At 68.6% G+C, this 57,671-nt stretch carries 34 protein-coding genes (2 of these 34 cut by a window edge); 26 read left to right on the forward strand and 8 right to left on the reverse strand.

Annotated features, from left to right (window positions below; genetic code table 11):
- Nucleotides 1-2,080: the 3' end of a DUF4011 domain-containing protein gene (locus N555_RS0119255; RefSeq protein WP_231503016.1), read on the forward strand. It extends 3,827 nt beyond the left edge of the window; the window shows 2,080 of its 5,907 coding nt (coding positions 3,828-5,907); its start codon lies off the left edge, out of view; it ends in the stop codon at nucleotides 2,078-2,080.
- 26 nt (nucleotides 2,081-2,106) lie between these two features.
- On the opposite strand, the gene N555_RS0119260 is transcribed toward N555_RS0119255, so the two are convergent.
- Nucleotides 2,107-2,775, reverse strand: coding sequence for an NUDIX hydrolase (locus N555_RS0119260; RefSeq protein WP_197029087.1), 669 nt, complete (start codon nucleotides 2,773-2,775; stop codon nucleotides 2,107-2,109).
- A gap of 84 nt (nucleotides 2,776-2,859) precedes the next feature.
- Between N555_RS0119260 and N555_RS0119265 the strand changes: the two genes are divergently transcribed.
- From N555_RS0119265 to N555_RS0119305, 9 genes are all read left to right on the forward strand, one after another.
- A complete protein-coding gene (locus tag N555_RS0119265) occupies nucleotides 2,860-3,702 on the forward strand; it encodes an ARPP-1 family domain-containing protein (RefSeq protein ID WP_156036441.1) in 843 nt (280 codons plus the stop codon).
- A complete protein-coding gene (locus N555_RS0119270) occupies nucleotides 3,703-5,106 on the forward strand; it encodes an ADP-ribosylglycohydrolase family protein (RefSeq protein WP_029433127.1) in 1,404 nt (467 codons plus the stop codon).
- 8 nt (nucleotides 5,107-5,114) lie between these two features.
- Complete coding sequence (locus N555_RS0119275; protein ID WP_029433128.1) at nucleotides 5,115-5,951, forward strand: hypothetical protein; 837 nt, start codon at nucleotides 5,115-5,117, stop codon at nucleotides 5,949-5,951.
- 5 nt (nucleotides 5,952-5,956) lie between these two features.
- Nucleotides 5,957-7,207, forward strand: coding sequence for a hypothetical protein (locus N555_RS0119280; protein ID WP_156036442.1), 1,251 nt, complete (start codon nucleotides 5,957-5,959; stop codon nucleotides 7,205-7,207).
- A complete protein-coding gene (locus N555_RS0119285; protein WP_197029088.1) occupies nucleotides 7,204-7,851 on the forward strand; it encodes an HD domain-containing protein in 648 nt (215 codons plus the stop codon). Before N555_RS0119280 ends, N555_RS0119285 begins: the two co-directional genes overlap by 4 nt.
- Nucleotides 7,852-8,020: 169 nt before the next feature.
- Nucleotides 8,021-8,674: a Rab family GTPase gene (locus tag N555_RS0119290; protein ID WP_197029089.1), complete on the forward strand. Its 654-nt coding sequence runs from the start codon at nucleotides 8,021-8,023 to the stop codon at nucleotides 8,672-8,674.
- Complete coding sequence (locus N555_RS0119295) at nucleotides 8,671-9,138, forward strand: hypothetical protein (RefSeq protein WP_029433132.1); 468 nt, start codon at nucleotides 8,671-8,673, stop codon at nucleotides 9,136-9,138. Before N555_RS0119290 ends, N555_RS0119295 begins: the two co-directional genes overlap by 4 nt.
- Nucleotides 9,135-9,890, forward strand: a complete 756-nt coding sequence (locus N555_RS0119300; RefSeq protein ID WP_156036444.1) for a hypothetical protein — start codon at nucleotides 9,135-9,137, stop codon at nucleotides 9,888-9,890. The genes N555_RS0119295 and N555_RS0119300 overlap by 4 nt, the downstream gene beginning before the upstream one ends.
- A 153-nt stretch (nucleotides 9,891-10,043) precedes the next feature.
- On the forward strand, nucleotides 10,044-11,087 hold the full coding sequence (locus N555_RS0119305) for a restriction endonuclease (RefSeq protein ID WP_029433134.1): 1,044 nt from the start codon (nucleotides 10,044-10,046) through the stop codon (nucleotides 11,085-11,087).
- A gap of 8 nt (nucleotides 11,088-11,095) precedes the next feature.
- On the opposite strand, the gene N555_RS26240 is transcribed toward N555_RS0119305, so the two are convergent.
- Entirely contained in the window at nucleotides 11,096-11,878 is a 783-nt protein-coding gene (locus tag N555_RS26240) for an LEM-3-like GIY-YIG domain-containing protein (protein ID WP_029433135.1), read from the reverse strand.
- 172 nt (nucleotides 11,879-12,050) lie between these two features.
- Between N555_RS26240 and N555_RS0119315 the strand changes: the two genes are divergently transcribed.
- Genes N555_RS0119315 through N555_RS0119325 form a run of 3 tightly spaced genes read left to right on the forward strand, consistent with a single transcriptional unit; the run spans nucleotide 12,051 to nucleotide 19,083 of the window.
- Nucleotides 12,051-15,113, forward strand: coding sequence for a PD-(D/E)XK nuclease family protein (locus N555_RS0119315; protein WP_034511507.1), 3,063 nt, complete (start codon nucleotides 12,051-12,053; stop codon nucleotides 15,111-15,113).
- Nucleotides 15,110-18,364, forward strand: coding sequence for a UvrD-helicase domain-containing protein (locus N555_RS0119320; protein ID WP_197029090.1), 3,255 nt, complete (start codon nucleotides 15,110-15,112; stop codon nucleotides 18,362-18,364). The genes N555_RS0119315 and N555_RS0119320 overlap by 4 nt, the downstream gene beginning before the upstream one ends.
- On the forward strand, nucleotides 18,364-19,083 hold the full coding sequence (locus N555_RS0119325) for a DUF6308 family protein (protein WP_255347370.1): 720 nt from the start codon (nucleotides 18,364-18,366) through the stop codon (nucleotides 19,081-19,083). Before N555_RS0119320 ends, N555_RS0119325 begins: the two co-directional genes overlap by 1 nt.
- Nucleotides 19,084-19,181: 98 nt before the next feature.
- Here N555_RS0119325 and N555_RS0119330 read toward each other — a convergent pair whose 3' ends face one another.
- Together N555_RS0119330 and N555_RS0119335 are read right to left on the reverse strand one after the other, a co-directional pair.
- On the reverse strand, nucleotides 19,182-21,059 hold the full coding sequence (locus N555_RS0119330; protein WP_156036448.1) for a UvrD-helicase domain-containing protein: 1,878 nt from the start codon (nucleotides 21,057-21,059) through the stop codon (nucleotides 19,182-19,184).
- Between the two features lie 137 nt (nucleotides 21,060-21,196).
- The gene (locus N555_RS0119335) at nucleotides 21,197-24,328 is read right to left on the reverse strand and encodes a DEAD/DEAH box helicase (protein ID WP_156036450.1); all 3,132 of its coding nucleotides are present in this window, start codon (nucleotides 24,326-24,328) and stop codon (nucleotides 21,197-21,199) included.
- Between the two features lie 629 nt (nucleotides 24,329-24,957).
- Between N555_RS0119335 and N555_RS0119340 the strand changes: the two genes are divergently transcribed.
- The 9 genes from N555_RS0119340 to N555_RS0119380 all read left to right on the forward strand — a co-directional run bounded on the left by N555_RS0119340 (nucleotide 24,958) and on the right by N555_RS0119380 (nucleotide 50,462).
- Complete coding sequence (locus N555_RS0119340) at nucleotides 24,958-28,062, forward strand: DEAD/DEAH box helicase (protein WP_029433141.1); 3,105 nt, start codon at nucleotides 24,958-24,960, stop codon at nucleotides 28,060-28,062.
- A gap of 506 nt (nucleotides 28,063-28,568) precedes the next feature.
- Nucleotides 28,569-33,791 carry a DEAD/DEAH box helicase gene (locus N555_RS0119345; protein ID WP_029433142.1) on the forward strand — a complete coding sequence of 1,741 codons (5,223 nt, stop codon included), beginning with the start codon at nucleotides 28,569-28,571 and terminating at the stop codon, nucleotides 33,789-33,791.
- Complete coding sequence (locus N555_RS0119350) at nucleotides 33,788-36,658, forward strand: helicase-related protein (RefSeq protein ID WP_197029091.1); 2,871 nt, start codon at nucleotides 33,788-33,790, stop codon at nucleotides 36,656-36,658. Before N555_RS0119345 ends, N555_RS0119350 begins: the two co-directional genes overlap by 4 nt.
- Nucleotides 36,655-40,632: an Eco57I restriction-modification methylase domain-containing protein gene (locus N555_RS0119355; protein WP_029433144.1), complete on the forward strand. Its 3,978-nt coding sequence runs from the start codon at nucleotides 36,655-36,657 to the stop codon at nucleotides 40,630-40,632. The genes N555_RS0119350 and N555_RS0119355 overlap by 4 nt, the downstream gene beginning before the upstream one ends.
- Nucleotides 40,629-44,591 (forward strand): Eco57I restriction-modification methylase domain-containing protein, encoded by a 3,963-nt coding sequence (locus N555_RS0119360; RefSeq protein WP_029433145.1) that lies wholly within the window; start codon nucleotides 40,629-40,631, stop codon nucleotides 44,589-44,591. The genes N555_RS0119355 and N555_RS0119360 overlap by 4 nt, the downstream gene beginning before the upstream one ends.
- Nucleotides 44,588-47,266 carry an AAA family ATPase gene (locus tag N555_RS0119365; protein WP_197029092.1) on the forward strand — a complete coding sequence of 893 codons (2,679 nt, stop codon included), beginning with the start codon at nucleotides 44,588-44,590 and terminating at the stop codon, nucleotides 47,264-47,266. The genes N555_RS0119360 and N555_RS0119365 overlap by 4 nt, the downstream gene beginning before the upstream one ends.
- 35 nt (nucleotides 47,267-47,301) lie before the next feature.
- Nucleotides 47,302-48,477: an McrC family protein gene (locus N555_RS0119370; RefSeq protein WP_051684260.1), complete on the forward strand. Its 1,176-nt coding sequence runs from the start codon at nucleotides 47,302-47,304 to the stop codon at nucleotides 48,475-48,477.
- A gap of 138 nt (nucleotides 48,478-48,615) precedes the next feature.
- A complete protein-coding gene (locus tag N555_RS0119375) occupies nucleotides 48,616-49,701 on the forward strand; it encodes a hypothetical protein (RefSeq protein WP_156036452.1) in 1,086 nt (361 codons plus the stop codon).
- Nucleotides 49,702-49,703: 2 nt separating this feature from the next.
- Nucleotides 49,704-50,462, forward strand: coding sequence for a hypothetical protein (locus tag N555_RS0119380; RefSeq protein ID WP_029433149.1), 759 nt, complete (start codon nucleotides 49,704-49,706; stop codon nucleotides 50,460-50,462).
- Between the two features lie 36 nt (nucleotides 50,463-50,498).
- Here the strand turns inward: N555_RS0119380 and N555_RS28010 are convergent, their stop codons facing one another.
- Nucleotides 50,499-51,341 carry a GP88 family protein gene (locus N555_RS28010; protein WP_156036454.1) on the reverse strand — a complete coding sequence of 281 codons (843 nt, stop codon included), beginning with the start codon at nucleotides 51,339-51,341 and terminating at the stop codon, nucleotides 50,499-50,501.
- 310 nt (nucleotides 51,342-51,651) lie between these two features.
- Entirely contained in the window at nucleotides 51,652-52,035 is a 384-nt protein-coding gene (locus N555_RS0119390) for a FliH/SctL family protein (protein ID WP_156036456.1), read from the reverse strand.
- Nucleotides 52,036-52,376: 341 nt separating this feature from the next.
- On the opposite strand from N555_RS0119390, the gene N555_RS0119395 reads away from it, so the two are divergent.
- Nucleotides 52,377-52,766 (forward strand): antibiotic biosynthesis monooxygenase, encoded by a 390-nt coding sequence (locus N555_RS0119395; RefSeq protein ID WP_051684262.1) that lies wholly within the window; start codon nucleotides 52,377-52,379, stop codon nucleotides 52,764-52,766.
- A 162-nt stretch (nucleotides 52,767-52,928) separates the two neighbouring features.
- Here the strand turns inward: N555_RS0119395 and N555_RS0119400 are convergent, their stop codons facing one another.
- Entirely contained in the window at nucleotides 52,929-53,912 is a 984-nt protein-coding gene (locus N555_RS0119400; RefSeq protein WP_231503017.1) for a DUF3048 domain-containing protein, read from the reverse strand.
- Between the two features lie 188 nt (nucleotides 53,913-54,100).
- On the reverse strand, nucleotides 54,101-54,979 hold the full coding sequence (locus tag N555_RS0119405) for a DUF3048 domain-containing protein (protein WP_231503018.1): 879 nt from the start codon (nucleotides 54,977-54,979) through the stop codon (nucleotides 54,101-54,103).
- 533 nt (nucleotides 54,980-55,512) lie between these two features.
- Between N555_RS0119405 and N555_RS0119410 the strand changes: the two genes are divergently transcribed.
- From N555_RS0119410 to N555_RS0119420, 3 genes are all read left to right on the forward strand, one after another.
- Nucleotides 55,513-56,184 (forward strand): DUF732 domain-containing protein, encoded by a 672-nt coding sequence (locus N555_RS0119410; RefSeq protein ID WP_029433155.1) that lies wholly within the window; start codon nucleotides 55,513-55,515, stop codon nucleotides 56,182-56,184.
- A gap of 29 nt (nucleotides 56,185-56,213) precedes the next feature.
- On the forward strand, nucleotides 56,214-56,861 hold the full coding sequence (locus N555_RS27040) for a DUF732 domain-containing protein (protein ID WP_051684263.1): 648 nt from the start codon (nucleotides 56,214-56,216) through the stop codon (nucleotides 56,859-56,861).
- Nucleotides 56,862-56,950: 89 nt separating this feature from the next.
- Nucleotides 56,951-57,671: the 5' portion of a hypothetical protein gene (locus N555_RS0119420; RefSeq protein ID WP_029433157.1), read on the forward strand. Its footprint extends 383 nt past the window's final position; the window shows 721 of its 1,104 coding nt (coding positions 1-721); its start codon is at nucleotides 56,951-56,953; the stop codon falls past the right edge of the window.

Raw genomic sequence — 57,671 nt, forward strand, 5'->3', positions numbered from 1 at the left:
CCTGGGAGTGCGCGCGCTGCTAGCTACCTATGGCGAACTGATCACGGCCGTCATGCCGTGCGTGCTGGTCAGCCCGGACTCCGTTGCCCGGTTCTTCCCGGCCACGGCCGGCCTGTTCGACGTGGTGGTCTTCGACGAGGCATCGCAGATCCGGGTCGCGGACGCGATCGGGGCCCTAGGCCGGGCCAGGGCAGCCGTCGTCGTGGGTGACAGCAAGCAGATGCCGCCGACGACGTTCGCCGAGGCGGCGGCCGGCAGCGACGAAGAAGCAGCCGATGAAGGCGTGGAGGCCGTCGTCGAGGACGAGGAGAGCATCCTCAGCGAGTGCGTGCAGGCGCGCGTCCCCCGGCAATGGCTGTCGTGGCACTACCGGAGCCAGGACGAGTCGCTCATCGCGTTCAGCAACCGGCAGTACTACGAGAATCGGCTCTCGTCCTTCCCCGCCCCGGTTCACGGACAGGCCTCCGCGGGCGTGGACGGACGGGGAGTCGCCCTGGTCCGGGTCGACGGGACTTTCCACCGCTCCGGACGCGGCAAGCTGCTGCGCACCAACCCGATCGAGGCCGAGGCCGTCGTCGCCGAGGTGCGGCGACGGTTCGCAGCCTCGCCTGACGAGCTCCCGTCTCTGGGCGTCGTCACGTTCAACATGCAGCAGCGGGCCCACATCGACGGGCTGCTGCGCGACGCCGGGGACGACCGGCTGATCGAGGCGCTGGAGCGCACCGACGGCGAAGGCTTGTTCGTCAAGAACCTGGAGAACGTCCAGGGCGACGAGCGGGACGTCATCCTCTTCTCGACCGGCTTCAGCGTGAACGAGCGTGGCGTCCTGCCGCTCAACTTCGGACCGCTCAACCGTGCCGGGGGCGAGCGCCGGCTGAACGTCGCCGTGACCCGCGCTCGCCGGCAGGTCGTCGTCTTCTCCAGCTTCGACCCGGCCCAGCTCCGCGCCGAGGAGACGTCGTCCGTGGGAGTCAAGCACCTGCGGGCCTACCTCGACCTCGCGGCGCTCGGGACCAACGCGCTTCCGCAGAATGGACGCTCCTCCTCCGCCCCTGATCGGCACCGGGACGAGGTCGCGGCGGCCCTCCGCGACCGCGGCATGGCCGTGCGCACGGACGTCGGACTCTCCGACTTCAAGGTGGACCTGGCTCTCGCCCGCGCCGACGCTCCCGATCAACCCATCGTGGCCGTGCTCCTCGACGGACCGGGATGGGCTCGACGCGGCACGGTCGGCGACCGCGACGGTCTGCCCATCGACGTGCTCAAGGGCATGCTCGGCTGGCCGGCGGTGGAGCGGGTGTGGCTGCCGTCGTGGCTCGCTGACCGCGATGCCGTGCTGGACCGGCTGGTGGCTGCGGTGGAGTCGCCGCCCCCGGTCGAGCAGCCTGCGCAGACCCCGACGCCGCCCCTCCCCACCGGTACGGGCGCCGAGGACGACCGGGATGGAGCCCCGGCGGCCGAGCCCCCGGCCGCGTTCAGGGCGGCGCCGGTGACATCGCCGGCCGTGCGTGGCGTGCCGCTCGACGGAGAGGCGCCGTTCACCCCCTGGGCACCAGGAGTCCGAGGCGACCGCAGCGTCCTCGACCAGCTGTCGAATCCGCGAGCAGCCGAGGTCGTCCGCGGCGCTCTCATGGACGGCATCCGCGCCGAGGGCCCCGTCCACGTGGACCGCCTCGCCCGGCTGACGGCGGCCGCCTTCGGGCTCGGCCGTGTTGCCCAGGCTCGGAAGGACGCCATCTCCGCCCTCATCCCCTCCGGCTTCTTCGTCGGCGACTTCGTCTGGCCCTCGGGTGCAGACCCGGACAGCTACGCGGGCTTCCGGCGGCAGGCGACCGGGACCGAGCGACCCCTGGAGCACATCGCGCCGCAGGAGATCGGCAACGCCATGACGGCGCTCTGTCGCGCCGCCGCAGGCATGACGCAGGACGAGCTCTTCGCCCAGACACTGGAGGTCTTCGGCTACCGCCGGAGAACCCCGGCACAGCTCGCCGTCCTGGAGGCCGCACTCAGGTCGGCCCTCGCCACCGGTCGTCTGACCATCGGGCCGTCCGGACTCGTCATCGCGGGGCAGTCCGGGTAATCACTGGGGATGCGTAAGTGCCGTTCTCAGCGGCGACGGAAGAGCTGCGCGGGCTTGCCGACCGTCCCCCGCAGGAGCTCGCCCTTGACCGCGACGAGGTGGTCCACCATTCGTCGGCGAAAGGCGTCCGACGACGACGGCGGCTCCCCCGCCACCGCCGTGTGGAGCTCTCGCAACTGACGCATGGTGAAGGGCTCGTCGAGCAGGCCGGCCGGGTCGGGCCGCTCGGCGTAGCGCTCCCGCAGCCAGGCCACCGCGCGCCGGACGATGTCGTCGTGGTCGAAGGGCAGGCCTCGGGCTCGGTCGATTGGGCGGTCGACCACCACTTCCGGTCGCGCAGAGAGGATCGGCTCGACAACGCGCCAGGGCAACGCCACCACATGGGCGACCGACATCACCCACCCTCGCGAGTCCCGCTCCGGGTCGTCGAAGACGTGCAGTTGCTCGGGGACCACGTCGGCCGGCAAGCCGACCTTCTGATCCAGCGAACGGGCCACTGCCTCGGCGAGGCGCTGACGGTCGTGCACGAACGTGCCGGGCAGAGCCTCCGACTGGTCGAGGTGCCGGCTCTCCCGCCGGATCAGCAGGACCGTCAGCTGGCCATCCGTCGGGCGGACAGCGAGCACCGCGGTGTCCACGGCCACTGACGGACGCGGGTAGGCGGTCAGCGGCCTGCCCTGAGCGTCGTCGTCCACGGGAGTTGACATTAGCGCACAAGCCGCCTAACTTCACTTACGCAGTTAGCGCAACAACGCGCTAATCGAAGGAGGGTGGTCGCCGTGACCGGTCCGGATGTTCGGCTGCACGTCGGCTCGGGGACGACAAGGGGTCCGCTGACCGTGTTCCCCGTCTGGACGGACGCGGTGTCGTGCCGCCGGGGATACCTGACCGGCGCCGAGGCGACCGTGGACGTCGCCGAGCGGTCGGGCTCTCCCGTCGTCGAGGAGCTGGTCGTGACCAATCGGGGCAACTCCCCCGCCCTGCTCCTTTCGGGCGAATTGCTCGAGGGTGGCTGGCAGACCCGGGCGCTCGCCGGGACCACCCTCCTCGCGCCGGGCCGGCCGACGGTTCAGTCGGTCGTCTGCGTCGAGCAGGGCCGCTGGCACGGAGCCACTGCCCACCAGCGCCGGGCGCGCCGAGCTCCGGTCGGGGTGATGCGGGCGGTCGAGTCCCAGCACGAGGTCTGGGACCGGGTCCGCGGGTACGCGGCGGTGGCCGGCCACTCCCCCACCGAGTCGCTCGCCGACCGGCTCGACATCACCGCCCCAGTGACGCGCGACCTCACACGAGGGCTGCGGCCGCTCACCGGCCAGCGCGGCGTGCTCGTCGGCATCGCCGGGCGCCCCGTGTCCCTGGAGCTGTTCGACTCGGGCAGGTCCCTGGCGGCGCACTGGTCGGCGCTGCTGCACGCAGCGACCATGGACGCCCTCGGCCGGCCCGACGTCCGCACGCCCGCGGCGCTGGCACGCTCGTTCGCCGAGCGGGTCGAGGGCACCGCGCTCACGTTGGCCGGACCCGCCGGGCTCGGTGCGCGCGTTCGCGGCGGCCACCGTGTGAGCGTGGACGCCGTCCGCTGGAACGACCGCACGATCCACCTGTCCGCCGTCGCCCCGGAGGCCTGAGTGACCCCGAAGATCCACCGCTCGTCCCGCGCCGCCGGCGCACTGGTCGGCTCCGCCGTCGGCGACGCCCTCGGTGCACCGTTCGAGTTCGGTTCGCCCGGGCAGTTCACCGCCCACTTCCCGGTGCCCGCCCGCGGGTCGAAGACGGAGATGTGCGGCGGCGGATCGCTTGGGTGGGAGCCGGGCGAGTTCACCGACGACACCCAGATGGCACTCATGCTCGCGGGGTCGCTGGTGGACCGCGGCGGCCTGGAGGAGGCCGACGTCTTCGACCGGTTCCGCGACTGGGCGTCGGCGAACCCGCCGGACATCGGCAACCAGACCCGCGCCGTCCTTGGCTCGGGCCGCCCGTGGGACGTCGCCGCGACCGAGCACTTCGCCCGCTCTGGCCATGCGGCCGGGAACGGTTCGCTGATGCGGACGACGCCCGCGGCGATCAAGTTCGCGCCCGCCGGCACCGCGGCCACGATGGACGCCGCCCGGCGGATCTCGGCACTGACCCACGGCGACCCGTCGGCCGGAGAGGGCTGCGCGATCTTCCATGAGCTGCTGCGCGTGGCACTCGACGGCGGCGACCCGCTAGGGGCGATTCCGTCAGCGCTGTCGCTGGTGGCCGATGAGCACCGCGAGCGGTGGGCGACCGTGCTGGCACCGAACTGGACGCCCGAGCAGGCGACCGAGAGCAATGGCGCGGTCTGGCCGACGCTGGGGCAGGCGGTCTGGGCGCTGCGCACCGGCCGGGACTTCGCTGAGGTGCTCCGGCTGGTGATCGACCTGGGCGGGGACACGGACACGGTCGCCTGCGTGGCCGGCGGCCTGGCCGGGGCGGTGTACGGGATGGGCGGCATCCCGTCGCGGTGGGCGTCGGCGGTGCACGGCCGGGTGCCCGGGCGCGGGGGGCGGGTGTGGCGGCTGGCCGACCTGCAGCAGCTGGCCGCGGCGCTCGACTCCGGCGTGCAGCAGAGCTACGACCCGGGCGTGATCCCGCGGATCGGGCCAGCCGAGGTCCTGCCAGGCATCTGGGCGGGCAACCTCGACGGCGCCCGGTACAGCGACGAGGACTTCGCCGTCATCTCCCTGTGCCGGCTGGGCGAGCCCTTCCCGCACCCGGTGCACCGCATGGCCTACATCGCCGACAACGAGTACAACGCCGACCTCGACGTGATGCTGGCCGACGTCCTCGACGACATGAAGGCGTTGCGCGACGAGGGACACCGGATCCTCGTGCACTGCCACGGCGGCGCCTCGCGCACCGGGCTGGTGCTGCGCGGATACCTGGTACGCGAAGAAGGGATGTCGGTCGAGGCGGCGACGGCGCACGTCGCAGCCCGATGGCCGCACTTGGGTCTGTGGAACGACAGCTTCACCGCCGCGCTAGCGGGGCTTGCCGACAAGAACGATTGAGGAGACCCATGCCCGCCATCACCTGTCCTGTCTGCGACAGCTCAGACCTCGACGGCGTCGACGAGCTCGCAGACGGACGACTGGTCGTGCGCTGCATCGACTGCGACCACGAGTGGACCCGTGGAGAGAGCCGCCCGGTGCCGAAGGCGCCCGTCTCGGCGACCTACGAGAGCCTCAAGGTCGCCTTCCCCAAGGCGGGCGACGTCCGACCCGAGGCCCGTGAGCGTGCGACCCGTCTGATCGAGGGCTTCCTCGAGGCGACGCCCGACCTCGACCCGCGAGTTCCGCCCTACCGGGCGAAGTACCAGGCGATCTTCAGCGCCGACGGCTTGCCGCATGCCGATCCGGAGGACCTCAAGGCGTTCGCCAACAATTCCATCGTCGCCAACCCGGGCAACATGTCCGTCTTCAACGAGGCGTGGAACGCAATGGGCGCCGACAAAGCGGCAGCACGCCTGCGGACCACCATCGAGTACCTGCTCCGCGGCCCCGAGGGAATGCGGCTCGAGGACCGCTTCACCGATCTCGTCGAGGAGCGCAAGGGACTCGGGATGACGGGGTTCAAGGAGTCGCTGCTCACGCGGGTCCTCTGCATCGTCGAGCCGGACCGGTTCCTGCCGATCCTCAAGTACACGACTCCCTCGGGCGGCAAGAAGGAGATCGCCTCACTCGTCTACGGGCTCGAGCTTCCGCCCCGCGAGAAGGTGTCCTGGACGATCGGTCGGCTCGTCACGTGGAGCAACGATCTCCTCGTCGAGTTGCTGGGCGACACTTTCGCCGACCTCGGCCACGGCTCCGAGTTCCTCTGGTGGGCCAAGCAGCAGCCAGCGGCGGTGACGGGGTGAGCGCCATGGAGGTCGCGGAAGTCCGGCGGCGGGTAGACGAGGCGGTCGGTGGCGAGGACGACGAGGACGTCTTCGTGCAGGTCGAGCAGACCGCCGTCAGTCCGCTCCACGTGACGATCAGCAGCAAGCACCCGGCGACGTACTACACACAGTGGGTCGACCTGCGTGCCGACGGCACGGTGCACCTGCCGGCGCCTGACGACGGCTTCACTTCGCCGGGCGCGAAGGGCACGGACGCCGGGACGGCGACCTCGACCGAGGAGGCCGTGGCGCTCGTCGTCCGCGAGGCAGCGAAGGCCGTCGCCTACCTCCGCGAGATGCAGGCCCGGCACGCGGCGTCGGCCCGCCCCGCCGTCCAGCCGCCCGTGGCGGACGACGCGCTGGCCGAGGCATGCAGGCTGTGGCAGGGCGGCCGCGACGTCGGGTCGTCGCCGGTGCGGGGTGCCGGACGGGTGCTCACCGGGGTCAACCACTACTTCTTCGCGCCGTTCATCGCCGCTTACAACCAGCAGGCCCGGACGACGCCAGAGGTGCTGGACGCCGGGATCGCGCTACTGCGGTCGGTGAATGCGGCACCGTTTCGGGACGCCGACGGCTGGTCCTCCACGGTTGGGCTGGCCGCCGGCGGGTTTGCCGGCCGCGGCATCAAGTCCAAGACGGACGAGGACCCGCAGATCGAGCGGCAGCTTCGCCGCGGGCAGATCGAGATGCCGCTGTGGGGTGTCTCCCTCTCCCCCGCCGTCGCGGCGGGGTTCGGCACGCGGTTCCTGTTCGAGCTGGTCGGCGAGTTCCCCGCCGTCCCGGCCTGGGTCCACTCGGGCATCAAGGCTGAAGAGCAGGAGCTGGTCACCGGCGGCCGGTACCGCCTGCTGTCTCAGGACGAGCGAGATGGGACGACGCACGTCCGGCTGCGGTGGATGGGCGCGAGCGGCGACGAGGTTGGCTCGGACGAGCTCCTAATGACTGTGCTGGGCGCTGTGCCTGGCGTGGTGCGCAGCTCTCTGAAGCGGTCGGTCGGGCGGGAGGTGCTGGAGCTACGGCTGGGCGGTGAGGACTGGGCGACGGTCACCCGCGCCGCCGGCGGAGGCACCGTGCAGGTCACCCGCTACTGGCCGCCGGACCCGGACTGGGCACGGAGGGGCGACGATCCGTACGCCCAGGCGGCCGCGATCGATGCTGCGTCCCGGACGACGACTGTTCCGGCGGACGTGGCGGCCATCGTGGCCGCCGTGATGAGAGGGAAGGAAACGGCATGACGACAACGCTGGAGGACCGTGCCGAGATGGGCGCCGGGTCGCTGAGCGAGCGGTTCGACGAGGCGCTGCTGTTCGCTGCCAGCCACCACCGCGAGCAGTTGCGGAAGGGCTCGAAGGTGCCGTACATGTCACACCTGATGAGCGTCAGCGCGCTGGTGCTCGAGCATGGCGGCACCGAGGACCAGGCGATCGCCGCACTGCTGCACGACGCGGTCGAGGACGCCCCGGCCGGTCAGGGCGGCGCTGTACTCGCTGAAATCCGAACGCGCTTCGGCGACGCCGTCGCCGACATCGTTCGGGCGTGCTCGGACGGGCTCGACGCTGACGGCAACCGCAGCGGGACCTGGCGGGAGCGCAAGGATGCGTACGTCGCGGGGCTGGCGACGAAGTCCCCCGAGGCGCTGCTGGTCACCGCGGCGGACAAGACGCACAACGCGCTGTGCATCGCGGCCGACGTCCGCCGCTACGGGCCGGAGTTCTGGTCGGTCTTCAACGCGAGCCGGGACGACCTGCTCTGGTACTACGCAAGCGTGCGGGACGCGGTGTCCCAGCGGCTGCCCGAAAGCTCGGTGCGCGTTGCCCTCCGCCGGTCGGTGGACGAACTCATCGAGGCGGTGGGGCCGGCCGGTGAGGGAGACAGCTAGACGGGCCGGCAAGTGACGATGCCGATGGTTCCGACGGGCAGGATGAGGCACCTGGCTGCCCGATCGAGGCAACTCCGCCTCGATACCACCGGAGCCGGGGCGGCGGCGGGCTATGGTCCGCCGCGTGCCTTTGCCCCTGATACCAGTGGTCGTTGGCGTTGTCGCCCTAGTGAGCGCAGCCGCTGCAGCCGCTGCGGCCGCCGCAGCCGCCCGGGCGATGTGGCCGCAGTCCAAGGGCACCTCTTTCCTACTGATCGGCCCCATCGGCAGCGGAAAGTCCACCCTCGCGCGTTTCCTACAGGACGGGACAGTGCCAGAGGATTACGTCAGCACGGCGGGAACTCGAACACTGGCTCGTAGCGAGGACATCGCCCTCGACGGCCTCCGCCTGAAGATTAGCGTGATCGCGGACACGGCCGGTCACCCCGAGGCCATCCGCGCGTGGCACGAGAAGGCCAAGGAATCCGACATCCTCCTGTACCTCGTCAGTTATGCGGAGGCCAGCGACAGCAGCTACGTCAAGCGGGTCCGCCGCGACACCGGTCAGTTAAGGGACTGGCGCAGTAAGGGCGAATTGCGGGACCACAGCCGAACGGTGCTGATCGTGACGCACATGGACCGGCACGAGGACTTTGGCGACGGCGTCAGCCAAGGAAGAGCGAACCACGCCGAACGGGTTGCGCGATCAGCACCGGCCGTCGCGGCCGCGGTGAAGGAACTGGGGCCCGCCTGTCCCGTGATCGCGGGATCGTTGGCCACTACTGCAGCCTGCACTGACGTCACGTTCAGACTGTTGACGGCTATCGAGTCGAGTTTGGGATGACGGTCAGCAGCGGGGCATGGATCCAATCTCCGGACGAAGAGCCCTCCCTGATTCTCCGCGACGGAACCGTCGTCCAGACGCAGTCGGAGGAAGAGAGGCAGCACCTCGTACAAGCGATATCTCGCGTAACCAGCGGGGGCAGCCATCACGGCTGGCCTGACGCGACCACCGCTTACGTCCTGGACTCCGTCGACGGCGGGCTTGATGTCGTGGTGGAGAGTCCCCTTCCTGACGCTACGGACCATCGCGGTCGCCGAGTCATGACCGCGCTCATCCTGCAGGGCGCTGCCCTCGACGACGTCTCTGCGGGCTTCCAGGGCCTGAGACAGCAACTCGAGCGGCACGGCGTCTCCCTGAGCGCCGTTCCCGAGGACTTCGACGGGCAACTCCGAGGATTGGTGGCACAGTCCCGGCGGGGCTGCCTGGTCCCGATCTCGCCAAATCGACGGAGGGCAGCGGAGTGACAGTTCCTGCGGAAAGCGCGCGACGGCTGGCCGTGGTCCTCAGCCAGGCGGAACTCGACCGGTGCAGCTACGACGAGGAGGGCGCGGAGTTGCTGCGCACTCCCGGGGTATGGCTGCTCTCGAATGCAGCCTCGCACGACGACGTCGTGGACCCCTTGATCAGGAGACTCGACGAGGCGGGCCTCCTGATCGCGGGCAACGTGCTGCTACAGATGCCGACCGAACCGAACGAGTACGAGCCGGTCGAGGACGCGCAGCAACGAGCAGCCGAGCGCAAGCATCTGTGCTTTACCCACCTGTGCCAGCTGCTTGGTGCCACGCAGGTACGCCTTGAAGTCCTCGAAACCGAGAGCAACAAGGGCGACGCCCGAGTCGAGTTCTCCGGCGGTATCCGATCGGTTCATGTCAGCGGCGAGATGGAAAGAAAGACGGCGGATTCCACGGCCGCGGCCATGACTCTCGACGACCGATACGAGGGCGGCGAGCCCGACCCGGAAGCTGCCGCTGCGTTCCTCGCGCGAGCTCGTCTCACCGCCGACCCGCTGATGCGCTCCCTGGTCGACTCGCGTCGATCGAAAAACACCTTGAAGTCCAGGCGATACACCGTCGATCTTTCACGAGAATCGACCCGCCAACTTACGGCCGCGGCGCAGCTCAAAGTCCCCGGCTTCATCACCGTGAAGACCGAAGCCGCGATGACCACGACCAGCGACGAGAAGTACCGAGCGACCTACGAGGTGTCGTTCGCCTGACCAGCAGCTTGCTGGACGGACGACTGTCGTCAGGCTGCCACCGTCGGGCGCCCCGGCAGCTCGTGAGGGGGAACAGCTCGTGAGGGGTGACACCGTCAGATGGCGGATCCGACCTCCGCAAGGACGATTTCTGGCACGACGGGATGGGGACGCATGGCGCTGTGGATGGTGCGCACGGGACGACACGGTGAGGGCGACGAACTCGCGCTCAGTAACGGCGTGGTCGGGATCGGCTGGCCTGCGGCGGGCGACCTGTCGGACGTCACCGGGGTCGCAGCACTGCGCGCGCATCTGAGCACCAGCTATCCCGATGCGAAGCCGGCCACGGTGGCCAATTGGGTGGGGCAGATCGACGCTTTTCAAAGGCGCATGGCAGAGGGCGACCTCGTCGCCGTGCCATTGAAGAGCACTCCCGCGGTGGCATTCGGTCGGGTGAATGGCCCCTACCGGTACGTGCCGGACGCCCCCGAGTCCATGCGGCACCAGAGAACGGTCGCCTGGATCCGCGAGGACGTGCCCCGCGAGTCGATCGACCAGGACATCCTGTACTCGCTCGGCGCGTTCTTGACGGTCTGCCGCATTCAGCGCAACGACGCAGAGTCCCGTGTCCTCGCACTCCTCGACGGATCAGCCCCGCCGGTGAAGCCCGGCCTGGGAACCCCCGCCGGCCCGGCGGAACAACCCGCGAGCGATGTCGAACGCCAGCCCGACGTGGACTTCTTCGAGCTGAGCCGCGACCAGATCCGCCGCCGCATCGGCGCCCGCTTCTCGGGCCACGAGCTGTCACGCCTCATCGGAGCAGTGCTGGAGACGGAGGGGATGTACGTACACGTTTCCCCCGCCGGTCCGGACGGCGGCGTCGACATCCTCGCCGGTGAGGGCGACATGGGCTTCGACGGTGTGGGGCTCGCCGTGCAGGTCAAGTCGGGAGGCGTCGTGGTGGACGCGCCCACCCTGCGCGAGCTCCAGGGCGTGATGGCCAACTTCGGGGCCACGCGGGGCCTGATGGTCAGCTGGGGCGGCTACACGAAGAACGCCCGCGCCGAAGCTCGGCGGCTCTTCTTCCAGCTCCGCCTCTGGGACGCCGACGACGTCATCACCCGTGTTGTAGCGGTGTACGACCGGCTGCCTCAGGAGATCCAGTCCGAGCTGCCCCTGCAGCGCATCTGGACGCTCGTGCCGGACGAGGACTCCTGACGCCAAGGTCAGCAGTTCAGGTAGGCAACGGGGTTCTGAGCGCCCTGAGCGAAATAGCGTGTGACGTCGGTGCCGAGCACGCCCGCCGCGAACGCTCCGGTCGCCGAGGCGCCGGAGAAGCCCCACCGAGTCGAGCCGCCAGCACTTCCCTCCTCGAAGCCGCGATCCCCAGGCCCCTGGGCGCGCCACTCCGCCGGCGCGTAGACCGCTCGCACCACTCCTCTGGAGACACTGAGCACATACTTCGCGCCCACGGCCCGTGTCCGACTTAGCTTCCACCAGCCGTGGGTGACCTCGAACAGCTCCTCGTCGCTCATACCCGGATACCAGCCCTGGCTCGGCTTGATCATCAGGACCGGTTCGGTGATGTCCGGGGCCGGCGGCGCCTCGAACACCGAGATCGCCTCGGCCGTCGACATCCATCCGCGCGCCCCGACGTGGTGGCCTGAGACGAGATTGGTCAACTCCGCCTTCGGGGGTTGCTGCAGCAGTTGGATCGCCACGGCTTCGACCTCGTAGGCCTCGCGGCTCGTCAGCCCGAACCGGAGGATCTCCGTCCGGACCGCGTGTCCTGCTTCATGGATGGCGCGGATCCGATCGAGCTTCAGCGAAACCTGGGTGTCCGCATTCGCAACCAACGCTGCCTGTGCATGCGCGAAGACCCGGTTACCGACACCCTTGCCGACGTAGAACACCTCGCCATCCCGGGGATCCCGCAAGACGTAGACATAGAACTTCAGCTGCTCGCTCACGTACGAGGAGAACTGGTGCGGCAGGGCGAACGAGGACATGGGCTTCCTCTCGCAGGGCTCTAGCTCAGCGGCGACGAGACTGCCACCGGTGTGACGGCCGAGGTCTGCCGTGTCGGATGGTCTGACCCCTTAGGAGGAAGGCGCCAGTTCGGGCCGTTTGAGCCCCTCTCGGTTGTTACGGTCCTCAGCGGTTCAGACCACGGGGGGATGCATGACGACGTACGGCCGCGCTGCGCTGGAGGAACTCAGGGACGTCGTCCGCGAGGCCAAGAACGGCGACCCACTTGCCGCAGTCACGGTCCTCGTGCCTAACAACATCGCCGGCATCGTGGCCCGCCGCTTCCTCGCTCAGGGGCTCGGCGACGGACACTCCGGGGTGGCCGCCCTCTTCCCAACCACCGTCGTCCGCCTGGCGGAGCGGTTCGCTGCTCCGCACCTGCACCCGCGCCGGCCTGCCACTGCCGCGGTCGTCGCAGCCTCCTGGCGCGCCGCGCTCAGCAAGACTCCGGGCGTCTTCGAGGCGGTCGCCGAGCACCCGGCGACCGTGGAGGCACTCGTCCGCGCTGGCCGCGAGCTGCGGGACCTCGACGACACCGCCCTCGACGCGGTCGCAGCAGCGACGAGCCTCGGCCCCGACCTCGTCCGCCTGTACCGCGACGTCCGCGCAGCCCTCGAGACCGCCTGGTACGACGAGGCCGACCTGCTCCACGCCGCTACCCGCATCGCGGGCGAGCACCCCGAGCGGGTCCTCGAGGTCGGCACCGTCGTCCTCTATCTGCCGCAGCAGCTCACCCAGGCCGAGGCCACCTTCACGAAGGCGGTGGCCGCCGCCGGCAGCCTCGAGGTCGTCGCCGGCAACGCCGGAAGCGACAAGGCCGACGCCGCCGTCCTCCGCTCCCTGGAGCGAGTGGGCATCCCCTACCAGGCGACGGTGCAGCAACCCACCGCCACCCGCGTCCTCACCGCTTCCGACGCCGACGACGAGGTCCGCTGCGTCGTCCGCGAGGTCGTCACCGCGCTGAAGATGACGAAGGCGCACCGCGTCTCCGTCCTCTACGCCAAGCAGAACCCCTACGCGCGGCTGCTGCACGAGCACCTCGGCGCCGCCGGCATCACCGTCAACGGGCCGGGAACCCGCCCGGTGCACGAGCGCGCCGTCGCCCGCGCAGTGCTCGAGCTGTTGGATTTGGCTACCAACGAGGTCCCCCGCGGCGACCTGTTCCGCGTGCTCGCCGCCGTCCCCATGCGTACCGCCAAGGGCCAACGCATCCCCGTCTCGCGCTGGGAGCGACTCTCGCGCGCGGCCGGTGTCGTCCAGGGCGACGACTGGGACATCCGGCTGCGGCACTACGCCGACGCCCACCGCGACGAGCTGGCGGCCACCACCAGTGACGGCCGTCGCGAGAAGCTCTCGGCCGACATCGAGAACGCCGAGCAGCTGCGCGCCTTCGCCGCGAACCTGCGTGCCGAGCTGCATCGCGGCGCACGCCTCCTCAGCTGGGCGGAGCTTTCCGACTGGACGCTGGGCCTTCTGCACTCCCTAATCGGCGAGGCCGAGGAGCTCACGCGCCTGCCGGCCGAGGAGCAGTACGCGGCCAGCGCACTGGAGCAGTCCGTTCGCGCGCTGAGCACGCTCGACGCCTTGGGCGCCCCCGCCGGGCTGCGCCCACTGCGCGAGACCCTGGCCAGCCAGCTCGAGGGCGCCCTCCCCCGCGTCGGCCGATTCGGCGACGGCGTGCTGGTGGCGCCGATGTCGAGCGCCATCGGTCTCGACGCCGACGTCGTCTTCATCCTGGGGCTGGCCGAGGGCGTGTACCCGGCCCGCCTGCGCGAAGACCCGCTGCTGCCTGAGCGCGCCCGCGAGGCCACCGGTGGCCAGCTCCTCGGCTACCGCGAGCGCATCGACGCCGCCCATCGCCACCTGTTGGCTGCCTTCGCCACGGCACCGGTCGTCGTCGCGTCCTTCCCGCGAGGCGACCTGCGCACCAAGAGCCGGCACCTCCCGAGCCGCTGGCTGCTGCCGACTCTGCGCACTCTCTCGGGCAACGACGAGCTGTCGGCGACCGGATGGGAGTCGGCCGCGGCTCACCTGACCACCTCCCCCAGCTTCGCCGGCTCGCTCACCACGACCGAGCAGCCCGCCTGCGAGCAGGAGTGGCGAACCCAGGCTGCGCACGGCGGCGTTGAGCTGGACGACGCCGTCGTGACCGCCGCACAGGAGCTCACGGCGGCCCGCGACGGCGAGCAGTTCACCCGCTTCGACGGCGATCTCGCTGCCGTCGCCGAGGGGCTGCCGGACTTCGCCGCCGGCGAGCGCGCCGTCTCGCCGACCGCGTTGGAGAGGTACGCCGGTTGCCCGCACTCGTACTTCATCGAACGGGTGCTGGGCGTCCAGCCGATCGAGCAGCCCGAAGACGTCCTCACCGTCAGCCCAGCCGACATCGGCACGTTGATGCACGAGGCGTTCGACCGGCTGGTCACGGAGTTCGCGGCGGACCTGCCGGGCTTCGGCGAGCCGTGGACGGACGACCAGCGTCGCCGGCTGGGCGAGATCGCCGATGCGGTTGCCATGGAGCTCGCCGCCGATGGGCGCACCGGGCACCCGCGGCTGTGGCAGCAGCAGCTGGTCCGCATCCAGGCAGACCTGCAGGCGATGCTCGCCGCCGACGACATCTGGCGCGCCGAACAGCGAGCCCGCGTCGTGGCCAGCGAACTGGCGTTTGGCATGTCCGGCGCCGAGCCGGTCTCGATCTCACTGCCCGACGGCGGCAGCGTGCTGATGCGCGGGTCGGCGGACAAGGTGGACGAGACGGTCGACGGCCGGCTCGTCGTGACAGACATCAAGAGCGGTAAGGCGGACTCCTTCAAGGGGCTCAGCGCTGACAACCCGGTGCTGGGCGGCACGAAGCTGCAGCTGCCGGTGTACGCGCACGCGGCTCGGCAGGTCCTGGACCAACCCGACGCCGAGGTCGAAGCCGCGTACTGGTTCGTGCGGCGGGACAAGGGCCGCATCGCCGTCCCGCTGACGCCAGCGGTGGAGCAGCGCTACGCGGAGACGCTGCAGGTGCTGGTCACCGGCGTCCGCACCGGCCTCTTCCCTGCCCGGCCGCCCGAGAAGGACGACGTCATGTACGTCCAGTGCGCCTTCTGCAACCCCGACGGCATCGGCCACGGCAACGCCCGCACCCGCTGGCTGACAAAGAAGAGCGATCCACGGCTGGCCGAGCTGGTCGCCCTCATCGAGCCGCTGCCCGCCGACGGAGGCAATGCGTGACCGAGCCGAGCATGACCACTTTCCTGAACGACGACGAAGCGCGCCGGACCATCCGCGAGGACACCCATCGCACCCTCTTCGTCGAAGCAGGCGCCGGCTCGGGCAAGACCACCTGCCTGGTCGACCGGGTCACCCGGCTGGTGCTCACCGACGGCATACCACTGCGCTCGATCGCCGCCGTCACCTTTACCGAGAAGGCCGGTGCCGAGCTGCGGGACCGGTTACGCGCAGCGCTGGAGCGCGACGGCCGCGAGCCGGCGCTGGAAGCGCTCGATGACCTGGACGGCTCGGCGATCGGCACGCTGCACTCCTTCGCCCAGCGCATTCTGGGCGAGCACCCGATCGAGGCCGGCCTGCCGCCGCTGATCGAGGTCGCCGATGAGCTGAGCAGCTCAGTTGCGTTCGAGGAGCGCTGGGCCGAGCAACGCGCTCGCCTTCTGGACGACGAGGCGATCGCGCAGCCGCTGCTGCTCGCCATGTCGGCCGGCGTGAAGCTCGACGATCTGCGATCGCTGGCAAAGCTGTTTAACGCCGACTGGGACTTGGTGGCCGAGCGGGTGCTCGTCGGCGAGGAGCTGCCGGCGCCGGAGCTGCGGGACTTGGACCATCTGGTGCGAGCCGCCACAGACCTGGCACGTCGTTCCGACGACTGCACCGACGCAGCCGACAAGTTCCTGCCCTCGCTGACCGCTTTCGGCGCCTGGGGCACCCGGCTCGGTGCCGCAGTCGACGCCGCACAGCGCCTCGAGGTGCTCCGCGAGGCCACCGACCTCAAGACCGGCTACGGACAGGCGAAGAACTGGGGCGGAAAGCCGGCGCTGGACGGCATCAAGGACGGCTGCAAGCAGCTCGTTGCTGACGCCGAGGCCGTCGTCAAGGGCGTGCTGGAGACGACGCTGCGGCTGCTCAGCCGGTGGATCGCCGCGCGGGTGCTCGAGGCAGCCGAGCAGCGCCGGACCGCGGGCCGGCTGGAGTTCCATGACCTGCTGGTGCTCTCCCGCGATCTGCTCCGACACGACGCCTCCGTGCGAGCGGCCTTGCAAGCGAAGTATCCGCGACTGTTGCTCGACGAGTTCCAGGACACCGATCCGATCCAGATCGAGTTGGCGGTGCGGATCGCCGGGGGCGCGGCGGCGTCCCAGGAGCGATGGGAGGACGTCGTCGTCCCCCCAGGATCGCTGTTCGTTGTCGGCGACCCCAAGCAGTCGATCTACCGGTTCCGCCGGGCGGACATCGCCATGTACCTGCGCTCGCAGCGCGTACTCGGCGGCGAGGTCAGCCTGACGTCGAATTTCCGCACCACCGAGCCGATCGTCTCGTGGGTGAACGACGTCTTCAGTCGGCTGATCGTGGAAGAGAAGGACCGACAGCCGAGGTACCGCTCACTGGACGCCGTCCGGCGCCCGCTGGGCGACTCGCCGTCGGTCGTGGTCCTCGGCGCGGAGGCGCACCCCGGCAAGCTGACGGCGGCCGACATGCGCGAGCTCGAGGCTGCCGATGTCGCGGGGATCGTGCGCCGCGCCATCGCCGAGGGCTGGCAGGTGTGCGACGACGCGACGGGCGACTGGCGTCCGGCGCAGCTGGACGACGTCGCCATCCTGCTCCCCGCCCGCACGTCACTTCCCTTCCTCGAGGAAGCGCTCGACGCCGCCGGCATCCCCTACCGGGCCGAGGCCAGCTCGCTGGTCTACGAGGCCCAAGAGGTGCGTGACCTCCTGGCCGCCGTGCGGGCGCTCGCCGATCCGAGTGACGGGCTGGCGCTCGTCACCGCGCTGCGCTCGCCGCTTTTCGCGTGCGGGGACGACGACCTGTGGACCTGGAAGCGCGACGGCGGGGTGCTCAACCTGCTCGCGCCGGTGGCCGACGACCGCCGCGACCATCCGGTGGCTGTGGCGCTGATGTACCTGCGGGGGCTGCACAACGAGTCGCGGTGGATGTCGCCGGCGGAGGTACTGGCAGCGCTGGTCAGCGGCCGGCGGATGCTCGAGGTCGCGGCCGGTAGCGATCAGGCGCGGGACCAGTGGCGGCGGCTGCGGTTCGTCGTCGACCAGGCGCGGGCGTGGTCGGAGTCCGAGCACGGCGGGCTGCGTGCGTACCTGGCCTGGGCAGAGCGCCAGAGTCAGGAGAGCTCGCGGGTGGTCGAGGCGTCGCTGCCGGAGACCGACACGAGCGCGGTGCGGATCATGACGGTCCACGCAGCGAAGGGGCTGGAGTTCCCGATCGTCGTGATGAGCGGCCTGACCGGGGCGCCGAACAACGCGCGCGGTGTGCAGGTGCTGTGGCCGGCGTCCGGCGGCTACGAGGTCGCGCTGCGCAAGGGCGTGACGACGGGTGACTTCGACATCGCACAGCCGGTCGACGAGCAGATGGACGAGCGCGAGCGCCGCCGGCTGCTGTACGTCGCGGCGACCCGTGCCCGGGACCACCTGGTGGTGTCGCTGCACCGGTGGGCAGACAAAGCAACGAGAACAGCGTCCAAGCTGCTGGCCGACGAGGGATTGGCCGCTTTGGGTGCTGAGTCATGGTCAGTCGGAGACGCGTCGGGCGTGGTCGAGGTGGAATTGCCGGTCGCCACCCCGCGGGTGACAGGTGACTGGGACGACTGGCTCGCCGAGTTGACCGCTGTGCGGTCGGCCAGTGCGCTGGCCTCCGCGCAATCGGCGTCGGGCTTGGAGGGCACCGAACCAGCGGTCGCCCTCGGCGGCGCGGACTCCGGTGCGGCCAAGGGCGGGCTGAACGTCGAGCTGCCGGCCTGGTCGAAGGGTCGCTATGGAACGGCAATCGGCCGGGCCGTGCATGGCGTGCTGCAGCAGGTCGACCTCGCCACAGGCGCCGGCCTTGAGAGCGCGGTGGCGTCGCAGTGCGTCTCGGAGGGCGTCGAGAACCATGCCGAGGTGGTGACCGCGTTGGTGCGCTCGGCGCTGGAGTCAGACGTCGTGCGCCGCGCGGCCGCGCGGGAGCACTGGCGCGAGATGTACGTGGGCGCGGTGCAGGAGGACGGCACGGTTCTGGAGGGCTACGTCGACCTCGTCTACCGAGAGGACGACGGCTCGCTGGTGGTCGTCGACTACAAGACCGATGCCATCCCGGCTGAGGCCGTGCCGGCGCGGGTGCAGTACTACGCGCCTCAACTGCGCTCCTACGCCCACATGCTGGACGCTGCTGACAACTCCACGGCGGCTGATTCGCTCATTGCGTTCCTGACACCGTCAGGGGCTGTCCTAGCGCCCGTGTCCGCCGGCGGCCAGTGATGGGCGGACGCCGTCGTGCCGCTCGGGAGGCCGTGTCGGGCGCGAGCATCGCTGGTCTGTCCGCTTGTGCCGCTGCACATCTCGACTGCTACACGCAACAAGACAGCATGTACGCCTTTTACTCGTACGACCGGATGGGCAGTCCCGATGTCATCTCCCCCACCGACTGCCTGGCCCCCGTCTTGCTCAATGTTCGAATGAGCTACGCCCACGTCCTCCCGCTCTTCCACAGCGCGGGCCCTGGGGCGAACCTCCTGTCCTGCATGCGCCAAGTCCTCGAGACGGACTCCGAGCAACTCATCGACTTCATAGAGCTGGATCTGCACGACCCTGACGGGCCCTGGCAGGTCGTTGACCGGGCCATCTCCACCAGCGGAGCGGTGAAGCACCTGAAGGCGGTGGCAGTCACGAAGATGCTTCACCGGAAGCGACCGTCGTTCGTTCCCATCTTCGATCGCGAGATCTACCGCTTCTACTTCGGCTACTACCCGATGCGTGGCTCCTACGCAGCGGAACCACGAAGCTTGTGGCCTGTGCTACAGGCGGATCTGCGGCTTAATCGTTCATGGCTCACCGAGTTGATCAGAGGCCGAGAGACGCCCGACGGGCGCGAACTCAGCCTGCTCCGCGCGGCTGACATCGTTGTGTGGATGCACATGGTCACTGGATGCGGCCGGGCCGTGGCCACCAATGATTCTCCAGAGCTCACCACTTTGTAGATCCGCCCGCCCCGGCGAGAAAGTGGCTACGGCGCTGGCGTGTGTTGACGTTGGGGCCGACCGCGCCCCGGGAGCAAACTCCGACGGGACGTGGTGGCTCACTGATCGAGACGTTCGGCGGGAGCGCGCCGCAGTTCATCCGGCAGAGTCTTCGAATGCACGACAACTAGAGAGCGATTAGCTCGCGTCAGGCTCGTGTACAGCTGCCCGTGTCGCCCGAGGTTCTTCGGGAAGTCGCTCGGCTCGACGACGACGACAGCATCGAACTCAAGCCCCCGCGCATCGTTTGCGGCGAGCACTCGCACGGTCACCTCACCGTTCGAGTACTCATCAGCTCCAGCTGCACGGGCCCGCCAGCCGTGGCTGGCGAAGGCCCCGCGGAGCGACGACGCCTCAACACTGATGACGGCTGTGGTCCCCCCGGAATGGTCGCGGGCCAACTTGCCCCCCGCAGTCACGACCGCGGTGGGCAGGTCCGCCGAGCGAACCTTCCATGTGATCGGACGACTGCCCTCCTCTTGCACCGTCAAGCCGGTGCGCTCGGGCCTCGGTAGCAGCTGACCGGCGAATCGGTGGATTGCCGTCGTTGATCGGAAGACGCTCTGGTACTGCTCGACGTGCGAGTCCGCGGACAGATCGAGGAACTCGAGACTCTGCTGCCAGGACATGCTGCTGTGATCGGAGCGGCGCTGATTCATGTCGCCGACGAGGGTCCAGCCCGCATCCGGACGAACCAGTAGCCGGAGGATGCGCCATTCGATCGGGCGTACGTCCTGGGCCTCGTCCACGATGACGTGTCCGGGGGACTCGAAGCGGTGTTTCCCCGACGCGAGCCCGCAGTACGCAACAAGGGGCGCTAAGCGTTCGGAGCGCACAGCGACGTCCCAGGGTGGGAGTGCGCGCAAGTAGGGCACCCAGTCCGGCGGCCCGAAACCCGCCTTCGCGCTCAGCTCCTGATAGATGATGCGCGCCGCCTCGGTTCTCGTGCTGGTCCCCTCGAGGGCGCCGCGCCGGCGCACCAGCTCGGCGGCCGAATCGACCAAGGTGCAGAGCCCCCGGTCGAAGTCTTGATAGGTCTCAGGCTGACTGTCTCCTACATCTGACTTGGTGCTCAACTCAGGGATGATCTTGCGGAACACCTCTCCGAGACTGCGGACGATGACTCCGCCTTCGGGCACCAGGTCCTGCACGGCGCGCGTGGTGTGCTTCACGTAGTTGTCGGTGGGTCCGAGCAGGAGTACTTGGCCGTCGACGGGTCCGCCGTCCCGCTCCGGGTGCACGAGGTAGGCCGCGCGGTGAACCGCGACGATCGTCTTGCCAGCCCCAGGATGACCTTGAACCACCAGCGGCACGGCCGGATCCCATTTGACGAGGTCGTGCTGCCGCGGCTGCAGAGTCGCGAGCACCTGACGGAGCGCCGTGCGCCGCGGGGCGGCCAAGGTTCGGAGCAGCGCCGCCTTGTGGCGGAGCACCGTCGCGTCGGGGGTAGCGACCTGACGTGGGCGCGAGCCAACGACCGGGCCACGCCGAGCCGGCCCGTCCGCTGGTCCCGATCGATCACGCACCCGCGGGCTTGAGTCTGACGGCACCGGAGGCACTGCCGTGCGGTGGCCGCCTGAGGGACCCGGCGGAGGCAGACGACGCGTCGGCGGCGCGGGCACTGCCAGCGCCACCTTGCGATCGAAGGCCGTCGCGCCACCTCCGAGATCTCGGCGCTCATCGTCATATCCAACGATGTCGTCACCGCGGGACGTGAAGGCGCGCGTGATCTGAACATCGCCGATCAGGTCCACCCCAGGACCATGTCCGTAGAACGCGTCCGCCGCTGGTGCGGCCCAGCTGATGACCACGAAATCGCGCTCGCGTGTGTACCACTGACCGATGTAGACGTCGTCCGTCCGCAGTAGCGGATCTGCCGCCGCCAGACCCATCCGCCCGACGAACGGTTGCGGAACTGGACGTTCGAGGTCCCTCACCCCTTGCCTCCTCCGGTGGGGCTCGGGCGCGCGGGACTTGGCGATGCGGACAACTCTCTTGGCCTTGTCCGACAGGGTCTGCACGTACCGCTTGTTCCGTGCCCTCTCGTCAGCCAGAACGGAAGGATCCTGCGGGCTCACTCGGTGACCTCGAGCACGCAGACGGCGAGCGGCGACACCGTCACATCCGGCGCCCCGGTCTTGTCGAGGTCGCTCAGCGTCTGTCGGTGAGCCTCGTCGCGGCTCGCCAACTGACTGTCGAAGAGCTTCACGCCGCGACTTTTGCCGCGTTCAAGAGCCGTCCGTCGCCGTGCTCGGATCGAGGCACTCGCCCGCTTGTGCTGGTCCTCGAGGAGAACCCGGCGCGACTCGATGAGCGCAGCGATCTCGCTACGCCGGCGTTCGTTCTCAGACAGCATCCGGCCATCCATGAGTTCCTGCAGGACGTCTACACAGCCGGCCAACGACGCCGGAATCGGCTGCTGTCCTTCCTGGAGCTCACCCGTCGCCAGTCGAGAGAGGAGGACGTTCACGTAGGCGTCATCCACGAGGCGACCATCCGTCGTGACGGCCGTCCCCCAGATCTCCTGTCCGGCGCGTGGCGCCTCCCACCGGGCCACGGCCAGCTGAACGACGAAGGTTCCCGGTGCCAGCTCTTCTCTGCCTGTCACACGTACGACAGCGAAGCGGGCACGACGATGCTCGGGCACATTCGCGGCAGCGAGGACGAGCGGATGCCGCGCCGACAGCAGGTCCATGCTCTGACTCGTCCGCGCGGTCTCCTGGTCCAGCACGAGGTGCAGCTCGTCCTCATTCCGGAGCGCGCGTTCGTAACGGCCCGCTTCGTCACGACTCAACCGTTCATCGACTACCAGGCGGTGGAGCCGGTCGGCCATGTCGCGGTTCCCCCGGAAGCGCAGACCCGCTCCCCCGTCGACCACCACGGGAGGCGGCGCCTGACACAGCGAAGCCCAGTCCTCGAGTACGTGTTGGAGCTCCGAAGCTCCGACGTACCGACCGGAGGCCACCAGGTCCTGTTCCAGGCCGGCGACGTCGGTGGTCGACGCGCCGAGCAGAAACGGTGTGGCGGTGGCGAGATCTTCGAGACTGCTCCGCTGCTCCTCGATGGCGGCTAGGGCATGGTCCGTCTTTGCCGCTCTCTGCTCATCGCTGAGATCGAAGTCGAAGACGACGTCCTGGAGCGCCTTCAGGTGGTCCGTCACGATCGGTTCCAGCGCCCCGATACTGCCCTCGAAGACGCCGATCCGAGTGAGGAGCCGCTGCTTGATGCGGTCGTCCAGGGCCGCAGGGCACCAGACGTTGAGGATCGAGATCCTCTCCTCCGGCTGCCCGATCCGATCGATGCGCCCGATGCGCTGCTCCACTTCCATGGGGTTCCACGGCAAGTCGTAGTTCACGATCACCGAGCAGAACTCGAAGTCCAACCCCTCGCTGGCCACCTTGTTGGCCAGCACGAGGTCATACCGACCGGCCCGGAAGTCAGCCATGACCTGGTTCCTGCGCTCGCGATCGACGCCCCCATGGAGGACGGCCACCCGGCATTGATCCCGCAGGCGCTCATGGAGATAGGCGAGCGTCGGACGCGAGAAGGTGAAGAGCAACGCTCGACGCCCCGAGTTGACGACGTCGAGCAACTTCGGAGCGACGGCGTCGAACTTGCTGTCGACATCGGCAACCGCATCTGCCGCCTTCAAGAGGTCAGCATGGGGCCGGAGTATCGGCGGCTTCGACGTGGCCACCGGCACGGTCGAGTCCTCGTCGGCGACGACTTCGTCCTGGGCACTCCACCGCAGGACCGAGGCCCTCGCAGCCGGCAGACAAGCGGAAGCCAGGCGTAGAGGCATCTGCATCGCGAAGCCTGCTGGCTGGCCTGCGGCCGCAGCGCGGTTACGGCACCAGACGACGTACTCCTCGTAGAAGCGAGACTCCGCGGGGGTCCATGCGACTTGGGTGTCCATGGCATGTCGCACTGCCTTCTTCTCGTCCACCTCCACCCTCCTCGTGCGAGTGAAGACCGAGGAGAGGACGTTGAGCTCCGAGAGGTGGCGCCGTGCCTGGACGATGTCTCGGGCACTCAGGTCATCACGGCCAACTATGTCTCGCAGTGACGCGAATTCGCTCCGCCTGACCAGCGGGCGGCCCATCTGGAGAAGGCGCATGTCGTCCAGTGCTCGCAAGCGAGTCGCGCCATCGACACTCGCGGCAGCGAGGAGGCCGCCCACGCGGTTCAAGACGACATTCGGTTCTAACTGCAACTCCATGGACCCGGCGTCGCCGAAATCTCCCGGGGAGAGCAATTCCAGCAGGTTGTACAAGTCCTCGTTGCGCAGGTTGATGGGGGTCGCCGTGAGCAGGACCAGCGCCTCAGCCCAGTCGCTCAGCAAAGCGCCAGCGTGATGGGACGCCGTGCTGGCGTTCCTCATGTTGTGGGCCTCATCGACGATGGCGAGACTCAACGGGCCAGCCAGACTCGCCAGCTCCTCCAATGACTCCCACATGCGGAACCGTTCGAGGCTGACGATGTAAGCGAACCGTCGCGGCAGGCGATTCTCCCGAGCCCGCTGCTCGAAGTCGCTGGCCGCGGCTCCTGACAGTTCGATCAACTGGAAGCCGAACCGGTCCTCCATCTCCCGACGCCATTTCGCGATCAGCGACGCGGGGCAGACGACGAGGACCCGATCGGCCGACTTCCGCGCCTCGAGCTCCGTCCATACGAGACCGGCCTCGATGGTCTTGCCCAGCCCGACCTCGTCGGCGATGAGGATGCGGGACTTGCCTGACTCGAGCATGCGAATAACCGGCCTAAACTGATAGGCGCGGAAGATCGTCCGCGTTGCACGGAATGAGAACAGCGTGTCGGTGAAGGCGCCGGCAAGCTTCTCCCGCGTCAGCGTCGCGCTCAGCCGCCGTGCAGTGTCGGGAGGCTGCTGGATCCAGTCATGAACCGTGTCGCTCGACTGCAGCCCCGTCAGCATGTCCTCGCCGTAGGTGACCTGCCGCCCGTCCACACGGAGTTCGTAGAGCCATCTCCCGGCACTGAATCGACGAGCTCTCACGGGGTGGTCACGGCCGGTACTGACCACTACGACATCGTCGTTGATTCGGAACTTCGGGGCGGGAACTGCGACGCCTAGCGGCCACATGTGGTCCAGCCACGCCTCGGCGTCGCGCAAGCCGTGGGCATCCGGGAGTGCATCCGTCTCGACACGCTCGCTCATGCCAGCTGGCGCGCCACGGGAGACGACCATGATCCGAGTCTCCGAGGGGCGCGAGAACCAGTACAAGCCTTCAGGGAGCTCGACTTCAGGCTGACCCAGGTGGCGGACCTCCTCGAAGAGGTCGCGGTGTTCTAACCGAGGCGGTCCGACGAACAGAGCGTCGACACCATCGACGACCCCGGCAAGATCAGACGCGTCGTGCGCTTCGGGGTGATACCCGTAGCTTGTCCTGACCTGCTCCGCTGTGTACCCGAACAAGCGCTCACTCCCCGATGCTGACTAACGCCAGCAGAACACGGACAGCGACCAAGGTCACTCACCTCGCTTGGTGAGTCACCAAGATGAGTCACTGTCGGCACCTCGAGAAACAAATACCCGCTGATCACTGCCGATGCTTGAGGTGCTGCACCAGCGTGGGGTGCACGCGCCTTTCACCATTTACCCCTTTGAAGGGGGCCATCGACCGGCCATCCGTGGACACGGCGCTGTCGTTCCGCCGGCCGTGACCGCGTCCACTCCCTGTTGCTACTAGGTAGCTCAACTGGGCAGGCTTCTTGTGTCGGTTGGCCTTCAGGTCGGGTCTCTCCTGCTCCGGCCAACAGCTGCCGAGAACGAGTCGGAACACAACCCGACGTTGCTGCCCCGTTACGTTTCACTCTATGGGGGACGTTCCTGCTGGCCTGTACGAAGACCTCGTCACGGAGCGGCTCCACGCCGACTTGGGTGACCTTCCCGCTGAGCTGGCTCAATACGGCGAGCTCGACCCGTCGGATGCTCATGAAGCGCTGACGCGGCACGTCGCCCAGTCCGCAGGTAGGGCGCTACGGCTCGCTGGCGGCAGCGATGGCCAGGCCGTCGGACGGCAGGTCGAGCTGGCGAACCGCATCCTCGCGGCGATCAGCGAGCTCGCCGCGGACGCAACCACCGTCGACCAGCAGATCGTCACGCCACCACGGACCCTCTTAGGGGTCTCGGCACCGACCGTCGTCCCCGGGCCGCCCACCTTCCCGGCCCGCCCAGACATCCCGCTGAGCACCAGCGCCCTGCTCGTCAACGGACCCAACGAGCCGCGAATCGGCCGGGAGGTGCAGCGTGAGTTCCCTTCGGCCGACCACGTCGATCTCCTGTGCGCCTTCATCAAGTGGCGCGGGCTGCTGCTCATCGAGGACGCCGTCCGTCGCCTCGTCGCCCGTGGCGGCCGGCTCCGCGTCATCACGACGACGTACATGGGCGCCACCGACCAGCGCGCCCTCGATCGCCTGGTGGAGCTCGGCGCCGAGGTGAAGGTCTCCTACGAGACGCGGACGACCCGACTACACGCCAAGGCCTGGCTCTTCCACCGCTCGACCGGTCTGTCGACCGCGTACGTCGGCTCGTCGAACCTCTCGCACACCGCAATGCACGACGGCCTGGAGTGGAACGTCCGCCTCTCGTCCGTCGAGCAGGCACACCTGCTGGCCACGTTCGAGGAGACCTTCGCGAGCTACTGGGCCGACCCGTCGTTCGAGACGTACCAGCCCGCTCGGGACGGTGATCGGCTCCGGCAGGCGCTGAACGCCGAGAAGGGCGGGCCATCCGACCTGCCGATCGAGATCACCGCCTTGGATGTGCGGCCCTTCGGGTACCAGCAGGAGATCCTCGACAAGCTCGATGCCGAGCGCCGGGTGCACGACCGTTGGCGGAATCTCGTCGTGATGGCTACGGGGACCGGAAAGACGGTCGTGTCCGCGCTGGACTACCGGCGGCTGCGGGCCGCGGACTCGGTCGACACCGTGCTGTTCATCGCCCACCGCGAGGAGCTCCTGGCCCAGAGCTTGTCCACGTTCCGTCACGTGCTGCGGCAGGGCGACTTCGGCGAGCTGTTCGTCGGCGGGCAGCGCCCGAGGGAGTGGACGCACGTGTTCGCCTCCGTTCAGTCCCTCAGCCACCTGTCCCTCGACGAGCTGGACCCGAGGCGCTTCGACCTCGTCGTGGTCGATGAGTTCCACCACGCCGAGGCGGCCACCTATCGCCGCCTGCTCGAGCACCTGAAGCCGAAGGTTCTGGTCGGGCTCACTGCCACCCCCGAGCGCACCGACGGTGCCGACGTCCGATCGTGGTTCGACGGACGGACAGCCGTGGAGCTGCGCCTGTGGGAGGCGCTCGAGCAAGGGCTGTTGGCCCCGTTCCAGTACTTCGGAATCCACGACGATGTCGCGCTCGATCAGCTGCGGTGGCGTCGCGGCAAGGGATACGACGTCGCCGAGCTGACAAACGTCTACACGGGCAACGACCACCGCGTCCGGCTGGTGCTGCAAGCAGTGCAGGACAAGGTCGAGGACCCGCGCCGCATGCGCGGGCTCGGGTTCTGCGTCAGCGTGCAGCACGCGATCTACATGGCTGAGAAGTTCACGGCGGCCGGAATCCCGAGCCGGGCGGTCACGGCGACCTCCTCCCGCGAGGACCGCAAGGCAGCGCTCGACGCGCTGCGGGACCGGACGGTCAACGTCCTCTTCGCTGTGGATCTCTTCAATGAGGGCTTGGACATCCCGGCCGTTGACACTGTGCTGTTTCTCCGGCCGACGGAGAGCGCCACGGTGTTCCTCCAGCAGCTGGGCCGAGGCCTCCGACTCGCGGAGGACAAGCCCTGTCTGACCGTTCTCGACTTCATCGGCGCTCAGCACAAGGAGTTTCGCTTTGATCTGCGATTCCGGGCCCTCACGGGCAGTTCTCGGCGCGGCTTGCAGCGCGATGTCGAACAAGGCTTTCCGCGGCTGCCAGCCGGCTGTCACATCCAGCTGGACCGAGTCGCCGAGCGGGTCGTCCTGGACAACATCAAGCAGTCGCTGTCCGTCTCGTGGAAGGGTCTGGTCAGCGAGGCACGTCAGACCCAGCGGCCGTCCCTTACCGAATTCCTCGACGAGACGGGCGTGGAACTCGAGGACCTGTACCGAGGCAACGGGCGCAGCTGGCTTGACCTGAAGCGTGCAGCCGGCTGGGACGAGGCCTCAGGCGGACCCGACGACGCAGCTCTCGGCGCCGCCTTCGGTCGCATGCTGCACGTGGACGACGACGAGCGTCTGCACTTCCTCCGAGCCGCCTCCACGGCCGCGGCGACGGGCGACGACGAACGAATCAGCCGATTGGCCGCGATGCTGCACTTCTCCCTCTTCGGGGCGCGCACGCCATTCAGCAGCATGGAGGCCACGCTGGCTCGGTTGCTGGAGAACCGCGCCCGAGCCGATGAGTTAAGCGAGCTGACCGGTGCCCTCCACGACCGCATCGAGCGGGTGACGCCCGCCCTGGAGATCGCCGGCCCTCGACCGTTGCACATTCACGCGCGCTATAGCCGCGACGAGGTGCTGGCCGCCTTCGGCATGCGCGACCTCAATGGAACCTGGGGCTCAGGGGTGCGCTGGGTGCCCGGCGACCAGGCCGACGTCTTCTTCGTGACGTTGCTGAAGACGGAGGCGCACTTCTCCCCCACGACGATGTACGCCGACCGAGCCATCTCGCCGTCGCTCTTCCAGTGGGAATCCCAGAGCACGACGGCCGAACGCTCGCCGACGGGCCAGCGCTATATCAACCACTGGGAGATGGGAACGACAGTCCACCTGTTCATCCGCGAGTCGAAGACCGCGGACGGAACCCTCGGCACGCCGCCCTACCTCTACGCCGGGCCGATGACATACCTCTCGCATACCGGCGAGCGCCCGATGCGCATCATGTGGCAGTTGAAGCACGCCCTGCCCGCTGACGTCTTCCACGCCGCCAAGGTGGCGTAGACGCGACGGCGCTGCTGCGACGAGTCCTGACGTCAGGGGTTGGACAGATCGGCGTCGACAGAAGGGCTCCCCTCGAGGACGAATTCGCGTACTCGCTGCGTCGCTTGACGGGGAGCCGACTTCTTAGACGCCGCCTTGCGTGGTCCGCTGTCCCACCGCGGGAGGTGACCCTCGTCGAACTCGAGACCCGTGGGACGAAGGGCTCACTCATCCCGCGGTCCTCATGCTCCACGACCCGTGCGCGTACTGGGCGAGCCCCGTCACGACCGTCGTGAACGCGCTACGGCCCATGAGCTCTCGATCTGAGTGACATTCGGCGGCGGCGCGCCGAAGACGGGGCCTAAGTTGCCCCTCCGGCCCTGGACGCCCACTGCCCTGGATCCGCAGCGCACACCCGCCCCATGCATCCCACGTGCCACGGGGCCCTCTAAGGGGTTGCGATAGCTGCCTGTAGCCGCGGGGGCACTCTATGGTTCGACGGGGAACCGATACGGGGATGGGTAGTTTTGGACGTCTTCAAGATCCACGAGCAGGTCATTGCCGACTACCGCGACTTCACGTCCGGATTCGTTCGGGTCCGCGACGAGCGGATCTCCGCTTTCGTGGATGAACAGTTCGCCGAGGGCGTCCAGTGGCCCGACCCCTGGCTGAGCCTGAATCCCTCCTTCGCGTCCGGGGGCTCCGTGCCTGAGCTCGTCGGCGAAGGGCTCCTGCACCCAGAGTGTGAGCGGATCTTCCGCCGCAAGTCCGACATGACAGATGCCGGTCGCGACCCGATCGTGCTGCATCGTCACCAGCGCGAAGCCGTCGAAGTCGCCCGGTCCGGCAAGAGCTACGTCCTGACGACGGGCACGGGGTCGGGCAAGTCGCTGGCCTACATCATCCCGATCGTTAACGCCGTCCTGCGCGACCGCGACGCCAACGGCGGACGACGCCAGCCCGGCGTCAAGGCGATCGTCGTCTACCCGATGAACGCCCTCGCCAACTCCCAGGTCGGCGAGCTGGAGAAGTTCCTGCGGTTCGGCTACCCCGAGGGCGGCGAGCCGGTCACCTTCGCTCGGTACACGGGCCAGGAGAGCCCGGACGAGCGGCGTCGCATCCTCGCGGAGCCGCCGGACATCCTGCTCACCAACTACGTGATGCTGGAGCTGGTCCTCACCCGGCCCGACGAGCGCAAGCACCTCGTCCGGGCGGCGCAGGGCCTTCGTTTCCTGGCGCTCGACGAGCTGCATACGTACCGCGGCCGTCAGGGCGCGGACGTCGCCATGCTGATCCGTCGCCTCCGCGACCAGTGCGCAGCTGATGACCTCCAGATCGTCGGAACCAGCGCCACCATGGCCAGCGCCGGGACGACGGCCGAGCGCAACGCGATCGTCGCCGACGTCGCGACGCGGCTGTTCGGCTCCGAGGTCACGCCGGAGCGGGTCATCGGCGAGACCCTCACCCGCGCCACCACCGCCACCGCCCCGACGGCAGAGCGACTCCACGCGGCCGTTGTCGCCTCGCAAGGCTCCGAGCAGACGCGCGACCACGCCGACTTCATCGACGACCCACTGGCCGGCTGGATCGAGACGACCTTCGGTCTCGACCACGAGCCAGGCACGGGTCGACTGGTCCGCCGAGCCCCCACCACCCTCCCCGAGGCTGCCAGCGCCCTGGCGGCGCTGACCGGACACGCTGAGGAGGCTTGCCGGACGGCGCTGCGGCGAGTCCTGGAAGAGGGATCGCGCGTTCGACAGCCGGTCATCGACCGGCCGGTCTTCGCCTTCCGGCTCCACCAGTTCCTCTCCAAGGGCGACACCGTCTACGTCTCCCTCGAGCCCGAGGATGCTCGCCACATCACCGGCTCGTACCAGGTCAGCGTCCCCGGCGAGCCGGAGAAAGCGCTGCTGCCGCTCGGGTTCTGCCGCGAGTGCGGCCAGGAGTACCTGGTGGTCGCCAAGGTGAAGCAGGGCAACGGCAGCGCCCTGGTCTCCCGCCGGGACGTCGACGCCAGCGGCGGCGACAGCATCACCGGCTACCTGTACGTCTCGTCCGACCTGCCCTGGCCCAACGATCCCCTCGCGAGCGGTCGGGTGCCCGAGTCGTGGTTGGTCACCGACGCGGACACAGACCGGGTCGAAATCCTCGACAGCAAGCGGAAGTACCTTCCCGAGAAGGTCTCCGTGCGGCCCGACGGCTCTCTGGACAACAGCGGTCTCGGCCTCCCCGCGTGGTTCGTGTCCACGCCGTTCGCCTTCTGCATGCGCTGCGGGGTGTCCTACGAGCAGGTCCGCGGACAGGACTTCGGCAAGCTCGCCACGCTGGATTCCGAGGGGCGATCCAGCGCGGTCACGCTGCTCAGCGCATCCATCGTCCGGCATCTTCGCTCGGTGCCCCTCGAGGACCTCGATTCGGACGCACGCAAGCTGCTGACATTCGTGGACAACCGGCAGGACGCCAGTCTCCAGGCCGGCCACTTCAACGACTTCGTTCAGGTCAGCCAACTGCGCGCAGCACTCCATGCTGCCCTGGAGAAAGCTGGGCCCGAGGGGCTGGCTCACGACACGATCGCCGGCGCGGTCACCGAGGCGCTCGGCCTGCAGACGGTGGACTTCTCCGCCAACCCGCAGGCGAAGTTCAGCGCCAAGGCCGCCGCCGAACGAGCGCTGCGTGCAGTCGTCGAGTACCAGCTGTACGTCGACCTGCAGCGGGGTTGGCGGGTCACGATGCCGAACCTCGAGCAGACCGGTCTCCTGCGGGTCGACTACCGCGACCTGAAAGAGCTGGCGGCTGACGACGAGTCCTGGGCCGGCACGTACCTGCTCAACCAGATCTCCGCGGCGCATCGCGAGGAGCTAGGCCGGATCCTCCTCGACGAGCTGCGGCGCGTCCGCGCCATCGACGTCGACTGCCTCGCGGAGGAGGGGTTCGAGCGGCTGCGGAAGGAGTCCCGCCAGCAGCTCATCGAGCCGTGGGCCATGTCGGAGGACGAGCGGTTGGTCGAGGTCGGGCACGCCGCTCCCCGCCCGTCCAAGCCCGGCGGGCCGCGCGGCCGGCTTGCACTGACCGGACGCGGCGCGTTCGGTCGCTACCTCCGGACGGACGCAGCCGGGCTCCCCGGCGTGGTCAAGACCGATGACGCGAGCAAGGTGATCGTCGACCTGCTCAACGTCCTGACCGAGGCAGGCCTGCTGGCCCGGTCAGACGGTCCGGAAGGGGCAGAGTACAGGCTGCGCGCAGCCGCACTTCGCTGGCTGGCAGGAGACGGAAAGGAGGGCGCACCCGACCCCCTCCGGCGGAAGTTCAAGGGCGAGGCGACGGCACGGGTCAACCCGTTCTTCCAGGATCTCTACAAGGACCTGGCTGCTGGCTTCGGCGGCATGCACGCCAGCGAGCACACCGCTCAGGTCCCGCAGCAGATGCGGTTGGACCGGGAGGACTCGTTCCGCAAGGGAGACCTGCCCCTCCTGTACTGCTCCCCCACCATGGAACTCGGCGTCGACATCTCCAGCCTGAACGCCGTCGCTCTGCGCAACGTGCCGCCCACCCCGGCGAACTACGCCCAGCGGTCTGGGCGGGCGGGTCGCAGCGGGCAGCCCGCGCTCGTCCTCACCTACTGCTCCACCGGCAACGCGCACGACAGCTACTGGTTCCGCCGGTCCCGCGACATGGTGGCCGGCTCGGTCGTGGCGCCGCGATTGGACCTCACCAACGAGGACCTCATCCGCTCGCACGTGCACGCCATCTGGCTGGCAGAGACCGATCAGTCGATGCACTCGTCCATCACTGATCTGCTCGAGGCGGATGGCGACACACCAACCCTGCGGTTGCTGCCGAACCTGTGGCAGGCGCTGTCCGACGCCGAAGTCACCCTGCGCGCGGAGCGCACTGCCCAGCGAGTGATGGCTGACCTGCGTCGGACCTGGCAAGCCACCGGCGGGGAGCCCCCGTGGTGGAGCGACACCTGGGTGCACGACCAGGTGAAGCACGCCGCCCGGTTGCTGGACGAGTCGTTCGACCGCTGGCGTCAGCTCTTCCTCGCCGCCCTGACCGAGTACCACGAGCAGCACAAGCTCGCGATCAACGTGAGATCGAGCCGGCGGGACCGGCAGCAGGCCGAGCGCCGTCGGGCGGATGCGCGCAACCAGCTCATCCTGCTGCGTAACGAGGACCGGGAAGTCGGCGCCACCGACTTCTATTCGTACCGCTATCTGGCCAGCGAAGGCTTCCTGCCCGGCTACTCGTTCCCCCGGCTGCCGCTGGCCGCCTACATCCCGGCACGGCGTGGGGTGAAGGTCGACGGCGACTTCATCCAGCGCCCTCGTTTCCTGGCTATTAGCGAGTTCGGGCCCGGCGCGCTCATCTACCACGAAGGGGCTCGGTACGAGGTCACTCGCATCCAGCTCCCCCGCGACCCGGGCGAGACCAACAGCAGTGGGGCGGTCACCGAGACCGCCAAGCGGTGCGAACACTGCGGCTACCACCACCCGGTCGTCGTCGGCACCGACACGTGCGAGCACTGCGGCGCCCAGCTAGGCGTCTCCCAGTACGGCCTGCTGCGTCTGCAGACCGTGTTCACCCGGCGGCGCGAGCGCATCAGCAGCGACGAGGAGGAACGCCGCCGGTCCGGGTTCGATCTGGAGGTCTCCTTCCGCTTCCCCGACCGCGGTGGACGTCCCGGCTACACCAACGCCGAGGCCGTCGTTGAAGGCCAGCCCGTGCTCGAGCTCGTGCACGCCGACGCTGCCGTGATGCGCATCGCGAGCGTCGGTCGCCGTCGCCGGAAGAACCCGAGCGATCGCGGCTTCTGGCTCGATCTGCGGGAGGGCCGATGGCTCTCGGAGACCAAGGCAGCAGACAAGACGGTCGACACCGAGAGCCTCGACGCGGCAGAGGACGTCGCTGCGAAGGAGAAAGTCACGCCCTACGTCGAGGACCGGCGCAACGTCCTGGTCATCCGGCTGTCCGAACCTGCCTCGGAGACCGTCACCGTGACCCTGCGCGCCGCCCTCGAGCGTGCCGCCGAGGCCACGTTCCAGCTGGAGGACTCGGAGTTGGACAGCGTTGAGCTCCCTGATGCTGCAGAACGCGGACGGATGCTGCTCAACGAGTCCGCCGAAGGTGGCGCCGGCGTGTTGAGCCGCCTGCTCGAAGAACCACGAAAGCTGGCGGACGTCGCACGTAAGGCGCTCGAGCTCATCCACTACGACCCCGACAGCGGAGCCGATCTCGGTCAGGCGCCGGGCGCGCGGGAGCGGTGTGAGAAGGGCTGTTATGACTGCCTGCTCTCTTACGGCAACCAGTACGACCACAGTTCCATTGACCGGCACGAGATCGTCCCGCTGCTGCGCGAGTTGCTGAGGGCCGAGGTCACAACCGGCGCTGGGGAGCGCGACCGAGCCGAGCAACAGGATTGGCTCAACGCTCTGTCGGACTCCGGCCTGGAGCGCCGGTTCGTCGATTGGCTGCAGGAGAACGGCCACCGCCTGCCGGACGACGCCCAGCAAACGGTCAGCGCCGCCAATGCCCGGCCCGACCTCGTCTACAACCTGCACGGCAACCCGGTCGCCGTGTTCGTCGATGGTCCTCACCACGACGACGCGGTGCAGCGACTGCGCGATGCGCAGGCGGCTGAGCGGCTCGAGGACCTCGGCTGGTCAGTGGTCCGCGTGCATCACAGCGAGGACTGGGCGGCACTCGTCGGCCGCCACTCATGGATCTTCGGACCTGGAAGGACTGCACGTTGAGCATCACCGAGAAAACCGCCGATTTCGCCGTCGGGGGGCTCGTTCGCGCCCGCGGACGTGAGTGGGTGGTGCTCCCCGACACGACCCCCGACTTCCTGCTCCTCCAGCCACTCGGCGGTGGGCCGGACGACGTCGTCGGCGTGTTCCCCGACGAAGGGGTGGAGCCGGCGACCTTCCCCGTCCCCGCAGCCGACGACCTGGGCGACGCCGCCTCTACCGAGCTGCTCCGCACGGCGCTGCGAGTCGGCTTCCAGTCCTCAGCCGGGCCCTTCCGATCGTTGGCCGGGATCAGCGTCAGTCCGCGGAATTACCAGTACGTGCCCTTGATGATGGCTCTGCGTCAGGACACGGTCCGGCTGGTAATTGCCGACGACGTGGGCATCGGGAAGACCATCGAGGCCGGCCTGATCGCCGCCGAGCTTCTCGCCCAGGGCACCGTCAAGCGCATGGCGGTGCTGTGCTCGCCGGCCTTGGCAGAGCAGTGGCAGCGCGAACTGCGGGAAAAGTTCGGAATCGATGCCGCCTTGGTCCTGACCAGCACGGTCAAGACCCTGGAACGCGGGCTCATGCTCAACGAGTCGCTGTTCGACCGCTATCCGCACGTCATCGTCTCGACCGACTTCATCAAGTCCGACCGGCGCCGTCACGAGTTCGTGCTCCGGTGCCCTGAGTTGGTGATCGTGGACGAGGCGCACAACTCCGTCGCGGGCAGCGCCGCCGGCCAGCAGTCCCGCCACCAGCGGTACGAGCTGCTCAAGTCGCTGGCCGCCGACGAGAGCCGCCACCTCATCCTCACCACCGCGACGCCGCACTCCGGCGACGAGACCGCGTTCGCCAACCTGGTCGGCCTCTGCCACCCGGACCTGGCCGCGGTTGACCTCGGCAGCGCGGCCGGGCGGACGATGCTGGCCCGCCACTTCGTGCAGCGTCGGCGTGCCGACATCCGCCACTACCTGGACGAGGACACACCCTTTCCCCGAGACAGGGAGACGAGGGACGTCCCTTACACGCTGAGCCCCGCATACAAGGACCTCTTCGAGGACGTTCTGGCCTACGCGCGCGAGCAGGTCCGCGACAGCGTCTCGGGTGCGCGTAGCCGCGTCCGGTGGTGGTCGGCGCTGGCGCTCCTGCGTGCCATGGCATCAAGCCCGCGCGCGGCCGTCGCCACGCTGGGCACGCGCGCATCGAACGCGGATGTCACGAACGCGGCGGAGGTCGATGCCCTCGGGCGCGCGGGCGTGCTCGACAGCGCGGACGACGAGACGCTGGAAGGGCTGGACATGACACCCGGCGCGCTCGTGCACCAGCCGGAGGAGCTCGAGGCCACGAGCGGTGAAGCGGAGCGCCGGCGTTTGTCCGCCTTCGCGCGTAGAGCCGCGGAGCTCGAGGGCACCGACCAGGATCGCAAACTGGCCCTGGTCATCGGCCAGGTCAAGCAGCTGCTCGCCGACGGCTTCGCGCCGATCGTCTTCTGCCGGTTCATCCACACCGCCGAGTACATCGGCGAGCACCTCGCCACCGCCCTGAGCGGCAAGCGCGGCGCCGACGTCAACGTCGGCGTCGTCACCGGCCTGCTGCCGCCCGCGGAGCGGGCGCGCCGAGTGCAAGAACTGGTTGACCGGCCGGGCCGACACGTCCTGGTGGCGACCGACTGCCTCTCCGAGGGCGTCAACCTGCAGGAGGCCTTCTCCGCCGTCCTCCACTACGACCTCGCCTGGAATCCGACTCGCCACGAGCAGCGCGAAGGCCGCGTCGACCGCTTCGGCCAGCGCAAGGACGTCGTTCGCGCGCTGACGCTCTACGGCGAGGACAACGGCATCGACGAGATCGTCCTCGAGGTGCTCATCCGCAAGCACCGCGCGATCGCCAAGGCCACCGGTGTCGCCGTTCCCGTGCCCGGCAACGGCGACGGTCTGATCGATGCGCTGGCCGAGGGACTGCTCCTGCGCAACCGCCACGCCGAGCAGCTGACGATCGACCTCGACTTGGATCAGCGCACCATCGACTTCGACGCCGCCTGGCAGTCCGCCGCCGAGAAGGAGAAGGCGTCCCGCACCCGGTTCGCGCAACACACGATCAAGCCGGACGAGGTCGTCACGGAGGTCACCGAGATCCGTGAGGCACTGGGCGCCCACGGGGACCTCGAGCAGTTCCTGGTCCACACCTTGCGGGCCCTTGGCTCCACGGTTACTCAGGTCGACGACGGCTTCACTGCGGTCCTCGGCACTCTGCCACTCGGGCTGCGGCACAGCCTGCCCGTCGGGGTGCATGACCCCCTGCTGTTCCGCGCCGAGCCGCCCGCTGGTCGCGGGGAGGCGGTGATCGCCCGTACCGACCCCACGGTGCAAGCCATCGGTCGTTACGTCTTGGAGAGCGCGCTCGACCGCGCGGTGCCCGAGCGCGACCGCCCGGCCCGGCGAGCCGGCGTCATGCGCAGCAATGCGGTGCAGACCCGCACGACCTTGCTGCTCGTTCGCTTCCGCTTCCAGCTCGCGCTGCCGACCCCGGACGGCGTGCATTCGCAGGTCGCCGAGGACGCCCGCGTCCTCGCTTTCGAAGGGGCGCCAGGAAACGCGGTATGGCTCACCGACGAGCGAGCCGAGGTGCTCCTCAGCGCAAACCCGTCCGGCAACGTCCCCGCCGATGCCGCGCGACTCGCCGCGGAGCGAGTGCTCGATGGGCTGCCCGAATTGACCCCGTACCTGGAGCAGGTCGCCGACGAGCACGCCGACCGGCTGCTCGGCGCCCACCGCCGGGCCCGCCTCGGAGCCGGCGCCGTGCGCCGCGGGCTGTCGGTGACCGCCCAACGCCCCGTCGACGTCCTGAGCCTGCAGGTGCTCCTGCCGGCTGTTGGGAGCAACGCGTGACTGGCTCGTTCATCTCCGTGCGCGTGGGCGGAGGTCTCCTTCCGTCTGACGTGCTGTCCGCGGTGCTGGGCGGCAACCTCGAAGGGCTGCGCTCCACCGACTATCACCTGGCCGGGGAGAACCCGCGGGAAGCCTCCGCACGGGTGTGGACGCACCTGCTGGGCGCCTATCGCCGGTTCCGTGACGACCTTGCTCGGCTGCCCGAGGGCGATCCGGCGGTCGGGTTGACCCGCGAGCGCTGGCTGACGGTGGTGCTCAGCGAGCTGGGCTACGGACGGGTGCCCGTCACCGGCTCCGGCGGGCTGACCGCAGGAGACAGGCAATACCCCGTTAGCCACCGGTGGGGCGCGACCCCCATTCACCTCCTGGGCTGGGGTGTGCCGCTGGACAAGCGCACGCCGGGTGTGCCGGGTGCGGCGCAGCGGGCCCCACACGCGATGGTGCAGGAGCTGCTCAACCGCACCGATGACTACCTGTGGGCGATCGTGTCCAACGGGCGGGTCCTCCGACTGCTGCGAGACTCGACCACCCTCACCGGGCAGGCCTACGTCGAGTTCGACCTGGAGGCGATGTTCGACGGTGAGCTGTTCGCCGAGTTCGCCCTGCTCTACCTGCTGGCCCACCAGTCCCGGGTCGAGCTGCCGGCCGACGGGGTGCTCGCCGATTGCTGGCTGGAGCGCTGGCGGACGACGGCGATCAGCCAGGGCGTGCGCGCCCTGAACCTGCTGCGCGACGGGGTGCAGGACGCCCTGGAGACGCTGGGCACTGGCTTCCTGCAGCACCCCGCCAACGCCGCACTGCGCGAAGACCTCGCCAGCGGAGCCATCCGGCTGGAGGACCTGCACGCCGCGCTCCTGCGCACCGTCTACCGGCTGCTGTTCTGGGCCGTCGCCGAAGATCGCGACGCCCTCCACGCCCCGGACGCCCCCCGCGAGGCGCGCGACCGCTACGCCCAGCATTTCTCCTCCGCCCGCCTGCGTCGGCTGGCTGTCCGCCGGCAGGGCAGCGCCCATGACGACCTGTGGCAGTCCGTCAACCTGGTACTCACGGCCCTTGGCCAGCCGGACGGCGAACCCCGTCTCGGGCTTCCGGGGCTCGGTGGCCTCTTCACCACCACCCAGGCTGACGTCCTGGCCGGCGCGAGGCTCGGCAACCAGCCGCTGCTGGCGGTCATCCGCTCCCTATCGGTGGTGCAGCCCAAGGGCCAGCCACGCCGGCTGGTCGACTTCCGCCACCTCGGCGCCGAGGAGCTCGGCTCGATCTATGAGTCCCTGCTCGAGCTGATTCCTCGCCATGACCCTGTTCGGCAGGTCTTCACCCTGGAGACCCTCGCCGGCAATGACCGCAAGACCACCGGCAGCTACTACACCCCCAGCGACCTGGTCGACCTCGTTCTCGACACCGCCCTGGACCCGGTCCTCGATGACGCGGAGAAGCAAACCGACCCGGAGCAGGCGTTACTGGCCGTGACTGTCTGCGACCCGGCCATCGGCAGCGGCCACTTCATGGTCGCCGCCGCCCGCCGTATCGCCAACCGGCTGGCCATGGTCCGAACCGGCGAGGTGGACCCCACCCCCGGTGACGCCCAGCAGGCCATGCACGACGTGGTCGCTCGCTGCATCTACGGCGTCGACCTCAACCCCATGGCCGCCGACCTCGCCAAGGTCAGCCTCTGGCTGGAAGCCATGGCACCGGGCCAGCCGCTGTCGTTCCTTGACCACCACATCAAGGTTGGCAATGCACTATTGGGCACGACTCCCAAACTTCTCGCCGACGGTATCCCCGACTCCGCCTACGTCGCCCTCAGCGACGACGACAAGAAGATCGTCACCACTTGGAAGAACCACAACAAGAAGCTCCGCGACGGACAATTGCAGCTGCTGTCCGATGCGGGCATCCCGGTCGGCAACGAGGGCCTCCGAATTGCCGCCGAAGAGATCGCCGAACGGGCTACGACCGGGCACACACTCGCCGACATCGCCTGGGCCGCCCAGCGCTACACGGCCGGTCAGTCCTCCGAAGCGGCCATCCGAGCGCGGCGCACCGCCGACGCTTGGTGCGCGGCGTTCTTAGGCCGTAAAACCACCGACGATGAACCGATCACCCATGCCACCCTGGAAGGGCTCAGCGGTGGTACCGCGCCCCCACACGTCATCAACACGATCGACGCGGTCGCCGCACAACACCGACTCTTCCATTGGCACATCGAGTTCCCCGAGATCTTCCGCGTACCCGGCGACGAACCTGCCAATACGCCCACTGGCTGGACCGGCGGATTCTCGGCCGTCCTCGGCAACCCACCATGGGAACGCCTCAAGCTCCAGGAGCAAGAGTTTTTCGCGTCGCGCGAACCCAGTATCGCGGATGCCAAGAACGCCGCCGCTCGCAAGCGGGCCATCGCCGCGCTAGCAGAGTCTCAGCCGGGCCTGCTTCGTGAGTTCAACGAGACAAAGCGAATCTCGGATGCGGAAATCCACTTCATTCGATCGAGCGAACGCTACCCTCTCTGTGGCGTCGGAGACATCAACACCTACAGCGTCTTTGCGGAGCATTTTCGAGCATCTATCGGACCGGCCGGTCGAGCTGGCATTGTCACGCCAACCGGCCTGGCCACCGACGCAACGACGTCTGCATTTTTTGCGGACACACTTCAGAGCGGTCGACTCGCGGCCTTCTATGACTTTGAGAACGAAGCCAAGATATTCGCCGGAGTGCATAACCAGTTTCGCTTTGCCATAACCTCTATCACTGGCGGCGAAGTTGCGCAAAACGTGCGTCTTGCATTCTACACGCGGCACATCGCGGACGTCCCCACTCGACGCTTCAACCTATCAAGTGACGAGATTCTTCTACTGAACCCGAATACAGGAACATTGCCCGTATTTCGGACTCGTCGTGATGCCGAGATCACTCTCTCCTGCTACCAGCGCCACGAGATCCTGTACCGCGATAAGGCGACAGAAGGAAACCCCTGGGGCATTCGGTTCAATGCAATGTTCCACATGGCGAATGATTCAGGAAGCTTCCTCTCTGGCGATGACCTGGCTACGCGAGGCGCCTCTTTCGACGGTTGGGCTTGGACGGCCGGCGCCCAGCAATGGCTACCCCTGTATGAAGCCAAGATGCTCAGTCACTGGAATCACCGATACGCGACATACGCCGACGCAACTCAGGCTCAGCTGAACAAGGGCACCCTGCCGCGGATCGAGATCGACCAACTAAACGACCCGGAGGTAGAACCTTTGGCTCGCTACTGGGTCGCCGAAAAGACAGTGAACGACGCCACCGGGCAGGATTGGAACACGGAGTGGTTCCTCGGCTGGCGATCCATCGCGCGAGCGAGCGACATGCGAACATTCGTGCCGTCCATTGCTCCGCGAACGGCACTAAGCGGCAAGTTCCCGATCGCCCTTCCGAGCTCCCCGCGGAATGCACTGCTTCTTCAGGCGACATGGTCGTCTCTGATTTTCGACTACATTGCTAGACAAAAACAAAGCGGCGCGGACATGCCCTATTTTATCGTGAAGCAGCTACCATGCCCTCGTCCGGAGGATTTTGAGCGACAACCAAATTGGTCCGATGAAGCGTTGAACACATTTCTGCTGACGCGGTCTCTCGAACTTAACTACACCTCGTTCAGAATGCAGCCCCTCGCTAGGGATCTGCTCGGACACGATCCTGGAGTTCCATTTCAATGGACCTTGGAACGCCGCGAACAGCTGCGCAGTGAGATCGATGCCGCCATGCTCCACCTTTACGGACTTGATCGCGACGATGCCGAGCACGTAGTGGACTCATTCTTCGTGGTCCGGAAATACGAGGAGCGCGACCACGGCGAGTTCCGCACCAAGCGCCTGGTACTGGAGGCCTACGACGCCATGTCCGAGGCTGCCCGGACCGGCGTGCCGTTCGTTAGTCCGCTCGACCCGCTGCCCGGCCACGGGCCACGACACAACGAGCGGACTGCCGCATGACCGGTTCATTCATCTCCGTCCGTGTGGGCGGAGGTCTGCTTCCGTCGGATGTGTTGTCGGCGGTGTTGGCCGGGAGCCTGGATGGGCTGCGCTCCACCGACTATCACCTGGCTGGGGAGAACCCGCGGGAGGCCTCGGCCCGGGTGTGGACGCACTTGCTGGGTGTGTACCGCCGGTTCCGCGATGACCTAGCTCGGCTACCCGAGGGGGATCCGGCGGTCGGGTTGACGCGCGAGCGGTGGCTGACGGTCGTGCTGAGCGAGCTGGGCTATGGCCGAGTGCCGGGGACCGGCACCGGCGGGTTGACGGCCGGAGACAAGCAGTACCCGGTCAGCCACCTGTGGGGGGCCACCCCAGTCCACCTGCTGGGCTGGGGTGTGCCGCTGGACAAGCGCACGCCGGGTGTGCCGGGAGCAGCGCAGCGGGCTCCGCACGCAATGGTGCAGGAGCTGCTCAACCGGACCGATGATTACCTGTGGGCACTCGTGTCCAACGGAAGAGTTCTCCGCCTGTTGCGGGACTCGACCACCCTGACGGGGCAGGCCTTCGTCGAGTTCGATCTGGAGGCGATGTTCGACGGCGAGCTGTTCGCCGAGTTCGCCCTGCTCTACCTGCTGGCCCACCAGTCCCGGGTCGAGGTCCCGGCCGACGGGGTGTTGTCGGACTGCTGGCTGGAGCGCTGGCGCGCCACCGCAATCAGCCAGGGCGTGCGCGCCCTGAATCTGCTGCGCGACGGGGTGCAGGACGCCCTAGAGACGCTGGGCACCGGCTTCCTGCAGCACCCGGCCAATGTTCGGCTCCGCGAGGACCTCGCCAACGGAGCCATTCGGCTTGAGGACCTGCACGCCGCGCTGCTGCGCACCGTGTACCGGCTACTGTTCTGGGCCGTCGCCGAGGACCGCGACGCCCTCCAAGGCCCGGACGTCCCCCGCGACGTACGCGACCGCTACGCGCAGCACTTCTCCTCCGGGCGGCTGCGTCGGCTGGCCGTCCGGCGGCAGGGCAGCGCCCACGACGATCTGTGGCAGGCCGTCGACCTGGTGGTGACCGCGCTCGGTCGACAGGGCGGCGAGCCCCGCCTCGGCCTGCCCGGCCTCGGCGGGCTGTTCACGACCACCCACGCCGACGTGCTGGCCGGCGCCCGACTGGGCAACCAGCCCCTGCTCGCGGTGATCCGCTCGCTGTCAGTGGTTCAGCCCAAGGGCCAGCCGCGCCGGCTGGTCGACTTCCGCCACCTCGGCGCCGAGGAACTCGGCTCGATCTATGAGTCCCTGCTCGAGCTGGTCCCACGGCACGACCCCACCCGGCAGGTCTTCACCCTCGAGACCCTCACGGGCAACGACCGCAAGACCACCGGCAGCTACTACACCCCCAGCGACCTGGTCGACCTTGTTCTCGACACGGCCCTGGACCCGGTTCTTGACGACGCGGAAAAGCAGCCCGACCGCGAGCAGGCGTTGCTCGCCGTCACCGTGTGCGACCCGGCGATCGGCAGCGGCCACTTCATGGTCGCCGCAGCACGGCGCATCGCCAACCGGCTGGCCATGGTCCGCACCGAAGAGGTCGACCCCAGCCCCGCCGACCTTCAGCAGGCCATGCACGACGTCGTCGCCCGGTGCATCTACGGCGTCGACCTCAACCCCATGGCCGCCGATCTCGCCAAAGTCAGCCTGTGGCTGGAAGCCATGACCCCCGGGCAACCGCTGTCCTTCCTCGACCACCACATCAAGGTCGGCAACGCCCTCCTCGGCACCACCCCCGCCCTGCTTCACGCCGGCATCCCCGACACCGCCTACACAGCCCTCGGCGACGACGACAAGAAGACCGTCACCGCCTGGAAGAACCACAACAAGAAGCTCCGCGACGGGCAACTACAACTGCTCCCCGAAGCGGGCATCCCGGTCGGCAATGAAGGACTACGGATCGCCGCCCAGGAGATCTCCGAGCGTGCCACGACCGGGCACACCCTCGCCGACATCGCCTGGGCCGCTCAGCGCTACACAACCGCCCAGGCATCCGACGCCGCCGTCCGAGCCCGACGCACCGCCGACGCCTGGTGCGCAGCCTTCCTCAGCCGGAAGACCGCCGAAGATCAGCCGATCACCCACGCCACCCTAGAAGCGCTGAGCGGAGGCACCGCGCCAGCGCACCTCCTCGACTCGGTGGACGCTCTGGCAGTTCAGTACCGGCTTTTCCACTGGCATCTGGAGTTTCCTGAGATCTTCCGCGTGCCCGGCGACGAGCCCGCTAACACGACTGCCGGTTGGACCGGCGGATTCTCAGCCGTCTTGGGCAACCCACCGTGGGAACGCATCAAGCTCCAAGAACAAGAGTTCTTCGCTTCCCGAGAGGTCACCATCGCCGCCGCGAAGAATGCGGCCGCCCGCAAGAAAGCCATCGCCGCTCTGGCTCAGTCGCACCCCGAGCTGCTGAACGAGTTTAGCGATGCCAAGCGGCAGGCTGAAGCCGCCAGCCACTTCCTTCGAACTTCAGGTCGCTTTCCCCTCTGCGGGGTTGGGGACGTAAACACGTACAGCGTCTTCGCTGAACATTTCCGCTCCACCATCGCACCGACCGGCCGTTCGGGAATCATTACCCCAACCGGGCTTGCGACCGACGCAAGCACCGCTGCGTTCTTCGCCGACACGCTAAAGTCGGCCCGCCTGGCCGCATTCTATGACTTTGAGAACAACGCTCCACTCTTCGAAGGAGTGCACCGGAGCTTTCGATTTGCTGCATCATCCATGACCGGCGGGGAGCCCGTCGCCGAGGTGCGGCTAGCTTTCTCGCAGAAGTATCCCGCTGACGTGCCAACGTCGACCTTCACTCTCGAGGCCGAAGAGATCCTCCTCCTGAACCCCAACTCGGGGACCCTGCCGGTTTTCAGGACTCGTCGCGACGCCGAGATTGCCCTTGCATGCCACCGTAGGCACCCCGTCCTGCTGCGCGACGCCAGCCCACATGGCAACCCCTGGAATCTTCGCTTTGGAACGCTGTTTCATATGGCCAACGACTCGGGCAAATTCATATCAGCCCAAGAGCTGGAGCAGGGGGGTGCCGTCTACGACGGGTGGGCGTGGCTCGATGGATACGATCGCTGGCTCCCGCTCTACGAAGCAAAGATGCTCAGTCACTGGAATCACCGATTTGCGACGTACGACGGCGTTGCACCAGGAAGCACGTCGCTGCCTACCCTCACTGATGACGAGCTAGATGAACCCCGACTCGAACCGCTCGCACGCTACTGGGTCGCGGCCACCGAAGTAAGAGACGCCCAACCGGCAAACTGGGATCGTGACTGGTTCCTCGGTTGGAGAAATATCACGAATGCCGGCAACGAGCGAACCTTCGTTCCATCCATCCTGCCGCGCTCCGCAGTGAATCACGCATTCCATATTGCGACGCTAGCCCACCCCGAGGCCGCACCGAACCTACAAGCGGTTTGGTCATCTTTCGTGTTCGATTACTTGAGCCGGCAAAAGCTGAGCGGGTCGAATATGACTTACATGGTTACAAAGCAGCTTGCCTGCCCGGTGCCAGCCGAATTCGACAGGTTTCCAACCTGGACAGATCGGACTCTCGGCGACTTCGTGCACCCTCGAGTTCTTGAACTAAACTACACTTCCCACCTGCTTCACCCGTACGCGGAGGATATTGCGGAAGAGGATCAGCCCGCTCCGTTCCGGTGGGTTCCAGGCCGTAGGGCACAGATTCAGGCCGAGCTCGATGCGGCACTCCTGCATGTCTACGAGCTTGAGCGTGTCGACGTGGAGCATGTCTTGGACTCATTCTTAGTCTTGCGCAAGTACGAATTGCGTGATCACGGCGAATTCCGAACCAAGCGCCTCGTTCTCGCGGCGTACGACGCCATGATGGAGGCGGCACGCACGGGGGTGCCATTCGTCAGCCCACTCGACCCGCCCCCCGGGCATGGCCCACGCCACAAGGAGCAAATGTGACAGCGGAAGCTCTTGAGCCGCCGGTGCTTTTCGAGTCTGGACAACCGGTTCAGGACTCCGGATGGGTGCTGCGCTGCCGCACGCGGCTGCGCGCCGCGCTGGAGGTCTTGGCTGAGCAGGACCAGCCGCTGAAGTACACCGAGCTTCAGGACCTAACTGCGCAACGGGTGCCGCTCAACGCCTACGACGCGTCCGTGACCAAGAGCGGGTCGGTACGTGCGTGGACCAACCTCGGGTGGAACCTGACCACCACCTACGAACACGCTGGCTGGTTGCACGCCACGTCGGATGGCGGCTTCCGTCTGACCCGTGAAGGCCGCGCGGCGCTTACGAGGTACCGGGACCCCCTGGAGCTGTTTGACGTAGCCGGCAAGGCATACGACGACTGGGATGCGGCGCGCAGCGAGGCCCTGCCCGAATTGCAGCTCTCCGCCGCCGCTGACGTCCTCCACGGGGGTTCGGGGACCGCGCACGCGCTGCGAGCCGTGGAGCCGGTGCTCGAGGCATGGCGGACCGGTGCGTCAGCCTTCCTAGCCGACGTGTCCGTCTGGAATCCGGCCACCACGACGGGACTGTTGGAGTACCTCGAGTCGGCGCCACAGCCCACGCCGGCCACCCTCCCCGGATTGGACGGGCTTGCGCCCCGGACGTTGGCTGCGGAAGCCCTCGTTCTGCTGGTCGGACCGCTCAGCGACATGATCGGCAGCACCAAGCGAAGCCGGGTCCGCAATCCGCTCATCCCCGTCGAGGATCCGCCCGGCCTGCCCATCCAGCTGTCCGCCGACCTTGAACACGGGTTCGTCCACGGCGGGAAGGCCTTGATCGCCAGTCCCGTGGCGATGCTGACTTCGTGCGTTCGCATCTTGGCCCACTGGTGGCAACAGCCCCAGGAGTCCCGTGACGCGGCGTGGTCCGATCCCTGGGCCTTCCGCGATCTCGTCAACGGCGTACCAGCCGCCGACGATCGGGTCGCCTCGCTGCTGTGTCTGCTCACGCATCCCGGATCGTTCACCACTCTGCTGCGCCGGGCCGACCGCGAAAAGGTCGTCGACGTCTTCGGCACTCGCCTTGACGCCCCTAGTGGTGACCTCGAGCATGACCTGAAGACCATCACGCTGGAGCTTCAGGCGGAGCAGGGCGGCAAGCCCGTCCGATTCGACACCGCGCCCCTGCTCCAGCAGTGGAGCCAGGACGTGGAGGGAGGCCGAGCCTGGCTCGTCCGGGGCGAACTCGACCAGCAGAACCGGGTACCGGCCTGGGTCAGCCAGGGGCGGGTGACCCTCACCGTCGGACGGTTGACCAACCTGCCGGCAACCCTCACCCAGGACGCGGTGAGCACCCTGGTCGACCAGCGGTACTCCGACTGGCAGGTGGTTAAGCGCGAGGCCAAGAAGCGCGACGTCTTGGCCTTCGTGCTGGGGATGCAGCCTGGTGACCTGGTGGCGACCGTTGACGGGGAGCAACTCCGCCTGGGACGCCTGGAGGACAGTCCTGCGGCCTTGCAAGAAATTGGCGGCTCGATGCTTCTCACGCGCCCGGTCGCGTGGAGCGCCGACTCGACCCCGTCCGTCAAGGGCCTGCCCGGATCTGTCCGCACTCGAATGCGATTCAAGGGCGAAGACGTCCTCGACCTCACCGAGATCAACGCCGCCCTTGAAGCGTTGGCCGAAGTGGATGAAGCGCTGACGGGCGAAGTCGACCTCGAGGACACGGACCTCCCAGTCGATCCCGAGGTCGTGGTACCCGAGAACCAGCCGCCTGCGCCGGCCGTACTCGAGTGCGACATCGACGCGCTGGCGAAGTCCCTGCACCACGCCGATGGCAGTTGGCTGACGGAGATGCTGATCAGCCTCAACGAGCGCAAGCAGGTCGTGCTCGAAGGCCCCCCAGGTACCGGAAAGACGTTCTTGGTCCAGCGTCTGCTGGAGGCATGCGGTGTCGTCGAGGGCCAGTCCGCACTGGTGCAGTTCCACCCCACCTACTCTTATGAGGACTTCGTCGAGGGGTTCCGCCCGGTGGCCACTACCGACGGCTCCGGAGCAGCTCTAACCGTGCAGCCTGGGCCGCTCAAGCGGATCGCCGACGAGGCCAGCAAGGCGCCGAACAAGCCATTCGTCCTGGTGATCGACGAGATCAACCGGGCGAACATCGCGAAGGTGTTCGGGGAGCTCTACTTCCTCCTCGAGTACCGCCAGCAGGAGATCGAGCTGCTGTACAGCGCCGGGGAACGCTTCAGCCTCCCGGACAACCTGTTCATCATCGGCACGATGAACACGGCGGACCGCTCCATCGCGCTGCTGGACGCCGCGATGCGGCGGCGGTTCGTCTTCCTGTCGATGGACACGTCCGAGCCGGCACTTAGCGGAGTGCTCCGACGCTGGTGCGAGGCCAAGGAGCAGCCGACGGTCGTCGCCGATCTCCTGGACCGCCTTAACAAGCGGATGGTGGAGCGGGGACTCGACCCGTCCCTGGCCTTCGGACCGTCGTACTTCATGCGACCCAACGCCGGGGACCCCGCGGCGCTCGACCGCCTCTGGCGACGAGAGCTCCTGCCGATGCTGAAGGAGCATCACTACGACGCCCAGGATCAGCTGGGGAGCTGGTATCCGTTCGCAAAGTGGATAACCGAGCTGGGCCTCGCCGCCGCGCCACAGCCTGAGGGCGCCGAGGGTTGAGCCGGGGAGCGCTGCAGCACCTGTCCGAGGGCCAGGTGCTCGCCGGAGTCGACCTCACCCGAGCCGAGGCGGTGGCACTGAGCGGCACGAAGCTCGTCACCGCAACGCCCGAGGGAGACGGGTGGAAGGTCGCGGCCGGCCAGTGGGTCGGGGCGGTTCGCTGCGGTGACCTCGAGGTGCGGGTGACGCCCAAGGTTGGCGCCGTCAAGGTCCTTCAACTCCTGGCCAGGGCTCAGGGCGTCCGGAATCTGCACGTCGACGTGGAACGGCTGGGCCTCGCTGACGAAGCTGATCTGAGCACGGTGCTCGCGGTTCTCTTTGAGCAAGAGGCGCAGACGGCGTTGGCGCAACGGCCGCAGCGGGGCTACCGGACTGAGGACCAGTCACTGCCCGTCGTTCGGGGGCGAATTCGCCTCGTCGACCAGGCGCTTCGCCGATTCGGCGTCGTGACGCCGATCGAGGTGACCGTCGATGAGTGGACGCTCGACACGGACGAGAACCGGCGCCTGCGTGCCGCGACGCGGGTCCTGCTCAGCCTGCCAGGAGTTCCCAAAGCGGCGCTCGGCGGCCTCCGCCGAGTCGACCGCATGCTGGCGGAGGTCACGCTCCTCCCTCGAGGAGCCCGCCTGCCGCCGTGGACGCCCACGAGACTCAACAGGCACCTTCACCGCCTGCTCCATCTGGCGGATCTAGCGCTCGGCGGCGGGAGTGTCGAACACCGCGCCGGGGACGTCGTTGCCCATGGCTTCGCGCTCAACATGGCTTGGGTCTTCGAGGCGCTCGTCGCGCAGATCCTCGAAGAGGAGTGCCTCCGCGTCGGATCCGGCCGCCTTATGGTGCAGCGGACCTACCAACTGGATGAAGACGACCGCATCACGATCAAGCCGGATCTGGTCGTTTCTGCCGGTTCCGACGTTCTGGCTGTCGCGGACACCAAGTACAAGCTGCTCGAGGACGACGGTGGCTTTCCGAACGCCGACGTCTACCAGCTGATCACCTACTGCCTTCGGCTCGGTCAGCGAGATGGTCACCTTATCTACGCGGGCGAGACATTGCCCCAGCCCGACGTCTACGCCATTCGCAATGCAGATGTCTCGCTGCACGTCCACGCCATCGACCTCACTCAGGACTTGACCGGCATTGAGCAGCAGGTATCGAGACTTCACCAGCTGATCTCCGAGCTTTCTACGTGCCGTGCGGCGACCGCCTAAGTCCAGCCCCGGAGGCACCACCCCACCGCGCTCGGGGTAGCGCAGAACCACATCGCTCAAGTCCCCAGGCTCGTAAGCCGATCGTGCTCATAGACGCCGGACTCGAGCAATTCCGGCCGAGTTGGCAAGGGGACTCGAATGCTCTGGTTCGTCGTCGCAATCTCGGCGCTGGTATTCGCCGGTGTCGCAGGCACCTGCTATCGACTGACTCGCAAGTCAGCAATCGGCGAAGTGATTCCAGGTCGGTTCGCCGCGCTGGCGAAAGCAGCACTCGCCCCTCCGCCCGCACTCATGGAGGAGATCTCGGGAGCCGGGTCCTCACCGACGGACCCCGGAGACAACAGCGCTCCCGGATCCCGACTCGCCACGGGCGCACCGCAGAAATTGTGGTCCATCGGGCGACGCTCGGCGCTCGGCGACGCATTGGTCCCCGGCGCGATCGCCGGCGCAGTCGGCGCCCACACCTGGCTGGCTTCTCCGCAGAGCGTCCTCGACGCTATGCACGCGCTGACACACGACCAGGTGTCCACCAGCCTGGATCTGTGGAACGGCGTGCGGGAAAACGGCTACCAGCTGTGGTCCGGGCAGTCGATCATCAAGTGGCGAGGTCACGTCGGTGAGCAGCAGGTCATGGAGCAACTCACGCCATGGCTAGGCGATCGCGCCCAGCTCGAGCCGCTCAGCAACAACCCCGGGTCCGACCTCTCGATCGACGGCCGCGACTTCAATGTCAAGCTGACGGAGAACTACGCGAATGTCGCCCCGTCCCACTTCGCCGACAATCCCGATGTCCCGATCATCATCAACTCCAACGCTGCCAACATCCCCTCAGACGCTCTACACGTCGATCTCTCCAAGCCCTTCGACGTCGCCATGCTGGACGGGCACCACGTGATCGTGGCTGACGGCCTGACTCTCTCCGGCGCAGAGGACGCCTTGATGGATGCCTTCGGTCCTGCGGCGGGAGGGATCCACGGCGCGGGAGACCTGGGTGATGCAGCGTCGTCGGCCCTGCAGGACACAGCTCTACCGGTCCTGGGTTCCGCAATCCGTGTCGTGCGAAGCGGCTTCCGGGAGGGTGCGCTCCTCAAGCACCACGGCGACACGGGACGCCTCGTCAAGAACATCACGACCGACGTCGCCGTCACCGGGGGTGGAGTTGCTGTTGGCGGCACGGTAGGCCACTCGTCGGGGGCGGGATCGACGTCCTCACCGGTGGTCTGACCATGGGCGCAGGCACTCTGCTCGGCGGCATCGTGGGGTCGGCGCTCGGCGGCCTCTTCGGATCCAAGGCGGCCCAGAACATGCGACTAGCTCCGTTGCATGAAGCTCAGGCGTCCTCCCTGGCGAAGCTGGAGGCGTATTCGAGCAAGGTGACTGAAGTCGAGGAGCACACCAATCGCACATGGCACGACGAAGTCCTTCCTGATGCCCGGCGTCGTGCGGACGCCGCGGCGTCAAGCCTGAAGAAGACGACGGAGACCGCCCTCTCCGCGGCCCGCGCCGACCTACGAGCCGCCACGACGCTCGATCGAGGGAGTCGCCGACAGCTCCTCGACGCTGCCCGGCAACGAGTACAGCAAGCCCTCGACGAGGAACGGTCGGGCTTGGCCCGTCGTCGAGCGGCCTTGTGGATGTCCGCCGCCGACGCAGCGTGGGAGACCCCCGACGTCTTCGACGTCGTCCTGGCCTCACCCGAAGGCGAACGGGTCACGCGGGAGTGGCTCGAGGACGCATCCGCCCGCCAGGAGCTCGTCCTGGCGGCCGCCGCTGAGACGACACGCTTGATCGGGGCGGCCGCAGCCTTTACGCGAGCGGAACTGGCGGCCTACCTCGCGGACACACGAGCCGAGCTCTTCACGGAGGGGAAGCGGCAGCTCGAGGATCCTCTGCAAGACCTCGAGAAGGCGAATGACGAGGTTCGGCGGGAATTGGTGACTACGGGACTCGTCGAGCCGGAGGACCTCGACGACGTGAAGCGATAGCCGCTGATTTCCTCAAGAGGGGTGGCGCTGCAGGCGTCACCTTTTCGCGACCGAGAACACGACGTCCCCGCGACCACTCACGCAGACCCCACAGCGGATGCAGGCCGAGCCCTTCTGGCTGATCAGTGGAATCCGTCTTCCGTTCTCCGGACAGGGATAACGCTTTCCGGGAAGGCTCGAGAGGTCTTCCCGACCGGCGGCAAATGTCTCAGCCAGGTACGCCCAGTGGACCCACGGATTCCGCTTTCTCGCCTCTCGCGCTACGGCCAAGTTGTCGGGATCAACAGACAGGTAAACGGTCAAGTTGGGCAGATAGGCCAGCGTCGGGAGGACGTCGAGGGCCCTCGGATCGAAGCTGCGCGTGTACACCCAGAAGTGGATGTCCGAGCTGGAGCGGATGACATCCGCCCACGCCTCGGCGTAGGCCAGTGAGAAGAAGTCGCCGTCCCAGTGGATGCGGAAATCTCGAGGGACGACGGCGCCTCTTCGCTCTGCCCGCTCGCAGTCAACTCGGAAGCCGGCGATCATGTCGGTCAGCAATACAGCCATGCCATTCCGGTCGAGCCCCGTCAGAGCTGCCATATTGCCGACCAGGACCTCGCGCAGGCCCTTGTAGAGCTTCTCGAGCTTTCCCGCGTAGCAGACACGCTCGCAGGTGGCGGTAGCTCCGGGACAGGAGAATGCCCGCCCGGCCGGAAGCCCGAAGGTGTTAGCGAGCTTCGCCGTTCGCCCGTTGGGCGAGGGCAGGTTCGTGACCTTGCGATCCGCCGAACGCCGGAGCCTGCGCTGGGACCGGTCCGGGACATCGTTGCTCGGGCCCGGACTTGTGGGCTGAGTCGGGGAGGCGGCAGAAGGCGCAGCCTCCGCAGCCAGGACCATGGCCGGCCCTGGTCACACCGTCGGAGGGCTCGGACCTTCCTCTACACCGGCCTGGACCCTCGACTGCGAAGGTCCCAACGCCCGGGACATATTCCGTTCCGTGGTAAGCCGCCGACGTGGTGCGACCGCGACGGTCGGACCTGTTGCGTCGCTGTGAGTGCCGTCCATGGCTGTCCCCTCGGCTACGTGACGCCAAGGGTCCGCACGGTGATCGATCAAGGCAAGGTTCTCAGCCGCCCGGGAGGCCCATAGCTCGAACCGAGCACGTCATATCGCGCGGTGGTGACCCTGTGGAGGCAGGTCCTCGCGACTAGCAGTTCCAGGTTTGCAGGCCGACCATGCACATCAACACCCTGTTGTATTCGGCAATCCGCTCGTCCGTCGTCATCTCCGGTTCCGTACCGACTCCGTCGGCGAAGCCGTCGGCGTAGCCCTCGTTGAGCCCGTCCGAGTAACCCTCCGCTGCCCCCGCGGCATAACCCTCGTTGTAGCCGGCACTGTGTCCGTCAGCGACACCGGACGGATAGGCGAACTCGGCTCCCGCGTTCCAGGCACTCAGGGTCGCGGCAGCGATCTGCTCGTCGAACTCTGCACGCAGTGAGGACTCGGCGGCGCTGCTTCCGGCCCGCCGTCCCTCCTCTACGCCCTCGGCACGCTGAACTTCGGCATCCTGAGCCGCCTCCTCGAGGTCCACCTCTCGCAAGATGAAACCAAGGGCCGCCAGCCCTGACGTCATCAGGCAAGCGAGGCTCAGGAGCGCCAACGAAAGCCGAACACGACGACGCCTCGCCGGAGGGCGTGCCACGGCTGGTGATACTTCTTCCGCCACCTCGCCAGGTGACGGCTGTTCCTCGACTCCCACTGCATCAACGTCCACGGTCAGACGATTAGCACCTTCCATGTCCGCCGCGGCGCAAGCGAGACCGAGCGGCCCGGAATCGGTATCAAGCAGCGCCCTCGCCCGGCCGGAATGGACCCGGTAGGTACGTTCAGCGACTTCTACGCAGAGCGCTGGAGCGAGAACTATCTCCCCTGGTGGCCGCCTTCGGCGGCGAACCCGAGGTCCAGGAGTGGGAGATCGCCGTCCTGCACCGCGAGCACGCCCTGAGGGACGGCGGTGCTGCGCGGCTCACCTGGGCGCAGCTGGACGGTGCACCGGAGCAGTTCGTCGAGGCCTTCCGCACGAGGCTGATGCCGAAGCTGGAGGAGATGCCCGGCTTCTGCAGCGTGAGCCTGCTGACGAACCGCGACATGGGCCGGGTGGTCGGCACCGTCTCCTTCGAGAGCCGCGAGGCCCTGGAGCGGACCCGCGAGCAGGCCCGGTCCCTGCGGGAGAATGTCACCGGCTCCATGGGCGCCACGGTCACGGACGTCGCCGAGATGGACGTCGCCCTCGCCCACCTGCGGGTACCCGAGACGGTCTGACCGCCGCCCGGCAGGGGCCGGCCCCGAGGCCGGCCCCTGCCACGGCCGGCCACGGGCGTGGCGCCGCGCGTCAGGTGCCGATCTCGGTGCGGACCGCATAGAGCTCGGGGAAGAACGTCAGGCCATCGCGTCGGTAGGTCGGTGCACACGACTCGGGAGAGCTCAGCCGACGGTGACCGACCCGGTCGTGTTCGGTACGAGCTCGAGCCACGTCGGCCCGGGCGACAGCACCACCGGCCCACCCCCGGGCAGGGCGAGGACGACGGGCTCCCCCACCGACGCCTTCGACCACTCAGCCTCGAGGGTGTGCCCGCCGGTGGCTACCAGCGCCACCCCGTCACCCACCATCACCGTCTCCGGCACCGCGGTGCCGGCGCTGTCCGTGAACGCCGTGTCGACGACGTCCACGCGCAGCACCACGACGTTGGTCGCCCGCAGCCGTGCGCCGTCCGTTTCAAAGGCAGACTCCGCTCCCTCAGCCCGCAGCCACGCGCCGTCTCCGGCGCTCCAGGTCCACTGCGGCTCGGCGATCGCCGACAGCGCCAGGTCGAGGGAGCCCGTCCGGGCCCCGTCCGCCACGGCGGTCGGTTCCGCCCCGAACCAGAACTGCGCCGGCGGCGGAGCTCGATGCCCGTCGTCGGCCTGGGCCAGCAGCGCGGCCGGATCGACATAGGTGTTGTGCGGCGCCACCCGGTCGCCGACCCGGGCGAAACCGGGCCCGGTCTCGGGCTGGACGACCTGCAGGCCGGCCGCGCGCGCCCCCTCGATGAAGGGCGCCTGCCCGCCGGAGAACGCCATGAGCCCGTGCAGCGGAGCAGCGATCGGTGCATCCATCGGGCGCACCGAGCGCACCGGCCCCACCGTCGGCGGCAACGTCGAGTGGTAGACGGCGACGAACCGGCTGATCCCGCCTTCCACCACCTGCTCCCACACCACGTCGGCGGCGTTCAATCCGGTCTGCGGGCGCGCGGCCGGAGAGTTCTCGACCTTCACCGCGAGCGCCGGCCGTGCCATGTCCGCCCCCGCCGCGTCCACCCCCGTCAACGGCCACGCGCCGGGCGCCGCTTCGGGGACCGACCCACCAGCGTCCGAGACGCAGCTGACCGCGACGCTGAGCAGGAAGCCGGTGGCTGCGGCCGTCGCCACGCGGAACAGTCCGCCGCCGACAGAACGGCGGGCGGGGACAGCACGGGACGGCACGAACCAACTCCTGCTCGCGGACGGAGACCGGCCACCGGAGTCGGCCGACCCGAGCACGCTAGGTCGGCGGCCTCCCGGAACAGGCCCGCCGCACCGGACGCCAGGTGTCGATCCCGCCACGACGCAGAGCCCGATCAGCCGACCGCGACCGAGCCGGTCCTGTTGGGCACGAGCTCGACCCACGTCGACCCGGCTGCCAGCACCACCGGCGCGCCGTCGGGCAGCGTGAGGACGACGGGCTCCCCCACCGACGCCTTCGACCAGGTCGCCGCCACCGTCTTCCCGCCGGTCGCGACCAGCGCCTCTCCCCCGCCGACCATCACCGTCTCCGGCACGGGGTTGTTCGCGGGGTCGGTGAACGCGGTGTTGACCACGTCCACCCGCAGCACCACCACGTTCACGGCGCGCAGCGGCGCGCCATCAGAGGCCTCCACCGCCGGCGTCGTCCCCTCCGAGCGCAGCCAGGCACCATCCACGGCGCTCCAGGTCCACGACGGCTGGGCGAACCGCGACAGCGACAGGTCGAGCAGGCCCGTTGGCGCGCCGAGAGCCAGCGCGGTCGGTGCCGGCCCCACCACGAACTGCGCCGGCGGCGGAGCCCGGTGCGCGTCGTCGGCTTGGGCCAGCAGCGCGGCCGGGTCGACGTACGTGTTGTGCGGCGCCGACCGGTCGTTCACCCGGTAGAAGCCCGCGGAGCCCATGTCGGCCGACAGCACCTGCAGGCCGGCCGCGCGGGTCGCGCTGACGAACGGCGCCTGCCCCCCGGAGAAGGCGAAGAGGCCGTGCAGCGGAGCCGCGATCGCCGGGTCCATCGGCCGCACCGAGCGCACCGGCCCGAGAACTGGCGGCACCGTGGAGTGGTAGACCGCGACGTAGCGGCTGATTCCGCCCTCGACGACCTCCTCCCACACCATGTCCGCGGCGTTCAGCCCGGTCTGCGGACGCGCGTCGATCGAGTTCTCGATCTTGATCGCGAGCGCGGGCCGGTTGATCTCCGCCCCAGCACTGTCCACACCGGTCAGCGGCCAGAGCACGGGCGGCGGAGGTGGAGGCGGGGGCGTCGTCGGCGCGGCGGGCTCCGACGTGGCGGCCGGCATCTCGGCCCCCCGAAAGCCGTTCGACCCGCAGGCCGCCGTGACGCCGATCAGGAGCCCGATTCCGGTGACCGCCGCGATCCGGCGCAGGCGTCGTCCCGAGGCACGGCGGCGGAGAGCTGTCTCGACCTGCATGGCTCACCCCTGCCGCGAGACGACGACCGTCCGCCCCGGAGAGGGCTGACTTCCGCACGCTAAGCGCTGCCGCGGCCGAGACGGGGGCGCCACGGTGGATGTCCACAGCGATATCCCCCACGCCGCAGGGGCAGCTCGGCACGGGCTCGGTCACGACCTGATGGACGCCCGACGGCAGCGGCCCGTCGCGCCCCACGCGTCTCACCCCTCGGGGTGTCACAGCTACGGAACTGTTCCGGCCGGATGGAAGGCTGCGGCGGCGCCGAACCTGGCGCAGCAACCGCCACGCATGCAGCTGCTCCGATGGAAGGCCCTCGATGTCGCACCCCGATCCGGACGCGTTCGCGTCCGCGCCGCTCGCTCCGAGCTCCGAGGGCGCGGTCGAGATCCCCGTCGAGGGCCATGGCTGGCAGCCGGTCCCGGAGTCGCCGGCGGTCCGGCGCCGGAACCGGGTGGTGCTCGCCCTCAGCGCGCTCGTCGTGGTGCTGCTGGCCGCGGGCGGCGTGCTGACCGCCCTGCTGGTGGACGCGCGCACCACAGCGTCCGACCTGGCTGCCGAGGAGGCGGCCGAGGAGCGTGCGCACGCCGACGCGCTGGCCGGCGTCGAGACGGAACGAGCCGACGTGCTGGCGGCTATCGCCGACGCCGAGGACGACGCAGCCGACGCCCAGGACCGGATCCAGGCCGCGCAGCAGGCCCAGGCCTCGGCCGAGGCGCAGGCCGCGGCGGTCGAGGAGTCGCAGGCCGCAGCCACCGCCCACGCGGAGTCGGCCTTCCTCGAGTCGATGCGCGACGTCTTCCCCGGCGCGTCCGACGCCACCCTGCTCGACCGTGGCTACGGCCTCTGCGAGCACCTCGACACGTTGTACGTCGCCACCGTCTACAACGCCTACGACCACGCCACGGAGGTCTACGGCTACGAGTACGACGAAGCGCTGCTGATGGCCACGGCCGCCGTCGTCATGTTCTGCCCCGAGTACGACTACTGAGCTCCCCGGCCCCGCGAAACGGACCTCCCATGACCTCCCCCGCTTCCGAGCTGCCCGCCCCGTCTCCCGAGCTGCCGGCTCCGCCCGCCGTCACGTGGCACATGGCGGCGGCCGTGCCGCCGCCCCCGCGGCAGCGCCGCTTCCGCCCCCTCACCGTCGTCCTGGCACTGGTCGCGGCGGTCCTGCTGATGCTCGTTTGCGTCCTCGGGGCGCTGGTGCTCGACGCGAGGAGCACGGCCGACGACCGGGCCGCCCGCGAGGCGGCCGAGGACGACGAGCAGGCCGCGGCCCTCAGCGGTGCCGAGCAGGAGCTCGCCGACGCCCGGGGCCAGCTGACCGCCGCCGAGGCCGGAGCAGCCGATGCCCTGGCCGCCGCCGAGCAGGCCGAGTCGCTCCAGCAGGTCGCCGAGCAGGCCGCGGCGCCGAGCGCCGAAGCGCAGGAGGAGTTCCTGGATCTCCTGCGCGACGACGACCCGGTCTTCTGGACGGCCACCGACGACGAACTCGTCGACCTGGGGACGCTCACCTGTCAGTACTTCGGCGAGTTCGGCAACGGCGACGAGGTCGTGGCGGAGCTCGGCAGCATCTACATCTCGTTCGGCCTCTCGTCGTCCCAGGCGGCGATGCTGACGTCCGCCTCGATCGTGGTCTTCTGCCCCCAGCACAGCCTGGAGTAGGCCCGGCCGGGCTCAGCGGTCGCTTTCCGTCCACAGGCCGGTGAGGGCCGGACCGCTCCTGTCGCAGCGTCGCCCTAGCTTCCGGCGGCATGACCCCGAAGAAGCCCGAACCTGAACGCCCTCTCGACGACGTCTTCGCGCAGTTCCGGTCGAGCCTGCTCGACAGCCTGCGTCGCGCTGTCGACGCCCGCTCCCCCGGCCCGCTGCTCGGCGTGGCCTCCATGCTGCTGAACTTCCTGAGCAGCACGGATGTCGAGCCCGCGGCGACGTCGACGGTCGTCCGTGCCCTCACGACACTGCACCGCATGGAGACCTCCGCGGGCGCACTCGCGGTGGCGATCCTCGCCGGGGATGCAGACCTGCGCCGGTGGGTGCGACGTGACCTCGCCGACCGCGGGTTCACCGTGCCGCGGTGGCTGGCCGATCTGCAGAACTGCGCTCCGGTCGACCGCGCGGTCGAGGTCGCGGGCCCGTTCCGGGACGTCGACGAACTGGTCGTGGGCATCACGACTCCCAGCGGCCACGCCTTCACCGCGATCGTCCGTGTCGACAACGAACTCGGTGCCCGCGATTCCGGCGGCGACCTGTACGAGCGTCCCCTCGACACCGTCCTGGCGGGGCTGCGCCTCCCCGATGGCGCCGACATCCACCTCCGGGACATCTCACCCGCCGACGCCCGCGCCCGCCTGGAAGCCGCGCTGTCCGGCATCGACCTCGACGCCGTCATGGGCACCGGAACCGAGTGGCAGTACCAGCGCCCACTGCTCCGCTGGATGCTCGGATTTCTGCCGGCCGGAGGGGACGCGACCG

The organism is Blastococcus sp. URHD0036, assembly GCF_000701365.1.
In the GTDB taxonomy this organism is placed as follows: domain Bacteria; phylum Actinomycetota; class Actinomycetes; order Mycobacteriales; family Geodermatophilaceae; genus Trujillonella.

Bases quoted from the DNA above. Each gene is read 5' to 3' on its own strand.
- N555_RS0119275 (WP_029433128.1), top strand. From the start codon at position 5,115: ATGCCCGCCATCACCTGTCCTGTCTGCGACAGCTCAGACCTCGACGGC.
- N555_RS0119280 (WP_156036442.1), top strand. From the start codon at position 5,957: ATGGAGGTCGCGGAAGTCCGGCGGCGGGTAGACGAGGCGGTCGGTGGC.
- N555_RS0119285 (WP_197029088.1), top strand. From the start codon at position 7,204: ATGACGACAACGCTGGAGGACCGTGCCGAGATGGGCGCCGGGTCGCTG.
- N555_RS0119295 (WP_029433132.1), top strand. From the start codon at position 8,671: ATGACGGTCAGCAGCGGGGCATGGATCCAATCTCCGGACGAAGAGCCC.
- N555_RS0119305 (WP_029433134.1), top strand. From the start codon at position 10,044: ATGGCGCTGTGGATGGTGCGCACGGGACGACACGGTGAGGGCGACGAA.
- N555_RS26240 (WP_029433135.1), bottom strand. From the start codon at position 11,878: ATGTCCTCGTTCGCCCTGCCGCACCAGTTCTCCTCGTACGTGAGCGAG.
- N555_RS0119315 (WP_034511507.1), top strand. From the start codon at position 12,051: ATGACGACGTACGGCCGCGCTGCGCTGGAGGAACTCAGGGACGTCGTC.
- N555_RS0119325 (WP_255347370.1), top strand. From the start codon at position 18,364: ATGGGCGGACGCCGTCGTGCCGCTCGGGAGGCCGTGTCGGGCGCGAGC.
- N555_RS0119335 (WP_156036450.1), bottom strand. From the start codon at position 24,328: ATGGTCGTCTCCCGTGGCGCGCCAGCTGGCATGAGCGAGCGTGTCGAG.
- N555_RS0119340 (WP_029433141.1), top strand. From the start codon at position 24,958: ATGGGGGACGTTCCTGCTGGCCTGTACGAAGACCTCGTCACGGAGCGG.
- N555_RS0119360 (WP_029433145.1), top strand. From the start codon at position 40,629: ATGACCGGTTCATTCATCTCCGTCCGTGTGGGCGGAGGTCTGCTTCCG.
- N555_RS0119375 (WP_156036452.1), top strand. From the start codon at position 48,616: ATGCTCTGGTTCGTCGTCGCAATCTCGGCGCTGGTATTCGCCGGTGTC.
- N555_RS0119380 (WP_029433149.1), top strand. From the start codon at position 49,704: ATGGGCGCAGGCACTCTGCTCGGCGGCATCGTGGGGTCGGCGCTCGGC.
- N555_RS28010 (WP_156036454.1), bottom strand. From the start codon at position 51,341: ATGGTCCTGGCTGCGGAGGCTGCGCCTTCTGCCGCCTCCCCGACTCAG.
- N555_RS0119410 (WP_029433155.1), top strand. From the start codon at position 55,513: ATGTCGCACCCCGATCCGGACGCGTTCGCGTCCGCGCCGCTCGCTCCG.
- N555_RS27040 (WP_051684263.1), top strand. From the start codon at position 56,214: ATGACCTCCCCCGCTTCCGAGCTGCCCGCCCCGTCTCCCGAGCTGCCG.